This is a genomic window from Gracilibacillus alcaliphilus (assembly GCF_016909015.1).
Lineage (GTDB): Bacteria > Bacillota > Bacilli > Bacillales > Amphibacillaceae > Gracilibacillus > Gracilibacillus alcaliphilus.
The window spans coordinates 1-57,671 of sequence record NZ_JAFBFA010000032.1 but is presented as its reverse complement, the minus strand read 5'-3'; the positions used below and the strand labels follow the sequence as shown (position 1 = coordinate 57,671).

The window sequence follows — 57,671 nt, the reverse complement described above, 5'->3', positions numbered from 1 at the left end:
TGAAGGGCCAGCTCCTACAATAATCACATCATATATGTTACTCACAGTTACCCTCCTCAAATCATAATCATTACGATTTAAACTCTAAAAATTAAGCAAGGCAGTATCGAAAGCCTTTTTCCAGTTCTTGATAGTCGAGCTGCTTTCCGATAAATACTACCTCACTTTGTCGTTTTTCATCTTTTGCCCATACCTCGCCTTCTGTACCAGCAAACAGCATGTGCACACCTTGAAAAACTACTTTTCTGTCCAATTGTTTGATAAAAAGTACCCCTTTATAACGATATAAACTTTCTCCTTTTATATGGACTAAGTAGGCAAACCATTTATTCACTTTGTCCAAATCGAGCGGACGATCTTCCCGAAATACGAAAGATGTGACATGGTGATTATGATGATGGTGATGTGCCTCTGTTAATAGATTGGGATCTATATTTAAGACATTATCCAAATCAAACGATTTTGTCCCAATTAAATCTTCGGTATCTACATTGGCGTATGCCGTATAGTACCGCTTGGCATTGGGATTCATACGGAGCAATTGCTTGTCCAGTTCCTTCTGTTCTTCTTCTGTAATCAAATCGATCTTATTTAACAGCAGAATATCCGCAAAAGCGATCTGCTGCTCCGGCTCTTCTTCCTCTAAATGCTGCCATATATGCTTGGCATCTACCATTGTAATGATACTGTCAATCTCAAATGATGTTGCTGTTTGCTCATCCATCAGAAAAGTTTGAATGACGGGAGCAGGATTAGCCATTCCTGTTGTTTCAATAATGACCCGATCTAATGGTTCCTTTTGTTGCATCCAACTACTTAATAAATCGATTAAATCACCGCGCACATTACAACAAATACAGCCGCTGTTTATTTCAATGATTTCTTCCTTTGTGGATACCACCAAATGACTGTCGATTGATGTATCGCCAAATTCATTAATGATGACGGCAACTTTTTGTTCCCGCATGTCATCTAACAATTTATTTAACAGTGTCGTTTTTCCAGCACCTAAAAAACCGGTTAAGATAGTTACCGGTATGGTTGTTTCTTGTGACAATACATTTCCTCCTTATCACAATGACAGTATTGGCATGAAAGAAACAGCCAGTCTGCCTAACACTGGCAGAAGACTTTTTTTCTTTCCTGGTTTTTAACAATTTATATCACAACAACAATACAGGGGAGTATAGGTTGTTCTACTATTTAATCTGTTCTTATAAAATGCTTACCAACTGGATTTTTTGACGCCAGGTATTTGTCCTTTATGGGCATATTCTCTAAAAGCAATACGTGACATATTGAATTTTCGGATATAGCCGCGTGGTCTGCCGGTAATCTCACAGCGATTTTTCAACCTTGTTGGAGATGAATCCCGCGGTAATCGACGAAGAGCTTCGTAATCACCTTTTGCTTTCAGTTCTCTTCTTAACTCTGCATATTTTTCAACCATTTGCTGTCGTTTTTTCTCTTTGGCAATTTTTGATTTTTTAGCCATTTTATCTTTCTCCTTTCGATGTTATCTAGTTTGTCCCTGTATTTATTATTTTAAAACGTAATGATTACGCATTAAACCCCATTATAAATTATTTTACCCCGAATGTAAATAGTAATTATTACGTTTTACATTCGGGATTGCTATTTTATTAACATTATTCCATCGAAGCTTCTGCTTCCAAAACAGCTTCTCTTAAATGCTGCCATTCTGATTCAGACGGCTCCCAGTACCCTCGTTCTGACACCTCCACTAATGTTTCCAACAAGTCATGATAGGCATGGGGATTTGCCTGACGAATTTTTTCTTGTAATACTTTATCCTCTACATATGTGCTATGCACATGAGAGAAGACCCAATTCTCTACTTTGTTCGTGGTCGCAGCCAATCCTAACAAATTCTCGGTATGTTTAGCCATTCGCTGTACACCATGATAAGGATGCTGAAGCAGACCTTCTATCCATGTTGGATTTGTCAATCGAGTTCTTACCCCTCGATTAATTGCGTCTTTGACATCTTCTGTATGTGGTGCTTGTTGAGTCGTATCTGTAATATAGATATCCACGCGTTCACCTTTTACTTTCTCGATCGACTTCGACAATCCACCGAAGAAATTATAGTAATCATCCAAATCCGTAATTTCATATTCATGGCTGGCACGCAGCTGGGAAACAATATCTGTTGCTTTCATATGAACATCATATAAGTCAGCAATGTTTTCCCCTCTTTTTAATTTACTATAAACATACTGGGCATGGTGTTTGTACATCTCACCAAGTTCTTCTTCATCTTCCCAATTCCCATCCTCAATCATATGGTTAATCCCTGTGCCATATTCCCCTGAGGCCGGTCCGAAAATTCGTGAAGCAGCTAAATCAAATGCCTCTGCTTCTGTATATCCTTCAGCTAACAGTTGAGCTTGTACTTTCCAAGTAAAAGCTTTAAAATAATTATCTTCTTCCCGTTCATTCGCAAGCGCCAGTTTTTGAAACAAGTCATTTAATGCTTCGATAACATTGGGAAATAAATCGCGAAATACACCAGACATACTGATGGCTACATTTATTCTAGGCCTTCCCAGTTCAGACAGAGGAATAAGTTCAAATGTTGTGCTTGTTGCTTCCGAACGCTTCACTGCTTTTGCTCCAACATATGCAAGAATTTGTCCAATGGTCTCTCCTTGTGTTCTGGAGGTTTCCACACCCCAAAGTACACACGCCACCGTATGAAGTAACTTGCCATGCGTTTCCTCGTATTGAGCAATCGTTGCTTCGGCTATCTCTGTCCCTCTGGTAACAGCTGAAGGACTTGGTACAGAACGCGGATCAAATTGATAGACATTTGATCCCGTTGACAAAGACTCTGGATTTCTGTATATGTCACCTGCCAATTTAGCTGGAAGATAACCTCCATTTAGTGCTTGGATGATGGAAGGGAGTTCCTCTGTTTCTCGCACCCGCTGATAAATACTTTCTCCATACATCAAAATGTCTGCAAATGCTTGTGCAAGGGAGCTTTCTTGTGTATCAGGGAGCTCCTTTGTCTCTAAATACGTCTCTAATAAAGAAGCGGCTGCCTTCTCTAATGCAGCTTCTTGCCCTTGCAATGCTGGCCTCCATTGGGCAACTAATTGCTTCAAGGTGCTGCCTTGATGTTCTTTTCGTAGCGTATATAGTGTGTGTTGGATCGCGTCTTCATGATCCATCCCTTTCCCAATTGTATGCAGACCATACGGAATTAAAGCATATTGCATGCGCTGCAATTCCTGCTCGATAGCTTCTATTTCATGATGAGAAAAACCATTGCTATCTGCGATCACTTGAAGCTCTTTCAAAATCGTTTCACATCGTAAGGGATCCAGCTGTTCTGCCTCGCGATATTCATGTAATAACTGTTCCAATTTTTCATAATCGCCATGTAGTCCTCCGTCCCTAAACGGTGGTGCCTGATAACTGCTTAATACAGCATGTGTACGACGTTTAGCAAGCATTGCTTCTGAAGGATTACCAATATAATAAAGATAAAAGTGTGGCAAAGCTTGAATCAATTGATCCGGAAAACAGGAGGCAGACATGCCATTTTCTTTTCCGGGTAAATACTCAAGTGTTCCATGTGTACCAATATGAACTACAGCATCCGATCGGAATCCTTGTTCCAGCCATGTATAAAAAGCCTGATATTGATAATGTGGAGGAACTGATTGATCATGGTAGCTCACAGCAGAATCCTGACCTGCTCCATTTCTGCTCGGCTGTAACCCAATAAAAACATTACCGTTTACAAATCCAGGAATTAAAAAAGCAGTGTCATTAGTCATTATTTCTCCGGGGTACGATCCCCAATAATGCTTCATATCGTCTTGTGCTAAGTTACGGCTTCTATCCGCTTTCGCTTGCAAGATCGGATACTGTATTCTCTTATCCAGCTCCTCATCTATCCCCCAGTTTGACTCATTGAATAATTGCTGCCGTCTAAACTGCATTTCTAATTCTTCTTTTGCCATTGGTTCTACCTGATATCCTTCGTCAGCTAGTTTATCCAATATAGCCGAAATAGAATCGAAAGTATCTAAAAAAGAACCGCTAAACAAATTCCCTTCACCAGGCGGATAGTTATACCCTATAAGCGCAATACGCTTTTCTTCGTTCTTTGTTTGTCGTAAATGCAGCCAACGATGGACACGATTAATAAAATAATTGGCTCTTTCTTCAATTAAGACAAGTTCTTTGTTCTCAAATTGATATTGTTCATTAAAACCTGCCGATTGGATCGCTGCGATTGGGTATGTCTCTACAGCTCCATCCAGTTCTGGTAAAACAACATTCACCATTGCCTCCACAGGGGATAGTCCCTTGGCTTCTTCCCATTCTACTAAAGTGCTCCTTGTTAGAAAAAACGGGTGCAGCATAGGAATATTCAGCTGTTTCAGCCAATTCGGCACATCTTCTCTATCCTCTCCTCCAGGACCTGACCCTAATCGAAAACCAATAAAATTGACCAGAAGCTGTATATCTTCCAGCACACCAGCAAATAACCGATTCAGGTGGTCCAAATCCACTTTCATAATGCTTACTAGACCAACAGGAATCACTGTGACAGTTGGCTGCAACCGCTCGATAAGTTCGGCAATAACATCAGCTGTTTTTATTCTAGCTTGAGAGGCGAGGTAGAAAAACACAATTTTAGGTTTAGAGACATCTGCCTGTGACTCCCGTAAAAAAAGGGCTGCATTATCATAATAAATACCGGTTTTCGGATCAATAATACCTGTTTTATCTTTATATACAGGTGGTTTAGCCGCAGGAATTCCCTTCTCTCCATAGAGATTAGCTGTGAAATAAATTAATTCCTTCCAGTTTTGCAGACTGGAAGCATGCCAATACTGCTTTATCTGTTTATAACTTTCCAAGGCTTGTGTCTTCTGCAGATATGTTTCCGGATCTGATTCTTTTACTGTCTCTTCTAAGATAAGTTCTCCCGATTTGGGAACAACCCGAATGTCATCACCTCGTAATGCCCCAAAACGGACAGCCTGTTCCCACTTAGCTCCATTCATCATGAAGGATAACTGATCACATTTCCACATACTGCAGATTTCTACCATATCCATGATTACATTATTTTCTACTCCATGCGGGTCATAAATAAATAGATTAGCTGATTTGCATTCTTGCTCGAACCGATGCCATTGCTCTGTATTTAACGATTCTTCTAGTAAAAATAATGTTAATTTAATATTTGGATGTGCTGTTGCTATACTGGTATGTGCTTTAGCTGCTTCAGCAAGTGTTCCCGATGAAGCAGTCGCAAATATGATATGCATTGTTTCTGCTCTCCCTTCCAATCCGGCAAAAGGTGCCTGTAACTCCTTTTGCCATCTTTCACCTGGATTTTATTTGTAATTTGCCAGCGGATGAAGTTTATTCTGAATCGTTCTAGCAATTGCTTGATCTGTTAAGACATCCAGTGAAATGTACTCTCCGTCTAATACAGCTGCCAGTTCTTCTGCTAAACCAAACCTATTTCTCCCACTCTGAGTATCAATTACAGACACTGGAAAAGACGCTGCGGCTATTTTTCTTGCCATGTGATAGGCTTCACTTCTTGCTTGGGCTGCTGTACCTCCAGGTTTCAAGGTTTCGTTGGCATTACCATCGGTTAAGAGAACCAGATAAGGTACAGCCTGATGATGACTGCGTCTTTCTTTTTCACATAAGGTAAGCGCCTTTTTCAATCCTGCTGCTAACGGCGTTTTCCCGCCTGTAGGGATATCTCTCAGCTTACTTTTTGCTTCTGCGAATTTATTGGTAAAAGGTAGTTCTTCGATGACTTCTGTCTTACGAAAGGAAACCAAGCCTACACGATCTCTTTTTTGATAGGCCTGACGCAATAATTCCATAACAGCTCCCTTTACAACTTGCATTTGTTTTTTTGCTGCAATGGAGCGGCTGGCATCTACTAGGAATAAGATAGTAAAACCTTGCTGCTTTTCCTTTAATTTAAACCGCATATCCTCTTTCTCAATGGCCCACGCCATTCCCTTTCGCGGCTCACGTATTTTCATATATGGGGCAGCCGCTGATAATGTATGATGAAGAGAGAGAGTTTCCGTTGGTTTCATCACCGCACGAATCATCCGTCCATTGCCACCTAGTTGATTATTCTCTTGATGTTTACCTTGGAAGCCACTCAAACGATCATTCCTTTTTGTAAAAAGAAGCTCCGATTGTACTTTTAATGCTGCTACAATCTGCTCTGTTTCTTCTTCCTTTCCGCCAGTCTCTTTCTGCTCATTTTGGCTTGCTTCCTTTTCTATCGATTCTCCAGTGGTTATATTCTCTGGTTTATCATTATTAACCGCCCCTTCTTCAGCGGAGTGTTCCTTGTTATTTTGCGACTCGCTTGCCGTATATTCTTGCTCTGACTGCTGTTCTATCTCTTCCGTGACTGAGGCTTCTGACAGCTCTCCCATTCGATGTGCCAGAACATATCCAGCAGCTTCTTCCACATGCCATTGTTGTACCGATTCATCCGCATCCAAAGCTGCTAGGGCACGAGCCGTTTCGACTAAATCGATATCTGCTTCTTGATTGTTACAGCCTGAACCCAGCACAACCTCAACAGCCAGACGCAGCATCGCCTTTGAAACCTGAACAGCTGGCAATCTTTGTTTCGCTTCCTCTATTTCTTCTTTTCTTAACTCATACTTTTTATCAGCTGAAGACTGTATTGCCTCTCTGCGTTCTGCTTCTTCAAAGATAGGAAGCAACTGCACACACAGCTTGGCATATTGGAATAGCTGCTTGTCTTGGATATTCTGATTCAAACAGTAAAACCATTTAGCTGTTCGCGGGGAAGCAATCGAACCCACATTGTTATCATGTGGTATGTCTTTATTTTTCAACAATTGCACAAGCATATGCTGATTACTTGCTGGCATAAGAGCAAACTGATCGGTCACAACAACCTTCGCCTGATAAAGCGGGCTATCTGTGACATTCTTTTTCTCGTCTTGCAGCAATAAAGTAATATCTTTTTCACCTAATAACTTTTCCGTTGTAACATGAGCAGGCAGGATAACGGTCTCCTCTTTTGAAAAGTATTGTGCTGCAGCTTCCAATAAGGTTGTTTTCCCAGTTCCTATCGCTCCAGCAATACATATACGATCCAAATAGGGATGAATCATTGCAGCAGCAATGCCACGTTTGGCTTTCATTTGACCAATCAAACGATTCATTGATGTTCGACAACCTTATTTTGTAATATCATTGCCAGCGCCTCACTAGAAGATGTATCATTGATTGGATCTTGTATTAATCGGTGTGGCAAGGCAAGTTCTGCCGCTTCATAAATGTCTTCCAATTGCACCGCCGTTCGCTGCTTCCATGCTGCTAAGGTTTGAGCTGTTGTAATAACCGTGATGTCTGCCCGATGGCTTTCAATGCCCAGTTCAATAGATAAATCAGCCACGATACCAATCAGACGGTCACTTATCTCTACTGTTGGCAAAAGGATTTGTGCCTGCTGTATCTGCTTGCTGAGCTGGTTTTGCGCCTGTACATATCTTTCCTCAAACTGCTGCTGGTCTTGTTCAAAATCTAAGCGACGCCGAACAACTTCCATACGTTCCTCGACATTTTTCTCACTTGCCACATCCACACATAAACCAAACCGATCAAGCAGCTGAGGGCGAAGTGTTCCCTCTTCAGGATTCATCGTTCCTACTAATACAAAACGCGAAGGATGCTCATATGATACCCCTTCCCTCTCTATTCGATTAACCCCCATTGCCGCTGCATCCAGAAGAATATCCACCAAGTGGTCTTCTAACAGGTTCACCTCATCAACATATAAAATATTCTGATCAGCTTTAGCTAATATTCCTGATTCCAGCCTCTTCTCTCCTGTTTTTAGAATATGCTCCATGTCTAATGTCCCTACTACACGATCTTCTGTTGCACTGACTGGCAAATTAACCACAGATGTATCAGCCAGCACATCTGCCAATGCTCTTACTGCGGTTGATTTCGCTGTTCCCTTTTCTCCCTGGATTAATACGCCGCCAATTTTTGGGTTAATCCCATTCACTATTAACGCTTTCTTCATCTTGTCTTGTCCTACAATGGCTGTAAAAGGATAGTTCTTCACATTTGACCTTCTTTCTTTTTTAGAGGTTTGTCCCAACAGATTAATTTCTAAGAGGCTTCATCACTATGCGCAATAAATCATCTTGCTTATCTTCATAGATATCCGACTGTACATGGAAGACCTCTTTAAACATTTGTTGATTCATGACTTCTTTTGGTGTACCTTGTCCATAGATCTGGCCATCCTTGACCACAATGATCTCATCAGAATAAACAGCCGCATGGTTGAGATCATGTAAAACCATAATAATCGTTACACTCTGCCTCTTTTGCAATTGTGACACGATTTCCAGTACATCCAACTGATGTGAAATATCTAAGTATGTTGTTGGTTCATCCAAAAATAATATTTTCGGCTGCTGAGCTAAACAAAGAGCTATCCATGCCCTCTGCCGTTCTCCTCCGGATAGTTGTGAAATATTTCTTTGTCTTAATGAAGCTAATTTCGTCAGATGAATAGCTTCTTCAATGATGTCTTGATCTGTTTCATTCAGTCTCTCAAACATCGACTTATGTGGTGTACGACCATAGGCAATCAATTGTTCAACAGTTATATCCATTAAATCATTTACTTGTGCAAGCAAGGCTAGTTCCTGTGCTGCTTTTTTTGGCGAAAGCCGGTAAAGGTTATTTTCCTTCCAGTACACATTACCTTGATCCGGTTTTAACTGACGGGAAAGTACATGCAGTAATGTGCTTTTCCCTGACCCGTTCGGACCAATAATGCTGTAAATCCGGCCTTCATCCAATTTTAAATCTATTTTTTTCAGTACTTGTTTATAGGAAAAGGATTGAGAAATAGAGGTTGCTCGTAAAGCATTCATACCATTTTCCTCCTCAGTAAATATAAAAAGAACGGTGCCCCTAATGCCCCCATAATTACGCCAACCGGAATTTCAATCGGTGCAAATAAGATTCGACCCACCGTATCAGAAGCAGTTAAAATGGCTGCACCTAAAAATACCGAGGCAGGCAGCAAGACACGGTAATCGTTGCCAACAATTAATCGCGCCGTATGTGGAACAATTAAGCCGACAAAGCCCAGCAAGCCCACAACACTAACAGCACTGGCCGCCAACAGTGTAGCCACAGCAGTCATAGAAAAACGAATCCATTCTACTCTGGCTCCCAAGCTCTTGGCAGTCCGATCCCCGAGCATTAACAAATTCATTTTTCTGATACCTATGACAGCTAGCAGAATACCGAGAATGGAATAAGGCAGAATCACTTCCACCTGTGGCCAGCTTCTCGCACTTAAACCACCTACCATAAAATCTATTGCCCCTTGTACCCTGTCACTATAAAATACCATCAAAGCGGATATCCCCGAGCCTAAAAATGCGGATACAGCCACACCTGCCAAAATAATTCTGGTCGGCGCAATCCCTTTTTCCCATGCTAGGGCATACACCGTAAAGGCCACGATAGCTGCACCAACAAATGAGATCGGAGTTAGTAAATGAGGCAGGTGCGGATAAAGAATCAATACAATCATTCCTGCCAAACCTGCCCCGCTGGATACTCCAATAATATAGGGATCAGCTAGCGGGTTTTTCATAATGCCCTGCAGCAGCACACCAGATACAGCCAGGTTGGCACCTACTAACACAGCCACCAAAGTACGCGGTACTCGAATATTCCAAATAATATTCTGAAAGTCACTTTCCATATCTCCTGTAAAAGCGGACCAAATGTCGGTTAAAGGAATCTTTGCCGAACCAAACCGAATACTGAAGATGATAGCAATGATTAGTAAAACAGCAAAAAAGGCAACCATTATGCCTTTCCAGCTTGTCTTATCTCGTAATGCCTGTTTCTCATTCATTCGTAAACACTTCTGGATAAACAATTTCCGCCATATGCTGCATCGTATCTGCATAATCAAAACCAGGATTTGATAAATATTTCTCTGACGGAATAATATGAACATTGCCATCCTGAACAGCTTTTAGTGAATTCCAAGCTGGATTGCTTTCCAGTTCTTCTTCTATTTTCCCTTTACCAGCCTCCACACTTCCATGAATAGTTAATAATATGTAGTCAGGCTGTTCTTCTACAATAGTCTCTAAACTATAAGGTGCAGATGACTGAGAATCAGGACTAGCTTCCATATCTTTCCCTATATTATTGACGTGAAGTAAATCACCGATTTCGATGGCAGTTGTATTAGCTCTTTGAACAGAAACACTTTGTGATGTCACATTTAAAATAACGACCGAAGGATTGGCATCACTTGGCAACTGGTCCTGTACGGCTTTCATTTGCTCTTCTGTTTCTTGAATTTTTTGGTCTGCAAGCTCTTCCTTACCTAATATTTGCCCCATAAGCGCCGCCATTTCTTTCACATCATCAAAAGAACGCATTTGTAACAAAGCAAATGGAATATCACTATTCTCCATAATCCCTTCTAAATCTGCATGGAAATTTGGCGCTCCAATCACAAAGTCTGGCGAAAAACCTACTAATTCTTCTGTATTTATTTGATTTACAGTGCCTAGTTCAGGTAAATCTTCTGCTGCTTCTGGGATTGGTATACTGCTTGTTGTCATGCGGGCAACAGCTTCTCCATCCAAATCATAAATCATTTTCAGAAATTCCGGAGCTAGAACAACAATCTTTTCAGGATGTCCTTCCAGAACTACCTCTCTATCCATGCTATCTATAAAAGCTATTTCATCTGCAGTTTCTTCGCCTTGACTGTCCGCTTCTGTCTCATTTGTTGTCGATGTTTCTTCATTTTGCTGACAAGCAGTCATCAATACAATGGCAAACATAATCATTCCCATTGTTAATAGTTTTTTTCTTAGTAATAATTTTGTCAAAATAGCCCCCACCTTTTTCGTAATGATTACGATTTATTAAATTGAAAAAGACTTTTTTTGTTTATGTAGTTTTACTTTTGCCTTTGTTAAAAATAGTCTGTTCAATATATAAATCGTAATGATTACGTATTATAGCATTTTTTGATAAACTTGCAACCTCTTTTGCTAAGTAAACAAATAAAAGACACCACGTCGGTTTCATCTAATTGTGATGGACAACAGCGTAAACACTACGGTATCAATAGGTTTTCAAATAAAAGATACATCCTCTTTAATCCCACATAACCAAAGAAGATGTATCGATAGATTACTTAAAATATTTCTTCCACGAAATCAGTAATTACACCGATAGCAGCTTTACTTCTTTCACTAGCGGCAATAACAAGTTGAGGCGGAGCAGATGTATTGTCACCATTAGCATACACGCCTTTTACACTTGTACGCCCAAATTGATCTACTTTAATTCCTCCCATATCATTCATTTCCAAGCCTAAATTCTTGGCAAACGCAGTAGCTTGCTGCAAATCATAAAAAACAAAGTCTCCTTCTCGCTGTGTTTCCTTACCATTCTTAAATTGAATATGCTGTAACTGTCCGCATTCTCCTCACAACCGCAAGATGTCATCTCCCATAACCTGTATTCCTTTGCTGGCTGCTTACCTTTCTCTTCAGCAATGAGACTTTCTTTCCCGTTTGTGCAAACAATAGTATCCTTGCTCCAATTTGAAATTAGTTTTCCACCATGAAAGGCATAGTTATGTTCGACAATATAGACTAGGGAACGATCTTTGAGTTCCCAGCCATCACAAAATGGGCAAACAAACACACTGCTACCATAAACATCATGAATTCCTTCTATATCAGGTAAAACGTCTTTTAATCCTGTTGCTAGAATAATCACTTTTGGCTCATAGTCCTGACCAGCCTCTGTTCGAACATGCAAAAAAGAACGAGTTGGTGTAATATCTATGGTTCTTTTTGAAGAACTATATTAGGATACTTACTTAAATCAGCATGAGCCGCCTTTTTAAAATCTGTGTAAGAGCATTACGTGGTGTATTGTCGTCAAATAAAATAACTTCTTTTCTCCCCCCGCCTAAAACAAGTGAAGCACTTAATCCAGCAGGTCCTTCCCCTATTACCGCGCAATCATACAACAAGAGTATCTCCTCCTTTTTTTAGTACATACTTACAGCTAGATAACTTTCTGTTTATTAAATCGAAATCATTACAATTTAAAAATATTTTGTTTTTTTCGCCAATTTTTCTGGCTGCAACCGCAAGATAGATTTTCTTTTGCTATGCAAGAAAAAAGAGCCAAATCATTATTTAAATTCCGCTATTCGAATTTAAATAAGTTTGACTCTCTCTTTGATTAATATTTGTTTAAGCCAGCGCACTTTACAGCGGATAGTGATCCTTATCAGAAATAATAACTTGTTGCGGTGTATAACCGCTCATTGCTTAGTTGGATAAAAATCCCCTTCATTGTGGTATCCCCGATTTTCTTGGATCATTTATAACCACCGTTAATAATGGCTTCAGCATAGGCACCATTGATAATCGGTAATAATTTCTTGCTACACCTTTCCATTAGAGGATACGACATTTGAAGGCTGCTTCGTAAATTCGGTACATCCGCCTTATGGTAGACATGCTATATTGTAATATCGAATCTAATCCAAGCCAGGAGATACGTGATAAATCCCACTATGAGACTGATTCCAATAGCTACGATAATTATCGTTTGAAATAGTTTGATATCAGCAAGAAGTAAACTTAGGCCAAAACAGAGAAAAAGAAGAATAATTAATAGAGTAATCATCATTTTATAAGTAATCACAGTTGCTTTTTTCGAGATTAGTTCCTCACGCTCATCTTCTGCACTAAACTCTCCTTTTTTTGTATCGTACGCCTTATTCTTTTTTCCATATAAGAATCTGAACATGATAAAGATTACCATCCAAATCAAAAATAACAGCCAAAAGAGGCCAAGTTCAAACGAGATGGATGGCGAGTTTACCTCTATATGAGCCGAATAAACCGATTGAACCATCGCAACCATCAGCAAAAGTACCAGAATTATATTTCCGACTTGTTCAAATATAATTTTTTTCATCTCATGATGACTCCTCTCCTAAATAAAATAAGGTATGAATATCTGTTTCTAACACCTTAGCAATCTGCAGTGCTAATAATAATGATGGCGTATAATTCCCCTTTTCCAAAGAAACAATTGTTTTTCTGGATACACCGACCTTATTTGCCAATACTTCTTGCGTCATCTTTTGTTGTTTTCTGTAAATCTGAACTCGATTGATAACAATCATGACATCTCCCTTTTCTCCTATAATGTGAAGTTAACTTCACATTTCATAATATCAAACAAAATATGAGAAGTCAACTTCACATTTTTTAAAAAAATAAAGAAATAAGCGCTTTTATGTTGCAGCTACCTCTTGGTTAATTTATACAAATAAAAAAACACACCTTGAGAGATAATTTCCAAGGAGCGTTTCCATTAAATGTAATTTTATTTTCGACACTTGTGTATTTAGTAGTATACCTAAATTTTAAATATAAGTCTACAATTTTCTGAATTTAATTGATAAAATAACGAGACATTCTGTTAAGGAGGGATTTGTAGTGCCATTTGATGAAGAAAAAGAAGTATTAAACAACACACTAGCTGTGATTAACAAACAATATGAACGTTTAGCTTCTATCCCAGAATATCGCGGCGATGATTTTAACGAAAAAGTATTAGAAGATAGTCGAAGGCGGTTAAGAGAGTCCTTAACGATCGCTAAAAAAGAGCCTTATTTCGAACGGCTTGACTTTCAAGCAGAAGAAAAAAACGAGGTAACAACAACTTATATCGGAAAAGCCGGTGTTTTCGATGAGAAAACCGGCAATGTTCTCATTACAGATTGGCGTGCACCAATCGCCAGTTTGTTCTACGGTTTTAATGGAGGTGAGGATGACGTATACTATCGATCGCCTGACGGGCTAGTCGAAGGTGAAATTTATTTAAAAAGAAATATTGCCATCTATGACCAAAAGCTGCAAAGAGTAGTAGACCGTTATATTCGCGGAGAACAGGAACTATCGGGAGCCGATGAATTTCTATTATACAAATTAGGAGATCAGAAAGATAATCGACTTCGCGATATTGTCGCTACTATTCAAGGAGAGCAAAATGAAATTATTCGTCACCCATTACATCAAGCTGTGATTATCCAAGGGGTTGCAGGCAGCGGAAAAACGACTGTTGCCCTTCATCGACTTGCTTATCTGTTATATGAATATCGAGAACAATTAACGGCACATCGCATGATTATTTTTGCACCTAATACTATTTTTCTTGATTATATTTCACAAGTGCTGCCTGAATTGGGTGTTGGAGATATTGTGCAAACTACCTTTCCTCAATGGGTGATGACGATTATCGATGATCCAGATTGTCAGCTGGAATCGCTTAGTGAAAGAAGAAAGGCTTTTTTCGAGTCAACCATGGTTCATCAGGATAACTGGAAAGGAACACTAGCCTTTCAACAGCAAATAAGAAAGCAATTGTTACAATTAGAGAAAGACTGGCTGCCAGAAGAGGATTTTGTACCTTGGGAAAATAAACAAGGAGTTCCACTCGAAAAAATTAAAAACTGGATCGAAATAGATTTTAAGGATAACGCAGCAACTAAGAAATTTGAACGACTTAAGGCGAAACTAACACGTTGGGTGGAAATAGAGGCAAAAATGTATGAAGACAAAAAAGAACAGGCACAAGCTCAGAAGGAAGGTAAAAAAGAACTGAGAAAATATTTGCGCAAATGGAAAAAAAGAAAACCTTATGATCTTTATGCAGAAATCTTAAAGAGAATGGGCAAAGCAGATATGTTGCCGCCAAAGCAAAAAATAGCCTTAGATGACTTAGCTCCTTTACTAGATATTCATGACTATTGGTTTGGAATCGAGAAGGAAGAACGGTTCGATCATGTGGTGATTGACGAAGCACAAGATTTCTCTCCCTATCAAGTGGCCGTTTTACATGTTCGTACAAAAAGAAGTTCATTCACTATCTTAGGAGACTTGGCGCAAGGTATCCATAGTGATGAAGGAATTGAGCAATGGCAAAGTTTTATCGATCTCTTTGGTTCATCGCGTTCTAAGTTTTTCGAAATCACGAAAAGTTATCGTTCCACCTATGAGATTATTGCATTTTCTAACACGATTCTAAGCCATCTTACGAATCGTCCTGGTTATGCAGAGCCGATTTTTCGAAGTGGCGAAGAGGTAAATCTCCAGCAAGTAGACGCGGAGGCTAAAAAAGACAGGGTAATTAACTGGATTCAGCAAATGAAGGATCAGGATATGCATACGATTGCTGTTATTTTCAGATCAGAAGCGGCATGTCATGAGATTTACCCTTCATTAAAAAGCGTGTTTCCCGAATTAAACATGATGACAACCGAAGATAAAACATATGAAGGAGGAATCTCCTTGTTACCTGTCTATGTATCCAAAGGGTTAGAGTTCGATTCGGTGCTAATGGTTGATGTCGACGAGGCATCTTATCCAACTACAGAACAAGCGGCCAAATTATTATATGTCGGCTGTACAAGAGCACTTCATCATTTATCGGTGATTTACTGTGGAACACCGTCCAAATTGATTACAAGCAAATAGCCTTTTGGAAGAGGTAGAGTTTTCTCTGGGTGAGCATTTGCTCACCCAATGTGTTGTTGATAGAGTTTATTCGCAAATGATTGCCTAATCTTCTCGTACAGAAGAAAAAGACATTGTAGAGATATGCCAAGTGACAAATGCCCACAGGCAAAAGGAGAAATCCAAACTATGATCTAAAACTAAAACTCCCCCAATAGAATCAAGGACTAGCCAGCAGCAAAATAAAAGAAGTATTCCTCCCTAATAGAGAAAACACTTCTTTTCAAGAATATTCCTATTTAATTTAATTATTGACAATTCAAAAATAGACAAGGCCAGTATAACAAGAGAATGTTGCTGTAGCAGACGGACACGTACCTTTTTTATTACTCTTCAAATTGGTAAATTAATTCATATCTTGTTTCATCTAATAACTCAGCGACATGTACACGAACACCATGGCCAAAGATAACTTCATCATCTGACATGGCCACAATCATTGCACGCATATCGTTATGCACATCTAAATAAATATCGCCGACAGTCGGCTTAAGCGTTTCATCATTCTCTGCTAAATAAGAGATGGACTCATCAAGCAATTGCTGTTCTTCTGGTACAAGATTTTTATCAAAGTACGCAATCTCCTGACTTGCTTCTGCTTTTCCTGGAACCATTACAACATATTCAGTATACTTCACACCGTTATCACGTGTTGTAATAACATTCCCATTCTCTATTTTTTTCACTTTTTCAATTTCATTTAAAGAATAATGATCCAGAAAATCAGGGGTCGGTTTGACAATCAAAATATAGTCCCCTTCTGCTGCTTTCGCATATTGGTCAATCGTATACCTTTTCCCATAAAAGATAAATGTATCATTGTGTTTAGGTCGATAAAAATTAATCTCTCCTGCTGTTGCTAATACCTGTTTCATATCTTTCAAGCGATACATATGGACAGATTTTTTAAACATTGGTTTTACTGAATAGACTTTATGCAATTCATTTTCGAAAAAAACAAATTGCCCTTTTCTTACTTGAAAAAGCTTCATTACATTCCCTCCTTGATGAATATGTACCCTAAGGGACTCCATCGTATTGTAGAGCAGGAGAGTCCATTTTAGGTTAATCCTCTCTCTTCTCTTTCCTTCTTTTTGCTGACACTAAACATTCCCCATTCTGCCCTTCTCATAAGGCAGGAAAACAATCGGTTATTAACCAAAAGACAGGAATTATGTATCATGAAATCCAGCTAAAAAGAGTTTTTATTTTGAAGTAACTGTATATGTTAACAACCTATATATTAGACTTCTATTACCCTTATCTGTTGATTTCCAACGTAAGTATAACATGTGAAATCCATGAATGCTACCATGTTTTTTCGATTTGTCAGAAAATGCATTCCTATCTTAATGTAACCACTTTTGATAAAATGATACACAACCTGATAAGCCTATTATATGCAGACATTCAAACAACACGAAGCACTGCAACTCACTGCTCAGACAACATACTTTTCATCTTAAAAAAGAGTGCTTGCCTATTTTCATTGAGAAAGCATTACATTTATATTTGCGAGATATCTACTTTTTAGAGACACTTACCTTTACATCAGTATCTAACCTAAAAGTGCGTACTTACATACTACAAGTTTCTATCCTATACTCAAATAGAAAGATATTTGAAGGAGGATACATATCATATGAAGACACTTGTTGTAGTCGCACATCCAAATATAGAAACATCAGTCGTCAATAAACGCTGGATAGAAGAACTAGAACAATATCCTGAGGATTATACGATACACGAATTATATCAAGCCTACCCATCCGAAAAGATAGTTGCAGAAAAAGAAAGATATTTAATTGAATCCCATGATCAGCTCGTCCTGCAATTTCCGATTCAATGGTTTAACTGTCCATCACTTCTGAAGAAATGGCTTGATGAAGTCTTTGATTATGGTTGGGCCTATGGTTCCAATGGCGGAGACAAATTAAAAAACAAGAAAATTGCTTTAGCTGTTTCAGCTGGGATTAGAGCAAGTGATTACAGTGAAGATGGACGATATGGTCATCCATTAGAGCAGATTCTGCTTCCATTTAAAACGACCCTCCTCTATTGTCAAGCTGATTATCGATCCATTCATGCCTTTTATGGAGAAGAAAAAAAGCCAGGCGGTACAGAAGAAGAAGCATTACTGCCGGCGGAAAATGAATTAGAACGCAATACGAAAGCATATCTAACGTTTTTAAATAATCTATAAGTGTGTATGCAAAACTAACCTCTACTAGTAAACACGACTATTATAAAAATCAGAGATAATCAGCAGTTAATGAATCAATTATCTCTGGTTTTTATAATGAAAACGTGAGGAGTGCGCGGACTTTATGATCAGAGTCTTCATCCATACACACAAGTCTATATCATTCTTCTCTTGATTAATCCCAAGAAAGACGATGTTCTTTAATCAATGAAACCATAGCTTTTATAGCAGAAGAAAGTTGTTTATTTTTATGATACACCATAAAAGTAGCATTTCCTGTATGATTTAACTGCATCCATTCACCATGAATCTGCTTTGCTTCTATTTCCTTTTCCACTGAAAAGTAAGGTAAAATGGAAAAGCCTAGGCCTGACAGCACACATTGTTTAATCGCTTCTAAGCTTGAAAAGTTTAATACATTCTTTACCTCGATTTGTTTTTCCTGTACATAAGTCTCCAGCATGCTTTTATAGCTGCAGCTGTCTTCCGTAACTAGGATCGTATTTTCCGTATCCTCTTGATGGATGGGCCGAACCAGAACCACCGCTTCTTCTTTTATTTTTTCCATTGATAGTTCTTTATCAAACCAGTCACTTCTTTCTAATACCAAAGCCATATCAATCTGACCATTCCGAAGCGCAGTGGAAATATCCCTGTTTTCAAGTGATCGTAAAGACAGCTTTACATCAGGATATCTTTTTTTGTATTCCATCAGCAAGGACGGGATTCTGTATTGGGAAAAAATTTCTGTCACGCCAATAATCAGATTTCCTTTTGGTATGTCATCCAAATTCATGCTTTCTGTTGCTTCTTTGTACAAATCCACTATTTTAATAGCATATGGATGAAACTGTGTCCCATAATTAGTCAGAAAAACTTTGCGGCCGATACGGTCAAACAGAGGTTTACCCAATTCTTCTTCTAATTCCTTCACATGGACGGTAACAGAAGACTGTGAATAATCAAGGTATTCGGCAGCACGCTTAAACCCTCCTTTTTCAACAATGGTTTTAAATGTGATTAAATGGCGCAGCTCCATAATCTATCCTCCCCTTCTGTGATAGTTTAATAATATTAAATTATAACTTTTAAAACATTCGTTTTATTAAACATTTAAGTATCAGTATAATCAAATGGAGTTCTGTTGAAAAGGGGGAAAGCATAAAGGATCAAAAAAAGATAGGAAAAAAGGGAGGAGTTTAGATTGAAAGAAAAATATCCAACATTATCTAAACCGGCTACATTATTAGGTTTATTTATTCTTCTGTTAGCTGGTTTTATCACTATTTTTGATCTCTTTGTCGTAAATGTCGCCATTCCGAGCATACAAGGAGATTTGGGGGCAACTTTTTCACAAGTCGCGTTTATTGTGGCAGGCTATGAGCTTGGCTTTGCCGTACTCTTGATTATGGGCGGAAGGCTTGGCGATCGTTTTGGGCGCAGACGTCTGTTTATCGTAGGTATGCTTGGCTTCACCATTACATCGGCATTATGCGGATTAGCAGTTAACCCGGACATGCTTATCATTTCCAGAGTTCTTCAAGGATTGACCGCAGCGATGATGCAGCCGCAAATCTATTCTTCGATCCGAGTCAATTTCACAGGTCGTGAAAGAGGAATTGCTTTCAGCTTGCTTGGTATGGTGTTAGGTCTCGCTGCTATTGCAGGTCAAGTCCTTGGTGGTTTTATCGTAGAAGCAGATTTTGGGGGACTTGGCTGGCGTATGATTTTCTTAATTAATATTCCGATCGGAATTTTCTCCATTATTCTAGCACGGTTCATTCCTGAATCCCATGCTCCAGAGCGTCCTTTACTTGATTGGTCTGGCGTGATCATTGTCAGTCTAGGGTTGGTTTTATTCCTTTTTCCGCTCATTGAGTCACAAAATCATGGCTGGACGATATGGAGCTTTCTATCACTAGCAGCTTCTACCTTGATATTATTTGGTTTTTGGAAACATCAAGAAAAACGTCGAATTGCCAATCAACAGCCGCTGATAGACACGATACTATTACGGCAATCCCGCTTTAATATGGGCGGCAGTCTGGTATTACTCATTTATTCTACTTCGTCTGTCTTTTTCCTATCCTATGCACTATTGGTACAAACAGGGCTGGGATTAAGCCCGCTTTCCTCGGGACTTCTTTTTGTCCCTTGCAGTATCGGATTTACCGCAGCATCTATGGCAGCTCCTCGCCTGGTAGAATGCTTTGGAACGAAGACAATTTTTGGGGGTGCCGTTTTTTATACATTCTCTTTTGCCGTATTAATCGGGCAAGTATGGATGGCAGGAGGCGACTTAGTTGCCACTCACTTAATCACTGCACTTATTTTTGTAGGGGTTGGCCAAGGATTAGTCATGACACCGCTCTTAAATCTTGTATTAGGATTTGTAGAAGAAAACAAAGCAGGGATGGCCTCGGGGATTATTTCTACTTTGCAACAGGTCGGGGCAGCCATTGGTCTGGCAGCAGTAAGTATACTTTTTGGCGGTGTTATTGCTAATGCTACTGGAGGAGAAACTCAGAGCGGGCTTTATGCTTCCGCTTTTGCCAGTTCGATGTTTTACAATCTTATCGCTTCTTTGATTTCAGCGATTCTGCTATGGAAAATGGCAAAAGAACAGGCAAAACAATAAGCTTGCAAGATTCCATGTCAAAGCTGTTCTTCTTTTTGGAAAGTAATATAATTTCTGTACATTGGTTTGGATGAACAGACAAACGCACCACTCGGTATCTTTAACGAACAAGTGGTGCGTTTTTTTATGATGTTCCTTCAATCCAGCCATGATATAGGGAAGTTCAGAGGCCGTTGTTAAAAATCATGTTACTAATATTTGGTTTTATTTTAATGAGAGACGCGATGACGCCTTTAGGGCTATGGGAATTTGGAGTAGAAAGAAATATAATCTGGCTGCGATTCATTGATGATATTTTTATTCTAACAACATTAGCTTTCTTTTCTCTATTTTTAGCTCTAGTTATCTGCCGTTCTCATGCAGCACAAATGAACTGGTTTACCAATCAGCATAAAGTAAAGGCTGTCCTCATGGCAATAATTGCTGCTATTTTAGTAGCTGTGCCATTTATGATTCCATACCTTTTTATACCTATAGAAGAAAGAGGGGGATTATTTCCTCCTTCTCTCTGGTTTTCTCTATTGTTATTTGCACTTTTCGGAAATTTTTTAGAAGAAGTTCTTTTTAGAGGGCTTTTTCAAAGCTTTATGAAAGAAAAAGTTGGGAAAATTCGTTCTATTTTATTATCAGGTTTATTTTTTGCTATAGGTCATACATTTTTAGCTATTACAGTAACTAACTTAGGTATCTGGATATTAGTTTTTACCCTGTATGAAGGTATAATTTGCGCCATTATTTTCGAGAGATATGGATTAATTCCTGCTTCCATAACTCATGGCTTAGCTATTTTTCTAATATCGGCAAGCTTTATGTAATATGACATTGCTCTCCTTCTTAAAAGTATCAGCTGGCGCTATCTTTGAACAGAAAGTTTCATATCTGGTCCATTCACCAATAAAACTTGGCAACTTAAAAATACCAAGTTACTCACAACAAGAGTAATTTGGTATTTTAATGTTTATTCGAAAACATCTTTTGCCACATGAAGAAATTCCTTTACTGCAGGTGAGGCATTCGTGATTGATTGGCAGGCAAGCGCAACTTCACGGTTATTTTTCCTATTTAATTTACTAATTTTTATGTTTTGCTGTGTCTTTAAAAACAGTTCTGGACCAATCGTAACACCAAGCCCTTCCTGTACCATATTCGCAATCGTTGTACGGTCATGCACTTCAAAACGGATAGACGGCTGTATCTGTGCCTCTTCAAACATTGTTTCTACATGTGATTGATACATCCCTGTCGGCATAATAAAAGCTTCCTCGATTAAATCAGCCATATCTACCACTTCTTTGATCTGAAAGCGGTGTTCTGGATGATACGCTACCACCATCTCATCTGTTATCAAGGGAACCAAGTCAAAACCCGGATCTGTTTTTCCTTTGACAACAAAGCCAATATCAATAATGCCTGAATTCAGCCATTCGCTAATTTCTTCATATATTCCTTCATAAAACTTAAATTCGATATTAGGGTGTTTCTTCTGAAATTTGGCGAGCAATTTAGGTAATAAACAGGAGGAAGCACTTGCAAATGTACCAATACGGATAATGCCTGTTTCAAGATTCGTTGCTAATGCAATCTCTTGATAAATGCTTTCCATTCTTCTCAATACCTCTCTAATATGAGGGAGTACTTGTTGACCAATCTCCGTAAGGGTTATCCCTTTTCTGCGATCGCGGATTAATAGAGATACCCCCCATTCTGATTCTAAACTTGCCACTGCATGACTGACTGCTGATTGCGTCATATTTAATGTTTCCGCTGCTGCTGTAAAGCTGCCAAGCTCCACTACCTTTGCGATGATTTCAAAACGAACCACACTCATGAGTAATTACTCATCTCCTTTATTAAAAATATCAATTTTACTTATGTTAACACAGGACTTACAATAAAGTGAAACTTCATTCAGTGGGGCTGATTTTTATCCCCACTGAATGTTAGTTAAGCCAATCGGGCGTTACTGGCTGTTGAATCTCACGCTTAGAAATAACCTGCTTCCTTATTTCTTGAAGTGAGAGCCACTGCGATAAACACATTGTTTCAAAAAAGGGGGATACAACATGAAAAAATATATAAATCAGCTTACTATTATACTTTTAGCTCTGGGGGCTTTTGTAACTGGAACATCAGAATTTGTTGTTTCGGGAATTTTAGAATTGATTTCTTTTGAATTGGACGTTTCTATTGCCATGGCTGGTCAGTTGATCACGATTTATTCTCTGTCTTATGCCATTGGAGCATTAGTATTGGTTATGTTAACTGCAAAATTTGATCGTAAGAAAGTACTTTTATATGCCATCTCTATGGTGATGCTAGGAAATCTGGTTGCATTTTTCAGTTATAATTTTGTCATGCTTATGTTATCCAGGATCATTATGGCAATGAGCGGCGGACTGTATATTGTGGTAGCCACCAATTATGCGGCTCAAATCACAGTTCCTGAAAAAAGAGGCAGTGCTATGGCAACCGTAATTACAGGTTTTACTGTTTCCTTGGTACTTGGTGTGCCGATCGGGACACTTTTAGCTGGATATGTGGATTGGCATTATATTTTCCTTATCATTGCACTTGGGACTGTTCTGTTGTTAGCAGGACTTTACAAATTATTACCTGCTATAAAAGGAAACCAGCCACTGCCATTTAAACAACAGTTACACATTATGAAAGATAAACGAGTTCTTACTGGTTTGTTGACGACGATTTTTTGGATTCTAGGTTATACGATGGTATTTGCCTATATTGCTCCATTGTTAAGTAATACTGCTGGGTTTTCTATCAGGATGACTAGTATCGCTTTATTTGTTCTAGGCTCATTTGCTTTTATCGGATCACGTTTTGGGGGATATGCGGTAGACAAGTGGGGCCCAAATCGAACAATATCTCTTAGTTTATCTGTTCATATTGTTACCTTATTTGTACTAGCATTTACACAATACTCAACTACAGGTATATTTATCACCTTAGCTGTTTGGGGAATAGCTACATGGACGACAACACCAGCAAAACAATTTTATTTAGTCTCATTAAAGCCTCAATCCGCTGAAACCGTGTTAAGTTTTAATACCGCACTAATGAATATCGGAATGATGTTGGGGTCTGCCTTAGGAGGAGTTATTATTCAGTATCTGGATGTGATTCATTTAAGCTGGATTGCTGGTATATCTGTCATTATTGCACTTGTTTTTATCCGATGGTCTCTCTATTTAAATCACCATGTGGAAACAATTAACGATTGATGCTGGTTATGGATTGACACCATCCTGACAGTTATTGATCTCCTCTCTCTGCTTTCGAAAGAATTTTTTTAAACACGGTAGAACAAAAGCGCAGAGCGCCCTTACAGGCTAGAATCGCACCACCTGCATTAGCACCTCCTGTACGTCACAGCAACGTACGAAGATGAGGAAAGTTGCGCTAGTTGTCGGATCTAGACGTGACTATTCGTTTGCAAATAGTTATCCACAAACAAGTATTTTATAAATTCCTAGAACAAGAAAAAGTCATCGGGGCTGTTGCAAAATGTCAACCTTGCATTTTACAGCAGCTTTTTTGTTGTCGGATGGTTCATTTTGATTATTGCTAAAAAGCCTTTACATAAGACATCCTTTTTCAATTATCAAATTTGGCTTCAACAAATAGAATAATAGCATTAAAAGAATAGCCTTAGCATCTGGTTTAAAAGATGGCTCTTTGGGGCTTGATAAGTTAAGATACCCCGGCCTCATAGCGAAAGTCAACTCCTTAAAGCTTAAACAGCTAAGATATCATCTCAACATTTGATCATAAGCTCACACCTTAGGATTTGAAAAGAATAAGTCATGCGCTTAAAAAGAGAGACTGTCACACCATGTAGTTCCATTGTGCAACAGCCTCAGATGGCTTTGTTTGTCTATACCTATTTTAAAACCTGTTGGGTTCTTTTTCATCCAGATCCTGATAGAATTGTTCCTTTTGAGAAAGATAGCGACCATGACCACGACGTTCCCGGACATTTTTTATTTGTCCTTGAATATACATAGTGATTGGCACGACCCCGAGTGCATATCTTCCATACTGCCCTACTTCAAAGTCCGGTAGTACTGCTTCGACAACAGCAGGGAAAACCGTAAACACCAATACAAGCATAATCACTAAAACTGCTTCGGCATGAAAGCTTCTGCCTGTGCGGGTAGTTTTTCGGCCAAGCGACAGTATAAAAGAAATAACATAAACAAACACCATACAAAACCCTGCGTAAAGCATGATGAAATATGCTGCATATTTTGCATTGTCACCAATTAAGAAATTAACTGGCTCACCTTGGAACAAAATCCCTTCTTCACTTCCGTTAAACGTAAAGAATACAATGACCATATAACCAACCATAAAAAACATGAAAAAGGTGAGACAGAGCACAACGATTCCCCAAAGAATCAAGAACAGTCTTCGTATCAGGCGAAAAATAAGCCCCGAGCCAGGTATTTTGCTGATAAGAAAAATAACAAGCAAGAGAGCAGTGAACCCTCCAACAATAAATAGGGTAGAAAGTATTTCATCAGTTAGCATAATGTACTCCTTCATTAATCTCCAATATAGAGGAGTTTTTTATTATCATAAACAGATTGTAGCTCATTTGACAATAGGATTTTTTTATCATAATGCTAATCGTCCGTAAGACCCTCCTCTTGAAATTCAAGAAGCGTAATAGCCTAGGTATGGTCATTAACAATTCTAATCTGTTTGATTAAGCCTTATTAAGGGAGATGAAAAATGAACTGAATTCCCCCATCGTCATCCTTATTTCGGCCAAATTTTTAAAGTTTGGATAGAAGTATCTTATTGCACTAACATTTTACAAGAACTTGTCTGTTCCCATAGAGACTGTATACTAATATGTCACTTCTTAACCTTTCATTCCCTATAGTCAGCAAATTAAACCTGTAAATAAATCGTCTTTTACATGAAAGGATTCACCAGCATCTATTCTCTTGGCGAATCCTTATTTCATTTTCATTGGATTTTCTCTGACACCATTCTTGGAAACTGTTCCTTAATAATCGCAACATCCCATAATTCCCCAACCAGTAATCTATGATGGCTTCATTTTATATATTTGTTTTCTTGCAATTAATTTCAGACTTTTTAACTCCTTATCTTTTTTCTTACACTATAATCTGCTATTGGAAGACTAACTTTTCTTATTGCAACTCCTCTCAATCCATACTATTTCCTATGTTCTGCTTAATTTTGACACGGACTATATACTGTGATAGAATTCGTTTCAACCATAAAGTTAACTCAAGGTCTTTACTGACAAAAAGGAGCGAAATATACATGACTTATTCTATCAGTGATGTGGCCAAAAAATTAAATCTGACGATACACACGATTCGTTATTACGATAGAGAGGGATTAATCCCTTTTGTTGAACGTACCGCTAATGGAACAAGGGTGTTTAAGGATTCCGATATCGACTTATTAAACATTATTCAATGTTTGAAAGCTAGCGGTATGACGATCAAAGATATCAAGACCTTTATTGAATGGTGTTCTGATGGAGATTCCACCCTGCAACAACGATATGACCTGTTCTTGAAACAAAGAAGCGCAGTAGAGACACAGATGAAAGAACTAAAAAAGACACTGGACGTTATTGAACATAAATGTAACTACTATCAAGTGGCAGTGGAGGCTGGAACAGAAGATATTCATCAGCACAAGAAAATCGGCAATACCGTGTTTGAGTAATAGTCAATCATCTGTACGTCACGACTGTGATATACAGATGATTTTATTTATCTTTCTACAGCTCAAAAACTGATACATCAGGGGCAGCGGAATACACCTGTTTCGAAGTATAATACATATAAAGGCGATCACTAAGGAAACGCCCCCGACGAGTAAAATCTACTCTGTCCCCATTTGGGCGATGACCACTCCTGCTATACCAGTTCCAATCGTGGTGCCCAAGTGCTGCAATGACTATTTATCTGGATCGATTTCACAAGAGACGCTTATCCTTGCTGTAACTAGATATTTAGCTGGCATGCAACGAGGCGACCATTTATTTGATAAAGAATAAGCATTTCAAAGGCTTTCTTCCTGCAACGATTGATCTCGAAGAAATACAGCCAATCAGTTTAAAAATGCCCCTATAGAATAGACACTAAAAAAGTCTATCTATAGGGGCATTTTAATCATGATTCTACTGCTTCAACACATATTCTTTCAGTTAGAAATGAAACCTCCGGACAATTTCATTCTTCATGGTCTTTTCTGAAAACAGAATCATCCCAATTAGTGTTAGCAGAGCATATAAGGCGGTTGCAGCGCTTGGCCATAACACCGTTGACCAGGAGCTGAGAAAAAGAATAACAGGCAGAAAGCCTAAAATAACCATTGTTGTCATATACCCGATGTATTCCCGCCATTTCATTGGTTTTCGCAATACGATCATGGTTACAAACAAGGTAGCCAGTGTAACAAGAAAGGGAATCACGTAATGAATCGACCATTTCGAACTCCCTGATGCCGCATCCAGGATAAAAAGCATAATTGAAAGGGCAATCACTTGAAAAATCACCTTAGAACCAGTGTGTGCTTTAGAGAGTATCGTATGATTAATCAATAGTAACCCATATAATACGGGACCTAACACATACAAGAACCATAATTGATTTGGTTCCGTTAATAAATTGATCAATAAGCATGTACTGATAACAAAAATAGCAATAAAAAAGACGAGTCGCTGTGTAAAGCCACGCCGTTGGACCTTGGTTTCATAAACAGGATAATATACGTATTCTTCTAATTCCTCAGAAAGTTTGTGTTTACACAATGGACAATATGGTTGTTTTGTATAGATAAGGCACTTTGAACAATAATGCTGCATTGTTTTCACCTACTGTCGTTGGAGTACACCTCTATCTCCAAATGATATGTCTTGGCAAGCTCTCTGAAGAAAGTACGGATAATATCCGCTTCCTGTATTATTCTGGAAAATGTGAGGACGAGTTTATCACCTATCGCGATCATCGCTCCATTGATTGGGCTCTTCTCTGTCGGGTACAAAATCATTTCCATATGGGAGATGTGTAACTCCATTGATTCAGGTAGCTGTACTTTACCTACATTTGTCATCGTCATTGCTTTGGTGCGTTCACTAAAGCTCCTATATCCATAACGGATGGCACGGTATTTAAGTGGAAGCGGGATGAATCTTGCTGTCAATCTTGTTTGCCATTTCACTCGATCATTAATACTCTGCTGTAAGTTTTCTTTTTGTACTTTCTCTTGTAATTGCGTTGCTACTTCTGAAATAATGTCTTCTATCTTTGTCGTTTCAGTAACTGCCATGCCGACATTTACCACTCCAAAAAAATTACGCAGCGTATTTGAAGGGAAAATTTTCCTCAAGTTCACGGGAATAGCAATTTTTATTTCTTCTTGGTTTGCCCGATATTTCAATCTTTCTTTGTAAATAGCTGCAATGAGAAGTGCTGAAATAAAAACAGTAATCGTCGTTCCGTACCTTTTAGCAAGCTGATGTACCTTCTCTGCACTCATTTTCCCATGAATGACAATCGTTTGATCTATTGCTCCACCTCGAATTTGATAGGAGGACGCTTCTTTAAATTTGGCTGGTTTTTCATCTGTTACATAGTTTTGATAACTATCATCTCTTTCATAATAACTAGACTCACTATGAATATCAATCAATGCACTTTCATGATTCACGTCTTTTCCTAAATGGGTCAAATAATAATAAATCAATGCTTTAATAAATTCCGAAGCACCAGTCCCATCTGTTACAGAATGGAAAAATTCCACAGCGATCCGTTTTCGATAATAAATAACACGCAGTAAGAAGCCATTTGTTTCTAAGGGGTCCATTGGTGCACATGGATATTGACTTTCAGGCTGAACAAAAAGCTTTGCGTTATTCTCTACAAGGAAATCCCAGAAAACACCTTTACGAAGCTTTACCGCAAACATAGGAAGGCGTTTCAGAACATCGTCCAACGCAAGTTGAAGTTGATCTGGCTGTATTATTTCCTTCATCACTACAGCTATTCGGAAAACAGAAGAATTTGCTTGTTCCGATACAGCGTGAAACATCTTTCCTGCATTATCAAGTTTGTACCATTCATCCATCTGTCAAACACCCCTGCATGTAAGAGTTTTGCTTGTATATTATTGTACCCTAAAATAAAACGAGACTACCATCAATGGGGATTTTTTTCCCCACTGATGGCTAGCAAGACTTACCGGGGAGTTAGCGTCCTTTATCCCCCACTTCGACTGCTTTGATCTCTCTACAGTTCTAAAGAGATAGGAACTTACGGACGATTGCACCAGGATAAATCTAAATATATATTAATGTTGCCACTTATACTTTAACAAAATGTATTCTTTTATCAAACTTTATTATCTTATCAACAGAAGAACAGTCGGATAACAGATGGAATAGTGATTTTGCGAACTTTCAAAAAATAAGATAGGACAGTAAGGACTAAACATTTTACGTATGGTTGATGATATACACTATTTCTTTGGTCGACTTTTTTGCCTCAGGAATAGGATAAAGCACAAAAATATGATTCATTTTCGGATATTCAAAATAATTCATGTTAACTCCTTGTGATGTAAGCCTATCTCTGAACTTTCTAGCATCTGGCAAAAAAGCTTCATGTGTTCCTATGAATAACGTAATCTCCCTCAAGCCATTTGTCTCTCCATTTATCGGAATGAGTAAATAATTATTTGGATCCGTATACCCTGCGTATGCTGCTCCCGTTTGAATTAAACCATAAATGCCTAACATGGGATCTTTCTGTTCTAATGCATATGCATCTAGATTTTCCATCGTAATATCAAGCCAAGGTGAAAGTAAAATGATATGTCTTGGCTGTGGTAATTCTTTTTCCAAGAGCAATTGTGCTAAGGCTAATGCAAAGCCTCCTCCAGCAGAATCCCCCTTCAAGATAATATTTTCCTTATCCGCTGTCTCTAAAATCCATTCATAAATTACGATACGTCGAACATTAGATCTAGTAACTTGCAAGAGCGGTGTTGCAGCCTCGAACAACACTATGGTCAATCCTATTTAAATTGTCCCCCGACCCCTGTCTCAGTTCAGCGATCTTTTGCATTCAATTTTGAAGCAAAGATTTTGTTAGCTTCGAAATTTCCTCGATAATTAGTCCCGGTTCATGGTGATGCACATAATGTCCCGCACTGTCTAAAATTACTTGTTTGTTGTTTGTAGACCATTCTGCCAACGCTTCCTGAGACTCGGACCACCCCTTGATTGCTTGCTGATTGCTTCCCGATGTGAACCAAATTAGAGGTAGATCCCCAAGCTTACCTCCGTCGACCACTTTTTTAGCATTTGACTGAAGATGCAACATTTCATCAATGGTTGTGTCATTCGAGAAATTCTTTAGTAACATCGCAAGCTGCATATTTTTGAGTGGTTCAGGTATATGTTCCCCGTAACCCTCTTCCGGTTCCAGCAAGGTATCTGCAACAGAATCAACCTGAGACAGAATACGTAGAACCCCACTGGTTTTCAACATCTGCATGAACTTCTGCATTGCTTTGGAGGGTGTCTTATAGGTCTCGTAAAAAGTTGGATTGCCAGCATCAAGCAGAATGATACCTACGACTTCATCCGGATGTGTTTGGGCAAAGCGAATAGCTTCCAGAGAGGCAATCGAGTGTGCAACGAAAAGATAAGGTCCCTTCTCCCCACTCTCATGCAATAAAGTGTGTAATTCTCTCGTAATGGTGTCAACATCCCTTGAAACTGATGTTTGATCACTCCAGCCATAACCAAATCGATCATAAATGACCACTCTAGCCTGTTCAGAGAGTTTTTCATGCAGCGGATAGAAATCCACATAAGGATTTTCCGTACCATGCCCCGAAGCCATCACAATGGTAATATCTCCTTCACCTTGCGAGTAAACATGCATTTGTTTTCCTTCAACCTCCACCATTGTACCCAATGGCGGATATTGAATCTCTTCCTCCTTTAAACTTTGATGGTGGTAGATGGAACTTGCGCTACCTGACACGATAAGCAACAACACGATAAACAACAATACTTTAGCCCACCGTTTCTTCATCAACCTTGTCTTCTTTTGTTCTAGTGTCATGTTCTTCAACCCTACTTTCTTTTGTTGTCTGTTCTTCTATGGAACGAAGTTAATTTGCAATAAAAAATCTTTTATGCTATTATTATTATACAAAATAATAATAGTAAATCAAGCAATTCTATAAACGAAGAGGTGATTTCTGTGAAAAAAACCGATTTACTTCTCCATCCCGTACGCATGAGGATTATTCAACAACTGCTTGCGGGCGAGCCTCAGACAATTTTGCAATTGGTGGAAGCGCTTGGTGATGTGCCGCAAGCGACCTTATACCGCCATATGAAACTCATGTTGGAGTCCCATTTGATTGAAGTCGTCCAAGTTAACAAAATACACGGACAAGAAGAACGCGTCTATGCCGCTGTGAAAGAAAACTTATCCATTTCGCAAAGCGAAGTATATTCCGCCTCCCAAGAGGACCATATGCGGTACTTCTCCATCTTCCATGCGAATCTGCTGCAACAAGCAACCGCATATTTAAGTAAAACACCAGCAACGCAATACGAGGCAGATGGATTTGGCTACTGGAATGCTCCACTTCATATGACGGATGAAGAGTTTGCCTCTTTTGTTGTAGCCATCAATGAATTACTGGACAAAGTTGCGTCGAATAAGCCCACTTCTGAGCGTAAAACGCGTCTGTTTGCTTCCATGATGATTCCGCAATTTCAAAAACCAACAAGTAAAGGAGAGTAACGATGAATATTCAATTTTATTTTGATTCTAATGAAGTCGTCTTAACGTTTTCCGGGTTAGTAGCTATTACAGGTCTCAAGCGCAAACTGACAATTCCTTATTCTGCAATCATGTCTGTGGAGGCAGGGGGGTTTCATGAACGCGTCACCGCACTGCCTACTGGCGGTGTCTCCCTACCCTTTTACAGGACAGGACGCTTCTTCCATAATGGAAAACGTACCTTCATGGCTTACTCGAAACGAGATTCTGTCGTGACCCTCGAATTGGCCCCTTCATCTATGTACCAGCGCATTGTTGTGGAAACAGAGCAGCCTGAGCAAATCAAGCAGCAGTTGATGACTCATTGTCAATTTAAGGAGTGATTCCTCGCTTGTAGCAATATAGAAGAAATATAAAAATCGTTAGCATGCTATACTTTTATTACAACAATCGAAAGGGGTTTTACATTCATGATAATAAAAGTACAAAGAACTACTAAAACCTAAAGATTAGTTAACCTTTATGATGAAATTAAGCACGAGCGAAAGAGAGGTAACAAATTATGAAGCTTTTATCAGGGAAAGTGGCTTTGGTAGCTGGAGGAACCCGGGGCGCAGGCAGAGGCATTGCCATTGAATTAGGGGCAGCAGGTGCAACCGTCTACGTCACCGGACGTACAACACGGACGAGACGCTCTGAATACAACCGGCCGGAAACGATTGAAGAAACCGCCGAACTGGTTGAACAGGCAGGCGGCACCGGAATTGCGGTACAAGTCGATCACCTCGATCCTGTTCAGGTTCAAGCTTTAATTGCACGAATTGAACGCGAGCAAGGTCAACTAGACATTTTGGTCAACGATATCTGGGGTGGTGAATATATGGTGGAGTGGAATGTCCCGGTGTGGGAACATTCGTTGGAAAACGGGTTGCGCATGCTACATCTGGCCATAGACACCCATATAATTACAAGCCACTACGCGCTGCCGCTGCTAATCCGTAAACCCAATGGACTCGTTGTGGAAGTCACGGACGGCACGAAAGCCTATAATGAAACAAACTACAGGTTGTCGTTATTCTACGATTTGGCGAAGAACTCTGTCATACGAATGGCCAAGTCTTTGGCACATGAACTCGCCCCCTACCAAGGAACTGTCCTATCCGTATCGCCAGGCTGGCTACGCTCCGAAATCATGCTGGAGGAATACGGCGTAACTGAAACAAACTGGAGAGATGCGCTCGTCCGCGAACCACATTTCATCATTTCCGAAACACCTCGCTTTATTGGTCGCGGGATTGTAGCATTGGCTAATGACCCTGACCTCGCGCGCTGGAATGGACAATCCACCTCAAGCGGTGAGCTTGCAAATGAATATGGGATAACGGATCTCGACGGCTCACGGCCGGATGCTTGGCGTTACATTGTCGAAGTTCAGGATGCAGGCAAGCCGGCAGATGCTAAGGGGTACCGGTAAATTTATCCTTGACTACATCGAGCAGTCTAAGACACTACTGGAGAATCATCAGCAGGAAGACGGCACATCCGGATTCCGAAAGCGTTGCAGAAATACTTGAATGGGATGGAATGCCTTAATCCCAAATAAACAAAGGCAGCAATAAGGGGCTTCTCATCAAAGCCCCTTCCAATCTATCAGTGTCTGCAATATGATGCTGAACAACTTTTTTTCATATCATAAGGACAATAGCAATATCTTGCTGTTCGATCATTAAAAACTCTCCGAAGCAAACGCGCTTCGACGCACAGTTCCAACGTGCGATAAACGGTGGCTATTCCCAGCGCAGGATATTTGATCTTGGCCGCCCAAAACACGTCTTCCGCCGTCATAAGTCCTGCGCCTTTAGCTTCAAATACATTTATAATGACCGCACGTTGCTTGGTCCATTTTATCCCGACCCGCTTCATGCTTGCTTTTAGCGGTTCTTTATACGGCTGTGGCTCGGAAACCCTTTGTGACTTCATGGAATTTTCTGGTGCCGTTCGAATCCACGACCTCATGATCCTCTCCTCCTGTTTGTATAAAATCAGTTTGCAGTTTTTGCTCCATCTAAGTGTTCTGATCAGAATGTCTGGCAATATGCCAGTTTCTTGCCCTTTCATACTGGCTGTAAAGCCGAGCAAAAATCCCGTTAGTCTGACGAAGTTCCATCGGTCTTCCAGCTTCCGCAACCTTGCCCGCTTCAAGGGCGATAACTTGATCTGCTGCAGCAAGTGTTGCCGGACGATGGGCAATGACAATCACAGTCCTGCCGCGATCTCGCGCCAGTCGACCGATCGCTTCGCTTACAGCGCGTTCGTTTTCAGGATCGAGTGCCGACGCGGCTTCATCGATCAGCACAATACGGGATTGCTTCAGAAAAGCCCGAGCAATCGAAACACGTTGACGCTCTCCGCCGGACAGCCGCGATCCTCCTTCGCCTACGCGGGTGTTCCAGCCTTCAGGAAGCCGTTCAATGACTTCATCCAGTCGTGCTGCACAAGCGGCCCTTTCCAGTTGTTCGCGTGAAGCATCCGGGCGGGCAAGACGCAGGTTCTCTTCAATCGTAGAATCAAAGAGATACACCTCTTGAAACACAATTGCTATATCATTTAACAAAACAGCGGGATCCAGTTTGCGAACGTCGATTCCTCCCACCCGCACATTTCCGGTATCCGTATCAAAGAAGCGGGCAATAAGGCGGATGACCGTTGTCTTGCCGGAACCTGAAGGACCGACAAGTGCCGTGGTGCTCCCAGGGCGGCATTGAAACGAAACATTTCTTAATGCAGGCGTGCCACCATATGAAAAGGTTACGTCCTCAAATTCAATGGAAGCCTGATTCAAAGCATTAGAGGCATTCACTGCCATGGGAAGCGTAGGCGTATCGAGTATGGATTGGATACGGACAACAGCATTTTCCATCGCCCGCAGCGCACCGATTAACTCAATCAAATTTCCAAGCGGTTCCAGAAAGCGAACAGCAAGCACCAGCACCACAAGCGTATCGGTAAACGTGAGTGATCCCGACAGTAACTGCTGCACGGTGAGCGCCAGTATCCCAACGAACCCACCCAAAACAACCGCTGTATAGGTCAAATCCGGTATCATGGAGCGGCGAAGCCCACGACGGTAAGAGGCCCGATGTTCATCCAGCGCTTCACGCATGCGCGCGCTTCCTGAACGCCCTTGTCCTGCCGCCCTTAATACTGTCTGGGCTTGACCTAACTCAATTGCGCGTCCGGCAATTTCTGCAGCAGCCTCTTCAAGTTCAATATCGGATTCCGAAGCAATTCGACCCGCACGTCGCAGCGTGATGAGTGCAATTGGGATGATGACGAGGAAAACGAGAGCCACTCTCCAATCGATCAACCAGACAACACCAATGATTGTCAGCGGAACCAGCATGGAAACGATAGCCGGCGCCCCAATGACAACAGCCAGATGTGCCACATTACCGGAATCTGCCGTCACAGCACGAGCGAGCCTTGCCTTGTTGGTGTCTGTGAACCAGCCCAGGGGCAAGGTAGATACGTAGTTCATAAGATGGTGACGCAGACCCGCGGCGAGGTCCATGCTGGCCGAAAATCCGACAGGTGTTGCGATAATGGTCAAAATCCAGTAAGCGATTAGACCAATTGTCCCGGCAATCAACCAGGGAGCTGCTGCCTGAAAGTCTGGCTCGATTTGTAGCAATGCCCGCAAAATCGGCACAAGCAGACCCAGCAGCAGACCTTGCAAAACTGCCAGAATAGCATGCAAAGCGCCCAACCTTAGCAATATTCCATGATCCGGCCAAAGCCGGTATAGTTTACGAATCATTCGGATTCTCCTTTCTGCTGAGCTGCCCACATGCGAGAGTATAGTCCTTTACGGGCAAGCAGTTCGTTGTGTGTGCCTTTCTCCGCTAATTTCCCTTGATCCAAAACGAGAATTTGATCCGCATTTCGGATCGTGTGCAACCGATGGGCAATTACGATTACCGTTTTGCCGGCGGAGAGCTCAGCAAGAGCTGCCTGAACAGCGGTTTCTCCGTCCGGGTCAAGCGATGCAGTCGCTTCATCAAGAAGCACGATGGGGGCCTTAGATAGAATAGCGCGGGCGATCGTCAACCGCTGCTTTTCCCCACCAGACAAACCACCGCTTCCGCTGCCAAGGACTGTATTGTAGCCTTCGGGCAGCGCTTCGATTACATGATGAATATGGGCTGCCTTGGCCGCTTCACGAACCTCTTCTTCACTCGCTTGCGGACGACCGATGCGGATATTTTCCGTGACCGTATCGCGAAGCAGCACAACATCCTGAAAGACGAGAGACATAGAGGACAATAGCCTGTCTGAGGACATATCACGGACGTCTACTTCACCGATACGTATTGAACCGCCCGTTACCTCGTAGAACCGGGGAAGCAAACTTGCTAGCGTTGTCTTGCCGGCTCCCGAAGGACCCACGAGCGCGGTCACGGTACCAGGATTGCAAACCGCACTAACCTCATCCACTGCCTGAGCGACACCGTCATAAGAGAATGAAACTTGATCCAATTCAACCTTGTGCCCCACAGGCTTTTTGGGTTGATCCGGCTCCATCAGGGCTGTCCGGTTCAGCAATTCTTCAATGTTGCTGGCAGCCACACGCCCCTTTCTTATTCCCTGTCCCCCTTGAATGGCTGGCATGATCGATGTAGGCAGGCCGACACCGATGATCAAAAAGGGAAGCAGATTGGCCATCGTCAGCTTGTCTGCAGCCACAAGTGCCAACCCAGCAATCATCACGACTCCAAGAACCGTCATTTCTGAGGAAAACAGACGGGAAGCAGCGGAACTGTATTTTGTTTCTGTCACCCAATCGAGCATAGCGTGGGTGTGCTCCTTTACCGCAGCAGCAAAGCGCTGCATGATTCGTCCTCCTGTACCAAAAGTTTTTACTACCGAAATACCATCGGCATACTCCACACTGGCAGCGCTAATGCGACCTTCTGCAGCCAAAAGACGGGACATATGAGTGGTCACGGAACGCATCGCGATCCGGTAGCACACCACCATAACGAGAAGTACAGCCATTGTAATCAGGCTCATTTGCCAATCGATCATGAGCAAATAAGTAAATCCGACGATCATCGCCACACCAGCTCCGACTAATTCACCAAGAGCATGGGCAATAAGCTGGTGCATTTCTTCCAAGTCGTTGGTCATCCGCTTTTTAATAGCTCCCGAACCACTGTCTCGAAACCATCCAAGCGGAAGAACACCCAATTTGCTTACAATACGAACTCTGACGTCATGAAGCAATTCTGCATCGGCATAATGCCCCAGCCGGGATGAGGCAAAAACAAGCAGCAAGCGCAGGCATGCGCCAATTGCTCCAATGATCACCCACATCCAAATAGTATTTCCGTCGACCTCCTGTGAACCCAGCATGTTGCGGGCGATCTCCGCCACCGCAATATAGGGGGCAAACCCAGCGGCAGCTCCTAGCGCCGACAGAATCGCACAAAATAAAAGCTTGATGCGAACCGGGCGCAGCAAACGCCATAAGGCATCCGATTTCGCAAGATGCTCTTTACCTCCTTCACTGATATCAGGCGTCACATCTGTTTCATGATGACTATGCGCATGATTATTACCCATTTGTATTTCTTCCTCCTGTCTATTGCAGCTGTATTAGCATTTAAAATATGAGTAAAGAGAGTGTATACCTGCTATATACTCAAACTGCAAAATTACTTAAGTTTCTATTTTCTTGCGTTGTTTCATTTTACGTGGCTTATTCCTCACCCTTACGAATTGGGACGGATACGCCAGCTCTGTGTTCTTTCATAATGATTGTAAAGACGGAAAAAATCCCATCTTTTTTTCGCAGCTCTGTCGGTATGCCGATTTTCGCTACCCTTCCCGCATCTAGAGCAACAACGAATGATTATAGCTACTATATACTTTTTCTAAAAAAATTTATTTCAGCTTGATTCCAGCTATTTCTATATCTGCCGGCTGTCCATTAAACGTATAATTTTGTATTTTTTCAGGGTTAAATATGGTCAGTTCTCTTGTGTATGATATTGGAATCAGATTGGCGTTGTCATTGATTTCATTTAAAACAAAATCATAAATTTCCTGGATTTCTGCCTCCTCCGTCATCCCATTTAATCGATTGATGAGTTCATTTCCATCCTCTACAAGCGCAAGACCTTGAGCGGCCGGACTGCCATATCTTAATTCCGGTTTCATATTGGTCATTAACGTATGCGGATCCCAGGCAGAGCCGTAGGTCTGATAAAATGCGATGTCGAAATCCATTTTGGCGATCTCCGCATGGTAAGCCATTTTTTCCATACCTTTTGGCTTGATGTCCATGCCAAGCTCTTTCCATTGCCCTGAAACAGTCATGAGAAGATCATCAATCATGGTATCTTCTTTGATATAAATAATTTCCCCCTCTAATCGAACCCCATCTTTTTCCCGGATTGCATCGCCGTCCATATCTATCCATCCTGCTTGTTCCAACATCGATTTTGCTTTTTCCAAGTCATGCTTCTGCGGGACTAGCTCCACGTTGCTATAGGGCATAGCGGGATCAAATATGCTGTTGGCTTTTGTTTCTATACCCGCAAATATACTTTGAACGATTCCTTCTTTATCGGTGGCATGGCTAGCTGCCAGCCGTACGCTTCGATCATCAAAAGGTGTCTTGGAGACATTAAAAGAAAGATAGCGGGTATTGCTTGCTATGCCTTCGGAGATCAGAGCTCCGTAGCCGGCATTTTTCATCGTATTAAAGCGATCGTATGACATTTGTCTGGTTCCTACAAGGATGTCCACCTCTCCATTGCGAAGCGCCAAAAGCTTGGTATCATTATCTGGAATCACTTTAACATAAAAACGCTCGACCTCAGGCTCGTCACCCCAATAATGCGGATTTTTAATAAAAGTGTACGTGGTACCATCTGTCTTCCCTTCATACATGTAAGGACCTGTGCCAAACGTAGCTGTTTTGAACACCTTTCCTGGTGAGCCATCCTCATTGAGCGCATTTGGAGAAACCATCGCCATCGGATTTTGTAATGTAAAATCTTTTAAAGCTCCATAGTACGGAGCAGTGAGACGCACTTCCACCGTATGGGGATCGATTACAACGATTTCATCCAACAGTTTAGGCACCACTCCCAAACTCCCTTTCATCGATCCAAGATTTCCCGGAATGACCTCCAAATTTCGTTTGACTGCCTCAGCATCAAAATCCGAACCGTCGGAAAATTTCACATTTTCTCTTAGATGAAACGTATAGACCAAGCCGTCTCCAGAAATATCCCAGGATTCTGCAAGGCCAGGAACTATTTCTCCATCTTCGTAATTGACCAGCGTTTCATAAAAATTGACCATGTAATGCATGGGACCATGATTGGTATTTACTGTCAAGGTTTCTATAGGATAAAAACCACCTGAAAAATTCCAACTTTCCGTTAGTGTAACTTCCCCTTGGGAGACACTGCTGTCCGTTTGAGAACAGGCTGTTAAGGCAGCAAAAAGCAAAGTCATGGTTGTAACTATAACAATTGTCTTCTTCACTTCAATTCATCTCCTTTTTTCCAGAATTCAACATTGATCGATGTTAGATACTCTCGCTAAGAACCATTCAAATTTCTTTGAGGATTTGTAAATTGCTCATCTACATAGGTGAGGCTATCGGTTAACTGATTCCTTGCGGTAATTCGGCGATTTCGGTGGAAGAGATTGAATTAGCTGCCTCGAATATTCATGGTGGAAATCATCATAAGAAGCTGCATTTTCGATCCACTCCACGATGGAACCGTCCTTCATGACAAAAAGCTGATCAGCCATATAAAGTGCCACATCGATATCATGGGTAATAAACAGGAAAGCGCCTATGCCGTCTTTTTTCAACTGCAGGATCAAATCAAGTATCTCTTTCCGAACGGTCACATCAAGCCCGCTGACAGCTTCATCAAAGACAATAAATTTCGGAGAAACACTCATTGCTCTTGCGATACAAACCCGTTTCTGCTGTCCGCCGCTCAGTTCATGAGGCAAACGCCTGAGTTGCTCTGAAGTTAAACGTACTTTTTCTGCAAATTCGAATACTTTGCTGCGCTCGCCCGACTTGTCCGTCTTCGTCAAGCATCGGATCGGCTCAGCGATGGAATCATAGGCTGACAGGCGAGGATCGAGTGCGCTCTGTGCATTTTGAAGCACCATTTGCACCTCTGCCCTTTTTAATCGAAGTTCTCTCGATCGCATCAGGGCTATATTTCTTCCATCCAGGCATATTTCACCATTCGTAGGCTTCTCGATGCCCATGATCAACCGGGCAAGCGTACTTTTTCCACTCCCGCTTTCCCCCACCAGAGCATAGCTTTTTTGATAACATAGTGCCAGCGATACTTGATGGACGGCATTGACCTTTAGCTTAGACCGCTGCCTGTCCTTTACCCTGTACTGCTTGGAAACTTGTTTCAGTTCTATCACATACATTTCTCCTTTCTAAGCATACTGGCATCGAGCAGCTCTTTCGTATACGTTTGCTGCGGCGCAGAAAAAAGATCATACACTGTGCCCCTCTCAATGATTTTCCCTCTCCGCATAACAAGCATATCGTCTGCAAGCTTTGCCGCTACTCCAAAGTCATGGGTGACCAAAAGCAGCCCGATTCCTCTTCTTTTCATCTTCTCGAATTCCTCAAGCACCATCTGCTGATTTTTCACATCTAATGCTGTAGTCGCTTCGTCAGCAATAATAAAGTCCGGTTCGTGAATCAAGGCCAGAGCGATCGTGATCCTTTGCAGCATTCCCCCGCTTAATACATAAGGGTAGCTGTTCATCAACTGCTCACAGCGGGGCAGATTCATTCTTTCAAGTGCGTGAATGCCAAGCTCATAAGCTGCTTTTTTTCTTAGCTTTTGATGAACTCTTAACGTTTCCGCCATTTGAGCGCCTATTTTCACTGTGGGATTAAAGGCAGTCATCGGGTTTTGCACAACCATGGCGATTTTGCTTCCGCACAACGCGCGTATTTTTTTCTCGCTCATCTCAAGGAGATCCATTCCGTTGTATCGGATGCTCCCGGAGATGTTGAACTGTCTGGCGTTCAACAGCCGCATAACAGCTTTACAGGTTAGTGTTTTTCCGCTGCCGCTTTCTCCAACAATCGCCAACGCCGACCCTTTCTGGAGAGAAAAGCTCGCATTGTTGACAATAGGTTGATCAAGAGCTCGTTTAAGACGAATATAAAGATGACTCACCTTCAATACTTCCTTCACTCATTCACCTCCTCGGGCGAGATCATATCTCTGAGCGCCTCGCCGAATAAATTAAAGCCTGCGGCGGTTATCAGCACACACAGTCCTGGATAGAAGACCAACTCTGGGTGGGAATAAAAGTTCGATCTCGCCTCGTTTAGCATAGCGCCCCATTCCGGTGTTCCCGCTTCAAAGCCCAATCCAAGAAAAGAAAATCCGGATATCATGATAATCATGCCGGCAATTCCTGTGCTCAAATACACCAGAAACTGCGGAAAAATATTCGGTATGATATGGTAAAGGATAATTCTTCGATCACTGCAGCCGGCAATTTTGGCTGCAAGGATATAGTCCTTGCTTATTTCCATGCGTGCATAGCTCCATACTACTTTGGCAAACCAAGCCCACAAAGAAAAAGCGACCGCCAATAAAATGCTTAGAAGCCCCTGCCCCAGCGCTCCAATCAGAGACAACACAATAACCAGCGCAGGGAAGGCCATGAAAATATCGCAAATGCTCAAAAACACTCGTTCCCAGCGCATGCCTACATACGCAGAAGCTGTTCCAAGCGTTAATCCAACAATTCCAAGCACCAGCAGCGTTGGCACCGCAATCCCTAGTGAATAGCTTGCACCTATAAGCAACCTGGATAATACGCATCGTCCCAACTGGTCCGTACCAAGCGGATACTGAGAGCTTGCAGACATGAACCGGTTTAGCACATCAATCTTATTCGGATCATGGGGTGCGATCAACGGGGCCCACAGGGCTACAAGCGTTACCAAGACGATTAATGTCAGCCCGATCATCGCTTGTTTGCTTTTAAGTAGCTTCTTAATCATAAAGCACCTCATCCCTGTTGATCATCCGAGGATTAAGTCGCTTGTTGATGATGTCCGCCAGGGTTCTGCCAAACACAAAAATCATCGCAATAATTAATACGCAGCCGTTGACCGTTGGCAAATCACGGGCCATAATCGCATCCACCAAGTGAGTGCCTATGCCCTGCATGGAAAAAATGCTCTCGACAATAGCGCTTCCTGCCAGCATATGACCAATATACTGACAAAACAGCATAACCAGCGGAGGAAGTGAATTTCTCATTACATGCCCCCATACAATCCTTCCATTTCTCAATCCCCTTGCTTTCGCGTAAGTAACATAATCCTTATTCAGATTGGAAAGTAGGGTCGCACGAAGTAAGCGAATGGATATCGAGGCAAGCGGAGTAGCTAAAACCAGGGAAGGAAAAACCAGGCTCACAAGATTGCCGTCTACTACTTCCACAATTGGAAAGGTTACAGCGAAAAAGAGAAGAACTAAGAATCCTAACCAGAAGTTGGGCAGTGAAGCACCCAATATCGTTGCTACTCTAACCAAGTGGTCAAACCAACTATTTTGTCTCAAGGCTGCAACAAGGCTTACAGGAATTGTTAATACCACCACCCATAATAGAGCCAAGCTAACAAGTTGCATAGTTATAGGGAGCTTTTGACCAATATCTGAGACGACTGTATTTTTTGTCTGTAATGAAATCCCTAAATCGCCACGCAAACTACTTCCTAACCATTGTATATATTGCTCGTACAACGGCTGATCTAGCCCCATTTCATTGCGGATTTGAACAATTTGTTCTTCTGTCGGATGCAAAAATATATTTCGTGCATAAGCCTCTGCCGGATCAACAATTGAAATATTAGCCATTAGAAACGAAAGTGCCGTCACCCCAAAAAGTGTAATGATCAGAGCTCTGCACCTTTTGAAAAAAACCACCATAAAATCTATTCCCTTCCTTTTGACAAAGATAATCATTCTCAATTACAGTTATTTTTTAATTCCATCATATTGATGGAATCTATATTTAAAAGTATTAAGCTGCTATATACTTTATTTAAAAAAAATTATTTTTTCGCCACTTTTTGTAATCTATGTTCGATTTGGTTTAAAAAATGTTTTAAGAAAGCAACTTGTTCTACACTCCCTCCTTTTAGTGCCTTACAAAATAATTCATCAAACTCTTCGTGGAACTTCAAATGATTAAAATGCGTAACTTCTCCATCTGGCGTTAACCTCAATAAAAAACGCGATTGATTACGCGCATCACGCTCTTTTTTAACAAGACCTTTCTTTTCAAGTTTCTTTAATATTTGTGAAACAGCTCCGATAGTCACGCCAAGCAAATCAGCTAAACCCGACACATGAATTCCTTCATGATCATGGATCGCAGATACGATATGAATTTCTGCATAATAAATCTGCTTTCCATCCTTCGTTTTTAAAAGATGCGTTGTTTTCTCATAGTCCATATAAGCGTAAACTGCACCTAAAAATGCATCACTTAGTTCTTGCTTTTGCCATTCACCTGCATTCATCTTCCTCACTCCTATAAACAAACATCCTAAGTTAAAGCGCAGAGAATTAAGCGCCAAAAGGATTTAGCTGCTATAATGTTAAAATAAAAAATTTTTCATTATACTGCTTTCTCTTTCTCCACACAGTTGCTGTAAACATTTTTGTCCCATTCATCAAAAAAGTATATAGCTCCTATATATCCTGTGTCAAGATGAAATAGTCCTTCATGAGATGATGTGTTTCTCCCCTCATCTCTCCCACAGTTGTTACTGTCTTTATTATTTTATAAAAAAGTATATAGCACCTATATACCCTGTGTCAAGATGAAATAGTCCTTCATGAGATGATGTGTTTCTCCCCTCATCTCTCACACAGTTATTACTGTCTTTATTATTTTATATCTTTGATATAATAGCTCCAATAAGAATACCTCTTTCTTTATAATGCATATACCCTTGTCAAATAGACAATGAAAAAAGAGTAAACGCCTCGTCAGTAGTTTATCATTTAACTAGTTTGTATTTAAACTAGGTCTAAATCGTTTCAATCAGAAACTTCCCTTATCGCTATTCAATTATTTAAATCTAAAACCACTGAAAAATAGGCGAAATTGTCACCAATTAGCATGTAAGTGATATCTGCAGAAAAATCCCCTCCAAGCAGACAAGTAAAAGCAGCTTAAACATGTTCTCCTTTTTTTCAAGTCTACCTTAGGGGATAATACTAGCGAACGTTTTGTGCTGAACCATTTTGTGTTATTTTAACAAATCATATTGTTTAATAACTTCTTGTGTAATCTCACTATCTTCTGCGAGGCCGCTCACTTCCTGCAACACTTTGGGAATTCCGTTTTCTTGAATCATTGCTTGAAGTTTTACTGCCTCTTCATCCTCTTGATGATCAAATAATAATGCGGCAGCAATAGCTTTCGCTAGGTTAGTAAATGATAATCCTGCCGCTTGTGCCTCAGTAGCTGGACGAACTAAACGATCCTCCGGTCCAAGTTTTCGGATTGGGGCACGTCCTACTCTTGTTACACTATCATTTAAATAAGAATTTTTGAATCTCCCTATAATTTTGCGAATATAGTTAAAGTGTTCTTCTCGATCTAAACCATATTGCTTAACTAAATAATCACCGGTTTCTTTTAATGTGGCTTCAACTTGTTTCTCAATTGCGTCATCTGCTAATGTTTTATCAATCGTTGACTTGCCATTCAAGTAACCAAGATAGGCAATGACTGCATGTCCCGTGTTAACGGTAAATAGCTTTCGCTCAATAAAAGGATCAAGTTCACTAACAATAGACATTCCTTCAACAGCTGGAATAGCCTCTGTCGCTTCTACAATCCACTCATAATAAGGTTCTACTAATACATCTAGTGATTGATTGTCCTCTTGAATTGGTACAATACGATCTACAGCAGAATTGAAGAATTGTACTCGGCCAGCTAATCTTTCTTTTGTATCCTCATTAAGGTTATCTAAAATATGTTGTTGCAAAATGTCTGTTGCACCAATCTGATTTTCACAAGCAATCACATATAGTTTTTCATCTGTTTGGTACACTCGTTCAGAGATACCCCGAGCAATTAATGGTGCAATCCTTGGCAAAATGTTAGGACCAATGGCAGTAGTCAAATAAGTTGCGTTTATGATTGCCTCGATAACCTCATTTTGCTGTGTCAGATTATTTAGGCCTGATACACGATTAATGGTAGTTGTTTCCTGTTTATCTGTAGCTAATTTCACATGATAGCTTTGTTGTTCATTTAGTTGATTTATGATTTGATCAGCAATATCTACAAAAGTTACATGATATCCCGACTCAGAAAACAATGCTCCGATAAAACCTCTACCGATGTTTCCAGCACCAAAATGAACTGTCTGTTTCATTACGATCATTCCTTTATCCATTTATTTTGAAGGTATTCTGAAAATAACTCCTCTAACTTACTTTTAATCATTGCTTTACTTGCTGACGAAAAAATCATCAATGCTGCCTCATTCTCAATCAGACTAATACTGATAAGACTTAATATTTCTTGCTCTGTTAAACTGAGATTCTCAGGAGACAGCATTAATAATAAATTTTTCAACTGTACTTCCTTGCCATCCATACCCTTAATCACACAAGGATATTCTAAGTGACATACTTGAAAAATAAGTTCTTGAATGCTGTCATCTCGGCAGTGAAATAAACCCAAATTCGTATCTGGAATCCCAAGTCCGCCCGCTTTTTCCCTTTCACAAAGCTTCTCAAAGACTCTGGCAGCATCTGTGACTAATCCTTCTTGTTCCAATTCTGCAGTCATCTCTTTTAATACTTGTTTATAATCTGTGTTAACCTTCCAGTATACTTGTAAATTATTCAGGATGGATTCAATACTTGTTTGAACATCTTTCATCTCTTGTAAAACATCTTGCAAACTTGATGGCGCCTGTTTTTTCTCTTTACTACTAGCCTTCACATACTCATTCTTACTTGTTAATTGTTGAATATTATTCTGCAGAAAACTGCGAATCATTTGGATGTCTTCATTACTTAATAAGGGCGATACTAACATATAATGAACATCATCAAATGGAAGCCTGACAGTGGAAATAACCATATCAAACTTATCTAAATTTGATTTTTCCATTTCTTTCATGGATTTGATTTCAACAGAATTAATTTCCGGGAATTCTTTTTGGATACGGGTTGCTAGCATCTTAGAGGTACCTATTCCGGTTGGGCAAACAATAACAGCTTGTATCACCGTCTTTTCCTCATTCATCAATAATGCCGAGCCAAAATGGAGGACGATAAAGGCAATTTCATCGTCTGGAAAGCCGATATCAGGAAATTCTTTCTCCAAACTATTCCGCACAGCCATAAATAACACAGGATATTTCTTATTTATTTGCTCAGTTAATGGATTAAATAATCCCATCTGATGCTTCAACCGAAAGATTGAAGGCTCCATATGAGCTAGCAACCCTTGAAATAACGAAAAATCTCGAGATAAATCAACGTGTAATTGGCTTGAAACATCTTGAATGATATTCTTAATAATTTGGCCAAGCATAATACTGTCATAGTCTATTGTTTCCAAATCTTGCAGCTTCGATCCTTTTAAAATAACCGTTAAATAATGAACATCTTTTTTGGTTAATGGAATCGATAATGCAGATTTTAAATCTGCGCATAACTGATCAATTAGTTGATATGCTCTAGTCGATTGTTCATCAACTGATCCTGTTTCTTCTTTCAACAAGAAGTCATTCTCTACCCGTCTTATCGTAATCGCAATATGAATGATAAGCCCCAAATAATCATTATCAGCTAACCGTGTCTGTCCTCTGTCAAACAAATGATGAACCATTTCATCAATTACGATAAGATAATCGGAAGAAAAGTAACCGAGTACAGGTCTTTCCAATTGACTATTCTTCTGTAAAAGGTATAAGTTTTCTAACAGCTCTTCGTGGAAATGAAACAAAAAATAAGTTGCTAATGCTTTGCGCATATTCGCTTCACTGCCAGTTATACTTACACCGACGCCTCTTTTTCGGGTCAATTCAATCGAAAAATTCGCTAACCACTCGGTCAGATCATCTAAATAAGTACCAAGTGTTGTAACACTTACTCCAAGCTGTTTTGCCAGGACCTGCGTCTTAAAAAACGACCCTTCATGTAACAATGTAATAAGTAGTTGCAACTTTTTTTCTTCTGGTGTTTCATCTGTTGGATGTACGTGATACAACTGTTGCATTAGTTTAAAGATATGTTCATTTTTCCCATTAATTATTAGACCATCATTGGTTGTGCGCTTCAATTGTAATTCAAAGGACTTCAAGATGTTTTCAACAGCCTTTAAATCACGTTGTACAGTTCTCACACTTACATGGAGATAGCTAGCAAGTGAATGTGGTGTGTGCTTACCAGAGGTCTTCATTACTAAATCAATGATTGATTTTTCTCTTGACGTAATAAACATGCTACCCACTCATTTCTTTTATAAATTGATCTCAGGTATTATAACAGAATAGAAAGACAGTAACCTACCATCTTTCTACTCTTTTTTGGATCATTTACTATTGATTATGTCTAACAATTCTTTCGCTGTTTTCGCTTGTACCATCTGTTCAATATTTTCTTCATCTGAACACACCACTGCGATACTAGAAAGAATGTCTAAATGCGTATTATCTTTTCCAGCGATACCAAAGATTAATTTTGCTTCTTGACCATCAAATTCAACACCGTTAGGAACTTGAAGAACAGTAAATCCTGAACGTAATACAGCTTTTTTCGCTTCTTCCGTACCATGTGGGATTGCCACATTGTTACCCATATAAGTTGAAGTCACATTTTCACGATCGAGCATAGCATCAATATAGCTTTCCTCTACGTAACCGTTTTTGACCAATACTTCCCCCGCAAAACGAATAGCCTCTTCCTTGGTAGCAAATTCCTGATTAAGGAAGATATTTTCTTCACGTAACAAGTCGTCGTCATCATGATCGTGGTCTGTGTCCGTTACATCTGATTCTGTTTCTTCAACCACTTCAGTTAATTCTTCAGAGATGCCATTTTGCATGCTGTCAATTAACTTGTCATATTCTGGACTAGACAAGAAGTTATCAACTGAAATGTGATAAGCCCCAGGTAATTTATCTTTCGCACGTGGAGTCAATTCTTCTTGTGTAATAACTATCTGTGCATCGCTTGGTAAATTACTAATTGCTGTATTGGTGACAGTAACATCTAAATCTGCAGCTTTTACCTTTTTACGCAATAAAGAGGCCCCCATTGCACTTGAACCCATTCCAGCATCACAAGCAAAAACAATTTTGTTTACACTCTCTGGAAGTGATCCTGAATTAGATTGCAGTGCTCCAGCAACAGAACTTTTCTTCCCTTTCATTTCTTGCATTTTTTGTGCAGCTTCATCAATATCTTCATCTTTTTGTTTACTTGATTTTAACACAAGTCCAGAAACAACGAATGAAACAATCGTAGCTACGATGATAGCAGCAAAGTTTGCAAAATAAACACTTGCTTTTCCAGGCGTAACAGCAGCAATTGCAAATATACTACCTGGTGATGCAGGAGATGATAAACCTCCACCTAATAATACTAAGGTAAAAATTCCACTCATCCCGCCAAGAATAACAGCAATTAACAGCAGTGGGCGCATCAAGACATATGGAAAGTAGATTTCATGAATACCCCCGAAGAAATGAATGATTCCTGCTCCTGGAGCTGATTGTTTTGCAGCTCCTTTTCCAAACAGCATAAATGCTAATAAAACACCAAGACCTGGCCCAGGGTTTGCTTCTAATAAGAAAAGAATAGATTCACCGGTACTTCTAGCTTGTTCTAAACCAATTGGAGAAAGAATTCCGTGATTGATTGCATTATTTAAAAATAGAATCTTGGCAGGTTCGATAAAGATACTTGTTAAAGGTAAAAGACCTGCCTCTACTAACCAATCTACCCCTGCAACAAGAAGTTGAGTAAATCCGTTTACAGCTGGTCCGATACCCCAGAATGAAAAAATTGCTAATAATCCACCGAGAATACCAGCTGAAAAGTTGTTCACTAACATTTCGAAACCAGATTTAATTTTACCTTCTATTAATTGGTCAAATTTCTTAATTACGTAAGCGCCAAGCGGCCCCATAATCATGGCACCTAAGAACATCGGAGTATCTGGTGCACCTACAATAACCCCCATTGTAGCGATCGCACCAACGACCCCGCCTCGTTGGTCATGAATTAATTTACCACCTGTGTAACCGATTAATATCGGCAGCAAGTAAAACACCATAGGATCAACTAATTTTGCCAGGTTCTCATTTGGAATAAAACCATCCGCAATAAATAATGCAGTAATAAGTCCCCAGGCAATAAATGCACCAATATTAGGCATTACCATCGAACTAAGAAAGTTACCAAACTTCTGGACTTTCACCTTTAAATTTGACTGAGCCATTATCTCTCTCCCTTTCCATATAGTTTTTGTCATGGTGTTAATCGTCTCTAAGAGTCCATCAAGCTTCAAGTAACATAAGGATAAGTTTAGGAATCAGACATTAACACCCTGATAAATTCCGCTAATGATCAGTGTGAGGCCCAAATAATCATAGTCTCACTTTAAACCCCTCTACGGTATTGCAAAAGCTTTTCAAAAAACTGTCAAGACCTTAATATTGTTAGTAAAGCAGCCTCCTGTTAAAATAGGAAATCACAACATTTTTCCGCTGTTACTTACTTGGAGTGACAAACGTAGTATGCTATAAAGACTTACACAACAAGGGTTGCTGCGTCTTTTGAAATAAATCATGCTTGTAGAAGCTGCATGTCAGGTCTTTAAATGCAACAGGGTTTTCCTATTTCTTATGACAGTACCCCTCTCTTAAATCATATGACACAGTTAAATTACCTTCAAGATACTTGAAAACTAACTTTGTCGCGAGGTTGGTGACAAACCTATTTTTTCTCGACAGAATAGAATTTATACACACTTGGTTTAGCCACCTTTATCTTAAAACAGCAAATTGTAATTTCTCCCATTGCCAAGAAATAAGAAGATTTTTTTAGTCAGTCCAACACAACTGTTATCTGACCACTACGTTTTCTTATTTGGATCCTATTCTTTCCTAAATTTATCAAAATTGCTCATCAAATAACTACAAGTGCGATTCGTTTCATCGGATTGTTTGACTCGTTCATATGAGAAATTTGTTGATTATGTACTCTATCGAGAGGCTTGTATTGAGAATAAAAAGCGATGATAGTTCATCAATCATTCAGAGAGGGTCTGGAAGAAGCATGAAACCAAATGATGTGTAACAAAAATTAAGATTTAGATAAGTGGAACCCCAACGTTTTACTGAAACTGCAGGCGTTGCTGTCAGGACGGTGGAAACATTAAAAAGAGAACAATGAGACTCAAACTGAACTGTGCCCCGTCAAGTAGACAGTAAAAAAACAAAAACTCTATGCAACAGCCTGGTCCCGATATTCCAACGGTGTCAGGCTGTTTAATTTCTCCTGGTAACGTTCTTCATTATAAAATTGGATATATCGATCAATATCCTCTACTAATTCTTCAAAGCTCTTATATCGTTTTAAATCATAAGATTCACTTTTAAAATGGCCAAAAAAGCTTTCTACAGGCGCATTATCAATACATTTCCCAACACGGGACATGCTGCGTGTAATCTCGGCTTTTGTTGTCACCAAACGATATTCCCTCGATGTATATTGCGAACCTCGATCACTATGCAGTAAAGGCGTGGCACCTGGATTTGCTTCCAGTGCTGCTTTAATGGTTTCCATAACCAGCTCATTATCGTTATAATAACCAACCTTATAGGCAACAATCGAACCATCATAAAGGTCTTTAATGACGCTTAAATAAGCTTTATGACTCAGGCTGTATTTTAAATGTGTGATATCCGTTACCCATTTCTGATTTGGCTTGTCTGCCGTAAATTCCCGGTTCAAAATATTCTCCTCAATGTTGACGTAGCTTGTTTTGGTGGAATATCCATTCGAACGACGGATAAATGATTTTAAGCCTAATAAAATCATCAAACGACGAATGCGCTTCAGATTATATCGTTTTCCGTATTTGCGATCAATCACCATTCTGATTCGCCGATAGCCATAGATTCCTCCGTACTGTTTAAAAATCATTTGGATTTTCTTGATTAGCCATGCATTTTCGTCTTCTTGTTCGCCTGGTATGTGATGCAGCCACTTATAATATCCAGAGCGGGACACCTTTAAAATATCGCATAGTAATTGAATCGGCGTGCCTGTTTCTTCATGATAGGCATGAATGGCTTCAAATGCCGGGACTTGTTTCCTTAATCGTTCGATCCTCTCCTTTCGATTTCCTCTAACTTTTTTAAGAGACCAGCTTCTGCCTCCAAATATTGATTACGGTGTTCTAATTCCTTAATCCGAAGCTTTAATTTTTCTTCTTCCGTTAGATTTGGCTTAGTTTCTAATGTCTTCCCGCGGCGGTCCTGAAGAGCCTGCTCTCCATCTTTCTCATATTTACGAACCCAGCTATAAACCTGTTGATAGGAAACTTTATACTTCTCCGCTGCTTGATGATAATTGGAATCATTGGCAATCGCATATTGGACAATCTCTATCCGTTCTTTGAATGTGGTTTTACGTCCTTCGCTCATTTTAACGCTTCCTTTACTAGTGGATTTTATTGCTTTACCACTAGTATAAAGCTTTATCCAACGACGTAAAACGGAAGTGGACGAAATATTAAATTGTTCACATGTTACCTTGAGGCTATTTTCTTGTTCAAGATAGAACGCTACAGCCTGTCTTTTTAATTCCTCTGGGTACTGTTTCCAATTCCTTGACTCCTTCAATCCATCTATCCCATTACTTTTATATTTACGAACCCATTCTTTCACCGTATTTTCATACATTTCATATTTTCTTGCGATAGCACTAATCGGTTTCTTTTCTTCCGTCACCTTTTGTACAATCTCCATACGTTCTTCCAGCGTATGTTTGGTTATTCTTTTAGACATTAAAAATACTCCCTTCCTAGTAGGAGAGAATTTTTATTATTTCTCTGTCTACTATAAAGGGAGCATATCATCGTACAGGCTGCTTTTTCTATGTACGAAAGGATGATTTTATATGAAAAAACTCAAAAGTTATACTCGTATTTGGTCAGTCGAAAAAGTGATTTATGCCATTAATGATTTTCGTTTACCTTTTCCCGTAACATTCAATCAAATGTCATGGTTTGTACTTTCGCTCTTAGTTGTCATGTTGTTAGGAAATCTTCCCCCGTTATCTTTGATTAATGGTGCATTATTAAAATATGTCGGAATACCAGTTGGTTTGACATGGTTTATGAGCCAGAAAACATTTGATGGCAAAAAACCGTACAGCTTTCTCAAGTCTGCATTGACCTATTGGTTTCGACCTAAAGTTACGTATGCAGGAAAACCTATCAAACTACAACATGTAAAGGTAAATGAAAGCTTAACGGCTGTTAGGAGTGAAATCCATGCGTTATCCGATTAAATATCTTGAAAACAATCTTGTTTTCAATCATGACGGCGAATGTTTTGCGTATTATGAGCTGTTGCCATATAATTATTCCTTTTTATCGGAGGATGAGAAAATACAGGTTCATGACCATTTCCGTCAATTGATTGCACAAAATCAAGACGGGAAAATACATGCTTTACAGATTAGTACCGCAAGTAGTATTCGCTCGGTACAAGAACGAAGCAAAGACTTAGTCACAGGGCGATTACAAGAGGTTGCTTATGAACGGATTGACGACCAAACGGAAGCCCTTGTTTCCATGATTGGTGAACATCAAGTAGATTATCGTTTCTTTATTGGGTTTAAGCTGTTACTGAATGAAGAAGAAGTCAGTATGAAATCAATGGGGAAAAACATTAAAAATTCACTATCTTCATTTGTCCGTGATGTGAATCATCATCTGATGGGAGATTTTGTTTCCATGCCTCATGATGAAATTAGACGTTTCTCTAAAATGGAATCGTTATTACAAAACAAAATTTCGAGACGTTTTAAGGTACGCCCATTAGATAAAAATGACTTTGGCTATCTAATTGAACATCTTCACGGCCAAACTGGAATGGCTTATGACGAGTATGATTATGCTCTTCCCCTAAAGAAGTTAAAAAGGGAAACGTTAGTGAAACGATATGATCTGATTAAACCGTCCCGTTGTTTAATTGAGGAAAACCAACGCTATTTAAAAATCGAACAGGAAGAACAAACAACATATGTGGCCTACTTTACGATTAATTCCATTGTCGGTGATCTTGAGTTTCCATCGGATGAAATCTTTTATTATCAACAACAACAATTTGATTTTCCAATCGATACTTCCATGAACGTAGAAATTGTAACGAATAAAAAAGCATTGTCTACCGTTCGGAATAAGAAAAAGGAACTCAAAGACCTGGATAACCATGCCTGGGAATCCGATAACGAAACAGGTAGCAATGTCATCGACGCGCTGGAACAGGTCAATGAACTAGAAGATGTGCTCGACCAAAGTAAAGAATCAATGTATAAGTTAAGCTATGTCATTCGAGTATCTGCCCCTAACTTGGATGAACTCAAACAGCGTTGTAATGAGGTAAAAGATTTTTATGATGATTTGAATGTAAAACTTGTTCGTCCATTTGGAGATATAATCGGTTTACACAGTGAATTTATCCCTGCTAGTAAGCGGTATATGAATGATTATATCCAGTACGTGACCTCTGACTTTTTGGCAGGCCTTGGGTTTGGTGCAACACAAATGCTAGGAGAAACAGAAGGAATATATTTTGGCTACAACTTGGATACGGGAAGAAATGTCTATCTCAACCCTAGCCTTGCTAGTCAAGGCGTCAAAGGTTCGGTCACGAATGCCTTAGCTTCTGCTTTCTTAGGCTCACTTGGTGGAGGTAAATCTTTTTCCAATAATCTACTTGTCTATTATGCGGTTCTCTTTGGTGGTCAAGCCCTCATTGTTGATCCAAAGGCGGAACGAGGGAAATGGAAAGAAACGTTACCTGAAATTGCTCACGAAATAAATATTGTTAATTTAACAAGTGACGATACCAACAAAGGATTACTTGATCCTTTTGTCATTATGAAAAAGAAAAAGGACTCGGAAAGTCTTGCGATTGATATTCTTACTTTCCTCACAGGTATATCCAGTCGGGATGGAGATAAATTCCCTGTATTACGACGAGCGATTCGAGCTGTTGGTCAACAGGAAGAACGTGGTTTGCTTCTTGTGATTCATGAACTTAGAAGTGATCCTAATCCATTAGCTGGTCCAATTGCTGACCATATCGAAAGTTTTACCGACTATGACTTTGCCCACCTTCTCTTTTCGGATGGTACTGTGGAAAATTCGATTAGTTTAGAAAAACAGTTGAATATTATTCAAGTGGCAGATTTAGTGTTACCAGACGCAGAAACAAGTTTTGAGGAATATACAACGATGGAATTATTAAGTGTCGCCATGCTGATTGTCATTTCTACTTTTGCATTAGACTTTATACATTCCGATCGTAGCATTTTTAAAATTGTTGATTTGGACGAAGCTTGGAGCTTTCTACAAGTTGCACAAGGAAAAACACTTTCAAATAAATTAGTTCGTGCAGGGCGTGCAATGAATGCTGGTGTCTACTTTGTTACCCAGAATGCCGACGATTTAACCGATGAAAAATTAAAAAATAACATCGGCGTCAAGTTTGCTTTCCGTTCCAGGGATATGACAGAAATAAAGAAAACCCTGCAATTCTTTGGTGTGGATGCGGAAGATGAATCGAATCAAAGGCGATTACGGGAACTGGAAAACGGCCAATGTTTAATTCAAGACTTATATGGGCGTGTGGGAATTATTCAAGTCCATCCTGTCTTTGAAGATTTATTCCATGCTTTTGACACGCGTCCACCGACACAGGAGAGGAAAGGTGGCGATTAATTTGAATAAACAAAAACTGAAAAAGATTGTCTTGACGGTGGTACTTATTGGTACTGCCGTTTTTCTATGTCTTCTTTTACTTGGAACATTTGCCCAAGCTGCTGGATTAGTTGATGATACGGTATCGGAAGACAATCTGTATTCCAAATACCCACTTGACCATTACCAACTCGATTTTTATGTTGACACAGGTTGGGATTGGCTGCCATGGAACTGGAACGATGGAATAGGAAAACAGGTCATGTATGGTCTCTACACGATTACTAATTTCATCTGGATTATTAGCTTGTATTTATCTAATGCAACAGGCTATTTAATCCAACAAGCTTATTCACTCGATTTGATTTCACAAACGGCAGACGCTATCGGGAAGAACATGCAAACATTAGCTGGGATTACCGCAAGTGGTTTCAGTAGTTCGGGGTTTTATGTAGGTTTCTTGCTTCTTTTCATTTTAGTGATTGGAATTTACGTGGCTTATACAGGCTTAATGAAACGGGAAACAACGAAAGCGATTCGAGCAATCCTAAACTTTTTAGTCGTGTTTATTTTGTCGGCTTCTTTTATTGCCTATGCCCCAACGTATATTGCTAAAATCAATGATTTTTCAGCAGATATTAGTCAAGCAAGTTTAGATTTAGGTACTAAAATCTTGATGCCGAATTCGAGTAGCCAAGGAAAAGATAGTGTCGATATGATACGGAATAACCTCTTTTCCATACAAGTAGAGCAGCCTTGGATGCTATTACAATTTGATGATTCGGATAAAGAAACGATTGGCGAAGAACGTGTTGAAAGCTTAGTTTCTATCAACCCTGATACGAATAATGGTAAAGATCGTGAAGATGCTGTCAAAGCAGAAATTGAAGATCACGAAAATAAAAACTTAACGATTACGAAGACCACCACACGTTTGGGAATGGTCTTCTTTTTGTTTCTGTTTAATATTGGAATATCCATTTTTGTGTTTCTTCTATCAGGAATTATGATTTTCTCGCAAATTCTGTTTATTATCTACGCCATGTTTCTACCCATTAGTTTTCTACTTTCCATGATACCCACCTTTGAAAACATGGGAAAACAAGCGATTATGAAACTATTTAATGTGATTATGCTTCGGGCTGGGATTACGTTGATTATTACAGTAGCCTTTAGTATTTCATCCATGCTTTACAGTTTAACGACAAGCTATCCATTTTTCTTAATTGCCTTTTTGCAGATCGTGACGTTTGCAGGCATTTACATGAAACTCGGTGACATCATGAGTATGTTTAGTTTACAAAGTAATGATTCACAGAATGTTGGCCGTAAAATGATGCGTCGGCCTTATCGCATGTTTAATCGTGGTGGTCGCCGATTACAACGTAACATTACGCGAACACTTGCAGGGGCAACTGCTGGAGCGACGGCTGGTGCATTAGTTGGTCAATCTAAAAAAACAAAAGGAAATTCATCCTCTCTTCGTCCGTTACAACGGCTTACATCATCATCTAAAAAGAATAGAGAAAAGACGAACGAACAGGAGAATCCAACTTCATTAAGTCAAAAGTTTGGTCAAGTAACGGGCAAGGTACTTGGTGCAAAAAATCAGATTCGAGCAAATATCAAGCACCGAAAAGAACAATTGGTTGATTTACCAACGAATACTAAATATGCGGTCATGCAAGGTAAAGAACAGTTGAAAAAGCCTGTTCATGATTTTAAAGAAGGTGTTGTCAAAGCGAAGGAACAAAGAGAAAAGGCATCAAAGGAACGCACAGTGAAACATCGTCAAACGATAGCCGATAAACGACGGTCATTAGATAAAAAGCGGGCAGCTTCTCGTAATCAGGCTACTCATACACGACCTGTTACTCAAAGTGAACCGATTGTAGCAAGAATTGTACAACAAGGAAAGACATCAACAAATACTCAAGAATATTTAACCCGTGGGGTGCAGGATCAATTCAAACAGTCGAAGTTGAATAGAAAAGTATCAGTTTATAAAGAACGTCCTGAAATGGAACGTAAACAAAATATACGAAAAGTGATGAAACAACAAGATAACCCAATCAAAGTAATAAAGAAAAGAAAGCTTCAGAAACGCTCCGCGCCTACACATAGGAGGGAACGTCAATGAAGGTCATGCGATTAAAAATAATGCTCATTACGTATGGAGTAGGCTTTCTACTCTTCTTTGGCTTATTATTCTTTGTGGCACTTTTCATTTCTAATGAAGATGATTCATCAGGAGGAAATGATTTTGACATGGATAGCGGTGGAAGTGTTTCTGTGTCAGCAAATGTATTAAACCATCGCTCAACAATAGAAAAATATGCGAAAAAATATGGCGTCAGTGAATATGTGTCAACATTACTTGCAATTATGGAAGTCGAAAGTGGTGGGAAATTAATTGATGTGATGCAATCAAGCGAATCGATGGGATTACCACCAAATACGTTAGATTCGGAAGATGCATCTATAAAACAAGGTGTAAAATACTTTGCAGATTTAATACAATCCGCAGAATCTAATGGAGTAGATGGAAATACGGTTATTCAAGCCTATAACTATGGCGGTGGTTTCATTGAGTATGTTGCACAAAGAGGAAAAAAATATAGTTTTGACTTAGCCCAAAGCTTTGCGAAAAAACATTCAGGTGGAAGTAAAACGACTTATTCTAACCCAATTGCGGTAAAAAAGAATGGTGGTTGGCGATATCTGTATGGCAACATGTTTTATGTCGATTTGGTTAATCAATATTTTCACTCTCCACAGTTTGATGGTGAAATTGTGCAACTAGTGATGGAGGAAGCCTTGAAATATGAACGCTATCCTTATGTATTTGGTGGAGATAACCCAAACACTTCTTTTGATTGTAGTGGACTTACACAATGGAGTTATCAAAAGGCAGGAATTAATTTGCCAAGAACAGCACAACAACAATATGACTTTACAGAACATATCCCTTTATCGGAAGCAAAACCGGGTGATTTAGTGTTTTTCCATTCAACGTATAACTCTGGAACGTATGTTACCCATGTTGGAATTTACCTTGGAGACAATCAAATGTATAACGCGGGAGATCCGATTGGTTACGCAGATTTAACTACTGCCTACTGGCAAAAGCATCTTATTGGAGTTGGACGTATTAAACAATAGAAAGCATTCCTGTAATGAAGAAATATGAGGGGAAATGAGCGTAGAATCAATTTTACAGAAAAGAATCCCCCTTGGTAGTATAGAGAGTGTCA

The 57,671-nt window shown here is 39.9% G+C and carries 48 protein-coding genes (1 of these 48 running past the window's edge); 13 read left to right on the top strand and 35 right to left on the bottom strand.

Annotation, left to right across the window (positions count from 1 at the left end):
* The 14 genes from JOD18_RS18895 to JOD18_RS18840 all read right to left on the bottom strand — a co-directional run.
* On the bottom strand, positions 1–45 hold the 5' end (the start) of the coding sequence (locus JOD18_RS18895; protein ID WP_204670679.1) for an NAD(P)-binding domain-containing protein. 1,068 nt of this gene lie to the left of the window's left edge; the window shows 45 of its 1,113 coding nt (coding positions 1–45); its start codon is at positions 43–45; its stop codon lies beyond the left edge, outside the window.
* A gap of 46 nt (positions 46–91) precedes the next feature.
* A complete protein-coding gene (locus JOD18_RS18890) occupies positions 92–1,057 on the bottom strand; it encodes a CobW family GTP-binding protein (protein WP_204670678.1) in 966 nt (321 codons plus the stop codon).
* Positions 1,058–1,225: 168 nt separating this feature from the next.
* On the bottom strand, positions 1,226–1,495 hold the full coding sequence (rpsN, locus tag JOD18_RS18885; protein ID WP_204670677.1) for a 30S ribosomal protein S14: 270 nt from the start codon (positions 1,493–1,495) through the stop codon (positions 1,226–1,228).
* 154 nt (positions 1,496–1,649) lie between these two features.
* Positions 1,650–5,315, bottom strand: coding sequence for a cobaltochelatase subunit CobN (locus JOD18_RS18880; protein WP_204670676.1), 3,666 nt, complete (start codon positions 5,313–5,315; stop codon positions 1,650–1,652).
* Between the two features lie 69 nt (positions 5,316–5,384).
* Positions 5,385–7,229 (bottom strand): VWA domain-containing protein, encoded by a 1,845-nt coding sequence (locus tag JOD18_RS18875; protein WP_204670675.1) that lies wholly within the window; start codon positions 7,227–7,229, stop codon positions 5,385–5,387.
* Positions 7,226–8,140: a magnesium chelatase ATPase subunit I gene (locus JOD18_RS18870; RefSeq protein WP_338029569.1), complete on the bottom strand. Its 915-nt coding sequence runs from the start codon at positions 8,138–8,140 to the stop codon at positions 7,226–7,228. The genes JOD18_RS18875 and JOD18_RS18870 overlap by 4 nt, the downstream gene beginning before the upstream one ends.
* A gap of 40 nt (positions 8,141–8,180) precedes the next feature.
* The gene (locus JOD18_RS18865) at positions 8,181–8,963 is read right to left on the bottom strand and encodes an ABC transporter ATP-binding protein (protein WP_204670674.1); all 783 of its coding nucleotides are present in this window, start codon (positions 8,961–8,963) and stop codon (positions 8,181–8,183) included.
* Positions 8,960–9,964: a FecCD family ABC transporter permease gene (locus JOD18_RS18860; RefSeq protein ID WP_204670673.1), complete on the bottom strand. Its 1,005-nt coding sequence runs from the start codon at positions 9,962–9,964 to the stop codon at positions 8,960–8,962. The genes JOD18_RS18865 and JOD18_RS18860 overlap by 4 nt, the downstream gene beginning before the upstream one ends.
* The gene (locus JOD18_RS18855; protein ID WP_204670672.1) at positions 9,957–10,961 is read right to left on the bottom strand and encodes an ABC transporter substrate-binding protein; all 1,005 of its coding nucleotides are present in this window, start codon (positions 10,959–10,961) and stop codon (positions 9,957–9,959) included. Before JOD18_RS18855 ends, JOD18_RS18860 begins: the two co-directional genes overlap by 8 nt.
* A gap of 311 nt (positions 10,962–11,272) precedes the next feature.
* Complete coding sequence (locus JOD18_RS24385; protein WP_338029568.1) at positions 11,273–11,485, bottom strand: FAD-dependent oxidoreductase; 213 nt, start codon at positions 11,483–11,485, stop codon at positions 11,273–11,275.
* A complete protein-coding gene (locus JOD18_RS24380; RefSeq protein ID WP_239588222.1) occupies positions 11,452–11,904 on the bottom strand; it encodes a hypothetical protein in 453 nt (150 codons plus the stop codon). Before JOD18_RS24380 ends, JOD18_RS24385 begins: the two co-directional genes overlap by 34 nt.
* A gap of 61 nt (positions 11,905–11,965) precedes the next feature.
* Positions 11,966–12,121 carry a hypothetical protein gene (locus JOD18_RS24375; protein ID WP_239588221.1) on the bottom strand — a complete coding sequence of 52 codons (156 nt, stop codon included), beginning with the start codon at positions 12,119–12,121 and terminating at the stop codon, positions 11,966–11,968.
* Positions 12,122–12,618: 497 nt separating this feature from the next.
* Positions 12,619–13,080 (bottom strand): DUF2178 domain-containing protein, encoded by a 462-nt coding sequence (locus JOD18_RS18845; protein WP_204670671.1) that lies wholly within the window; start codon positions 13,078–13,080, stop codon positions 12,619–12,621.
* A 1-nt stretch (position 13,081) separates the two neighbouring features.
* On the bottom strand, positions 13,082–13,291 hold the full coding sequence (locus JOD18_RS18840; RefSeq protein ID WP_204670670.1) for a helix-turn-helix transcriptional regulator: 210 nt from the start codon (positions 13,289–13,291) through the stop codon (positions 13,082–13,084).
* 316 nt (positions 13,292–13,607) lie between these two features.
* Here JOD18_RS18840 and JOD18_RS18835 point away from each other — a divergent pair, with 316 nt between their 5' ends.
* Entirely contained in the window at positions 13,608–15,647 is a 2,040-nt protein-coding gene (locus tag JOD18_RS18835) for a 3'-5' exonuclease (RefSeq protein ID WP_204670669.1), read from the top strand.
* Between the two features lie 365 nt (positions 15,648–16,012).
* Here the strand turns inward: JOD18_RS18835 and JOD18_RS18830 are convergent, their stop codons facing one another.
* Complete coding sequence (locus JOD18_RS18830) at positions 16,013–16,678, bottom strand: hypothetical protein (RefSeq protein WP_204670668.1); 666 nt, start codon at positions 16,676–16,678, stop codon at positions 16,013–16,015.
* Between the two features lie 650 nt (positions 16,679–17,328).
* On the opposite strand from JOD18_RS18830, the gene JOD18_RS18825 reads away from it, so the two are divergent.
* The gene (locus JOD18_RS18825; protein WP_204670667.1) at positions 17,329–17,889 is read left to right on the top strand and encodes an NAD(P)H-dependent oxidoreductase; all 561 of its coding nucleotides are present in this window, start codon (positions 17,329–17,331) and stop codon (positions 17,887–17,889) included.
* A 175-nt stretch (positions 17,890–18,064) separates the two neighbouring features.
* On the opposite strand, the gene JOD18_RS18820 is transcribed toward JOD18_RS18825, so the two are convergent.
* On the bottom strand, positions 18,065–18,928 hold the full coding sequence (locus tag JOD18_RS18820; protein WP_204670666.1) for a LysR family transcriptional regulator: 864 nt from the start codon (positions 18,926–18,928) through the stop codon (positions 18,065–18,067).
* 165 nt (positions 18,929–19,093) lie between these two features.
* Between JOD18_RS18820 and JOD18_RS18815 the strand changes: the two genes are divergently transcribed.
* Both JOD18_RS18815 and JOD18_RS18810 read left to right on the top strand, forming a co-directional pair.
* Positions 19,094–20,527, top strand: coding sequence for an MFS transporter (locus JOD18_RS18815; RefSeq protein ID WP_204670665.1), 1,434 nt, complete (start codon positions 19,094–19,096; stop codon positions 20,525–20,527).
* Positions 20,528–20,700: 173 nt separating this feature from the next.
* A complete protein-coding gene (locus JOD18_RS18810) occupies positions 20,701–21,342 on the top strand; it encodes a CPBP family intramembrane glutamic endopeptidase (protein WP_204670664.1) in 642 nt (213 codons plus the stop codon).
* A 143-nt stretch (positions 21,343–21,485) separates the two neighbouring features.
* Here JOD18_RS18810 and JOD18_RS18805 read toward each other — a convergent pair whose 3' ends face one another.
* Positions 21,486–22,355, bottom strand: a complete 870-nt coding sequence (locus JOD18_RS18805; protein ID WP_204670663.1) for a LysR family transcriptional regulator — start codon at positions 22,353–22,355, stop codon at positions 21,486–21,488.
* Between the two features lie 235 nt (positions 22,356–22,590).
* On the opposite strand from JOD18_RS18805, the gene JOD18_RS18800 reads away from it, so the two are divergent.
* Positions 22,591–23,766 carry an MFS transporter gene (locus JOD18_RS18800; RefSeq protein WP_204670662.1) on the top strand — a complete coding sequence of 392 codons (1,176 nt, stop codon included), beginning with the start codon at positions 22,591–22,593 and terminating at the stop codon, positions 23,764–23,766.
* A gap of 664 nt (positions 23,767–24,430) precedes the next feature.
* Here JOD18_RS18800 and JOD18_RS18795 read toward each other — a convergent pair.
* Entirely contained in the window at positions 24,431–25,075 is a 645-nt protein-coding gene (locus tag JOD18_RS18795; RefSeq protein ID WP_204670661.1) for a hypothetical protein, read from the bottom strand.
* A 768-nt stretch (positions 25,076–25,843) separates the two neighbouring features.
* Here JOD18_RS18795 and JOD18_RS18790 point away from each other — a divergent pair.
* Entirely contained in the window at positions 25,844–26,257 is a 414-nt protein-coding gene (locus JOD18_RS18790; RefSeq protein ID WP_204670660.1) for a MerR family transcriptional regulator, read from the top strand.
* 484 nt (positions 26,258–26,741) lie between these two features.
* Here JOD18_RS18790 and JOD18_RS18785 read toward each other — a convergent pair whose 3' ends face one another.
* From JOD18_RS18785 to JOD18_RS18770, 4 genes are all read right to left on the bottom strand, one after another.
* Entirely contained in the window at positions 26,742–27,401 is a 660-nt protein-coding gene (locus JOD18_RS18785; RefSeq protein WP_204670659.1) for a DUF6320 domain-containing protein, read from the bottom strand.
* A gap of 5 nt (positions 27,402–27,406) precedes the next feature.
* Positions 27,407–28,663, bottom strand: coding sequence for an acyltransferase (locus JOD18_RS18780; protein ID WP_204670658.1), 1,257 nt, complete (start codon positions 28,661–28,663; stop codon positions 27,407–27,409).
* A gap of 367 nt (positions 28,664–29,030) precedes the next feature.
* Positions 29,031–29,600, bottom strand: a complete 570-nt coding sequence (locus JOD18_RS18775; protein ID WP_204670657.1) for an alpha/beta hydrolase fold domain-containing protein — start codon at positions 29,598–29,600, stop codon at positions 29,031–29,033.
* 61 nt (positions 29,601–29,661) lie between these two features.
* On the bottom strand, positions 29,662–30,669 hold the full coding sequence (locus JOD18_RS18770; protein WP_204670656.1) for an alpha/beta hydrolase: 1,008 nt from the start codon (positions 30,667–30,669) through the stop codon (positions 29,662–29,664).
* 141 nt (positions 30,670–30,810) lie between these two features.
* On the opposite strand from JOD18_RS18770, the gene JOD18_RS18765 reads away from it, so the two are divergent.
* The 3 genes from JOD18_RS18765 to JOD18_RS18755 all read left to right on the top strand — a co-directional run bounded on the left by JOD18_RS18765 (position 30,811) and on the right by JOD18_RS18755 (position 32,815).
* Positions 30,811–31,362, top strand: coding sequence for a helix-turn-helix domain-containing protein (locus JOD18_RS18765; protein ID WP_204670655.1), 552 nt, complete (start codon positions 30,811–30,813; stop codon positions 31,360–31,362).
* A gap of 2 nt (positions 31,363–31,364) precedes the next feature.
* Entirely contained in the window at positions 31,365–31,724 is a 360-nt protein-coding gene (locus JOD18_RS18760; protein WP_204670654.1) for a PH domain-containing protein, read from the top strand.
* A gap of 179 nt (positions 31,725–31,903) precedes the next feature.
* Positions 31,904–32,815, top strand: coding sequence for an SDR family oxidoreductase (locus tag JOD18_RS18755; protein ID WP_204670653.1), 912 nt, complete (start codon positions 31,904–31,906; stop codon positions 32,813–32,815).
* Between the two features lie 176 nt (positions 32,816–32,991).
* On the opposite strand, the gene JOD18_RS18750 is transcribed toward JOD18_RS18755, so the two are convergent.
* From JOD18_RS18750 to JOD18_RS18690, 13 genes are all read right to left on the bottom strand, one after another.
* Positions 32,992–33,357 carry a Fur family transcriptional regulator gene (locus tag JOD18_RS18750; protein ID WP_204670652.1) on the bottom strand — a complete coding sequence of 122 codons (366 nt, stop codon included), beginning with the start codon at positions 33,355–33,357 and terminating at the stop codon, positions 32,992–32,994.
* A gap of 49 nt (positions 33,358–33,406) precedes the next feature.
* Complete coding sequence (locus JOD18_RS18745; protein ID WP_204670651.1) at positions 33,407–35,158, bottom strand: ABC transporter ATP-binding protein; 1,752 nt, start codon at positions 35,156–35,158, stop codon at positions 33,407–33,409.
* A complete protein-coding gene (locus JOD18_RS18740; RefSeq protein WP_204670650.1) occupies positions 35,155–36,963 on the bottom strand; it encodes an ABC transporter ATP-binding protein in 1,809 nt (602 codons plus the stop codon). The genes JOD18_RS18745 and JOD18_RS18740 overlap by 4 nt, the downstream gene beginning before the upstream one ends.
* A gap of 321 nt (positions 36,964–37,284) precedes the next feature.
* Entirely contained in the window at positions 37,285–38,898 is a 1,614-nt protein-coding gene (locus tag JOD18_RS18735) for an ABC transporter substrate-binding protein (protein WP_204670649.1), read from the bottom strand.
* A gap of 114 nt (positions 38,899–39,012) precedes the next feature.
* Positions 39,013–39,816, bottom strand: a complete 804-nt coding sequence (locus JOD18_RS18730) for an ATP-binding cassette domain-containing protein (RefSeq protein ID WP_204670648.1) — start codon at positions 39,814–39,816, stop codon at positions 39,013–39,015.
* Positions 39,813–40,607, bottom strand: coding sequence for an ATP-binding cassette domain-containing protein (locus JOD18_RS18725; RefSeq protein WP_204670647.1), 795 nt, complete (start codon positions 40,605–40,607; stop codon positions 39,813–39,815). Before JOD18_RS18725 ends, JOD18_RS18730 begins: the two co-directional genes overlap by 4 nt.
* Complete coding sequence (locus JOD18_RS18720) at positions 40,604–41,428, bottom strand: ABC transporter permease (RefSeq protein WP_204670646.1); 825 nt, start codon at positions 41,426–41,428, stop codon at positions 40,604–40,606. The genes JOD18_RS18725 and JOD18_RS18720 overlap by 4 nt, the downstream gene beginning before the upstream one ends.
* A complete protein-coding gene (locus JOD18_RS18715) occupies positions 41,421–42,362 on the bottom strand; it encodes an ABC transporter permease (RefSeq protein ID WP_239588220.1) in 942 nt (313 codons plus the stop codon). Before JOD18_RS18715 ends, JOD18_RS18720 begins: the two co-directional genes overlap by 8 nt.
* A 125-nt stretch (positions 42,363–42,487) precedes the next feature.
* Positions 42,488–42,958 (bottom strand): MarR family winged helix-turn-helix transcriptional regulator, encoded by a 471-nt coding sequence (locus tag JOD18_RS18710; protein WP_204670645.1) that lies wholly within the window; start codon positions 42,956–42,958, stop codon positions 42,488–42,490.
* Between the two features lie 735 nt (positions 42,959–43,693).
* Positions 43,694–44,833, bottom strand: a complete 1,140-nt coding sequence (locus JOD18_RS18705; RefSeq protein ID WP_204670644.1) for a mannitol-1-phosphate 5-dehydrogenase — start codon at positions 44,831–44,833, stop codon at positions 43,694–43,696.
* Between the two features lie 5 nt (positions 44,834–44,838).
* Complete coding sequence (locus JOD18_RS18700) at positions 44,839–46,917, bottom strand: BglG family transcription antiterminator (protein ID WP_204670643.1); 2,079 nt, start codon at positions 46,915–46,917, stop codon at positions 44,839–44,841.
* 90 nt (positions 46,918–47,007) lie between these two features.
* Positions 47,008–48,918 (bottom strand): PTS mannitol transporter subunit IICBA, encoded by a 1,911-nt coding sequence (locus JOD18_RS18695; RefSeq protein ID WP_204670642.1) that lies wholly within the window; start codon positions 48,916–48,918, stop codon positions 47,008–47,010.
* Between the two features lie 1,007 nt (positions 48,919–49,925).
* A protein-coding gene (locus JOD18_RS18690) for an IS3 family transposase (RefSeq protein ID WP_420827810.1) occupies positions 49,926–51,493 on the bottom strand; the annotation gives its coding sequence in 2 pieces (ribosomal slippage) (positions 49,926–50,848 and positions 50,848–51,493; 1,569 coding nt in all).
* 112 nt (positions 51,494–51,605) lie between these two features.
* On the opposite strand from JOD18_RS18690, the gene JOD18_RS18685 reads away from it, so the two are divergent.
* The 4 genes from JOD18_RS18685 to JOD18_RS18670 are packed head-to-tail and all read left to right on the top strand — an operon-like array spanning position 51,606 to position 57,579.
* Positions 51,606–51,998 carry a conjugal transfer protein gene (locus JOD18_RS18685; protein WP_095312461.1) on the top strand — a complete coding sequence of 131 codons (393 nt, stop codon included), beginning with the start codon at positions 51,606–51,608 and terminating at the stop codon, positions 51,996–51,998.
* Positions 51,982–54,438 (top strand): conjugal transfer ATPase TcpF, encoded by a 2,457-nt coding sequence (tcpF, locus tag JOD18_RS18680; protein ID WP_204670641.1) that lies wholly within the window; start codon positions 51,982–51,984, stop codon positions 54,436–54,438. Before JOD18_RS18685 ends, tcpF begins: the two co-directional genes overlap by 17 nt.
* Positions 54,389–56,557 carry an MFS transporter gene (locus tag JOD18_RS18675; RefSeq protein WP_239588219.1) on the top strand — a complete coding sequence of 723 codons (2,169 nt, stop codon included), beginning with the start codon at positions 54,389–54,391 and terminating at the stop codon, positions 56,555–56,557. Before tcpF ends, JOD18_RS18675 begins: the two co-directional genes overlap by 50 nt.
* A gap of 5 nt (positions 56,558–56,562) precedes the next feature.
* Positions 56,563–57,579: a bifunctional lytic transglycosylase/C40 family peptidase gene (locus tag JOD18_RS18670; RefSeq protein WP_239588225.1), complete on the top strand. Its 1,017-nt coding sequence runs from the start codon at positions 56,563–56,565 to the stop codon at positions 57,577–57,579.
* Positions 57,580–57,671 lie beyond the last annotated feature (92 nt).

Bases quoted from the DNA above. Each gene is read 5' to 3' on its own strand.
- rpsN (WP_204670677.1), bottom strand. From the start codon at position 1,495: ATGGCTAAAAAATCAAAAATTGCCAAAGAGAAAAAACGACAGCAAATG.
- JOD18_RS18880 (WP_204670676.1), bottom strand. From the start codon at position 5,315: ATGCATATCATATTTGCGACTGCTTCATCGGGAACACTTGCTGAAGCA.
- JOD18_RS18875 (WP_204670675.1), bottom strand. From the start codon at position 7,229: ATGAATCGTTTGATTGGTCAAATGAAAGCCAAACGTGGCATTGCTGCT.
- JOD18_RS18865 (WP_204670674.1), bottom strand. From the start codon at position 8,963: ATGAATGCTTTACGAGCAACCTCTATTTCTCAATCCTTTTCCTATAAA.
- JOD18_RS18860 (WP_204670673.1), bottom strand. From the start codon at position 9,964: ATGAATGAGAAACAGGCATTACGAGATAAGACAAGCTGGAAAGGCATA.
- JOD18_RS18845 (WP_204670671.1), bottom strand. From the start codon at position 13,080: ATGAAAAAAATTATATTTGAACAAGTCGGAAATATAATTCTGGTACTT.
- JOD18_RS18840 (WP_204670670.1), bottom strand. From the start codon at position 13,291: ATGATTGTTATCAATCGAGTTCAGATTTACAGAAAACAACAAAAGATG.
- JOD18_RS18830 (WP_204670668.1), bottom strand. From the start codon at position 16,678: ATGAAGCTTTTTCAAGTAAGAAAAGGGCAATTTGTTTTTTTCGAAAAT.
- JOD18_RS18825 (WP_204670667.1), top strand. From the start codon at position 17,329: ATGAAGACACTTGTTGTAGTCGCACATCCAAATATAGAAACATCAGTC.
- JOD18_RS18820 (WP_204670666.1), bottom strand. From the start codon at position 18,928: ATGGAGCTGCGCCATTTAATCACATTTAAAACCATTGTTGAAAAAGGA.
- JOD18_RS18805 (WP_204670663.1), bottom strand. From the start codon at position 22,355: ATGAGTGTGGTTCGTTTTGAAATCATCGCAAAGGTAGTGGAGCTTGGC.
- JOD18_RS18800 (WP_204670662.1), top strand. From the start codon at position 22,591: ATGAAAAAATATATAAATCAGCTTACTATTATACTTTTAGCTCTGGGG.
- JOD18_RS18795 (WP_204670661.1), bottom strand. From the start codon at position 25,075: ATGCTAACTGATGAAATACTTTCTACCCTATTTATTGTTGGAGGGTTC.
- JOD18_RS18790 (WP_204670660.1), top strand. From the start codon at position 25,844: ATGACTTATTCTATCAGTGATGTGGCCAAAAAATTAAATCTGACGATA.
- JOD18_RS18785 (WP_204670659.1), bottom strand. From the start codon at position 27,401: ATGCAGCATTATTGTTCAAAGTGCCTTATCTATACAAAACAACCATAT.
- JOD18_RS18780 (WP_204670658.1), bottom strand. From the start codon at position 28,663: ATGGATGAATGGTACAAACTTGATAATGCAGGAAAGATGTTTCACGCT.
- JOD18_RS18770 (WP_204670656.1), bottom strand. From the start codon at position 30,669: ATGACACTAGAACAAAAGAAGACAAGGTTGATGAAGAAACGGTGGGCT.
- JOD18_RS18760 (WP_204670654.1), top strand. From the start codon at position 31,365: ATGAATATTCAATTTTATTTTGATTCTAATGAAGTCGTCTTAACGTTT.
- JOD18_RS18755 (WP_204670653.1), top strand. From the start codon at position 31,904: ATGAAGCTTTTATCAGGGAAAGTGGCTTTGGTAGCTGGAGGAACCCGG.
- JOD18_RS18750 (WP_204670652.1), bottom strand. From the start codon at position 33,357: ATGAGGTCGTGGATTCGAACGGCACCAGAAAATTCCATGAAGTCACAA.
- JOD18_RS18745 (WP_204670651.1), bottom strand. From the start codon at position 35,158: ATGATTCGTAAACTATACCGGCTTTGGCCGGATCATGGAATATTGCTA.
- JOD18_RS18740 (WP_204670650.1), bottom strand. From the start codon at position 36,963: ATGGGTAATAATCATGCGCATAGTCATCATGAAACAGATGTGACGCCT.
- JOD18_RS18720 (WP_204670646.1), bottom strand. From the start codon at position 41,428: ATGATTAAGAAGCTACTTAAAAGCAAACAAGCGATGATCGGGCTGACA.
- JOD18_RS18715 (WP_239588220.1), bottom strand. From the start codon at position 42,362: ATGGTGGTTTTTTTCAAAAGGTGCAGAGCTCTGATCATTACACTTTTT.
- JOD18_RS18710 (WP_204670645.1), bottom strand. From the start codon at position 42,958: ATGAATGCAGGTGAATGGCAAAAGCAAGAACTAAGTGATGCATTTTTA.
- JOD18_RS18705 (WP_204670644.1), bottom strand. From the start codon at position 44,833: ATGAAACAGACAGTTCATTTTGGTGCTGGAAACATCGGTAGAGGTTTT.
- JOD18_RS18700 (WP_204670643.1), bottom strand. From the start codon at position 46,917: ATGTTTATTACGTCAAGAGAAAAATCAATCATTGATTTAGTAATGAAG.
- JOD18_RS18695 (WP_204670642.1), bottom strand. From the start codon at position 48,918: ATGGCTCAGTCAAATTTAAAGGTGAAAGTCCAGAAGTTTGGTAACTTT.
- JOD18_RS18685 (WP_095312461.1), top strand. From the start codon at position 51,606: ATGAAAAAACTCAAAAGTTATACTCGTATTTGGTCAGTCGAAAAAGTG.
- tcpF (WP_204670641.1), top strand. From the start codon at position 51,982: ATGCGTTATCCGATTAAATATCTTGAAAACAATCTTGTTTTCAATCAT.
- JOD18_RS18675 (WP_239588219.1), top strand. From the start codon at position 54,389: ATGCTTTTGACACGCGTCCACCGACACAGGAGAGGAAAGGTGGCGATT.
- JOD18_RS18670 (WP_239588225.1), top strand. From the start codon at position 56,563: ATGCGATTAAAAATAATGCTCATTACGTATGGAGTAGGCTTTCTACTC.